The organism is Bradyrhizobium sp. UFLA05-89 (assembly GCF_059803475.1).
Map to the genome: position 1 here is coordinate 1 of NZ_JBANBA010000026.1, position 56,255 is coordinate 56,255.

The following is a 56,255-nucleotide window of genomic DNA, read 5'->3' on the forward strand; positions in this document are numbered from 1 at the left end:
GGCGTGACGTGACCAAGCCCGTCGCGCTGGGTGATGGCGACACGGCCCGACAGCACCACGAACATGCCCGGCCCGCGCTTGCCGGTCTCGAACAGCAGCTCGCCGCTCTCGTAATGCCTGATCTCACCAAATTGGCGCAGGCGCTCGATCTCGGCCGGCATCAGGGTCGGAAAGGTCTGCTCGGGGCGTGAGAAGTGCGAGATCAGTGTGTCCCTGTCGGTTCGTTCCGGTCCATCCTGCGCCATCACCGCTCTCGCTCATTCCAAAAAATCTAGCCGCCGGCCTTACCGGCGATCTCCTCATCCGGGGTTGGTTCGTCCTCCCGCGAGGGACCGGCCCCGGCGCGCTCGCGCGCCTGCGCCTTGCGCCGCTTCAGGTTCTCACGCAGCGCCGATTTCAGCCGATCCTGCCGGGCGCCCCCTGATCGCGTCTTGTCGTCGTTTTCGGTCATCACGGGCCCATCATCATGATCGATGGCATCCTGCCATCGATCGAGGACAGCTCAAGAGGCGGTGGCCGGCCGAAGCAACGAAGCGGCCAGAATTGGTCGAATTCAGGGTTGCGGCCAACTGGCCAGTTGGCTGGGGATTTTGCGGAACCAAATCGCCCCAAAGCGGGTCATTTCGGGTCAAATTAGCCGCTTCGGGTACGCAACCGGGCCGATTTATCGATTTCGCAGGGCAAGCGCGCTTGCGCAGAAGGGGGGCTTGTGGCAGACATCGCCCCGCTTGGCGGGCCCACGTCGCGGCCCGATTCTTTGCCAGCATTTGCTGCCGTAGCTCAGTGGTAGAGCACTCCCTTGGTAAGGGAGAGGTCGACAGTTCAATCCTGTCCGGCAGCACCAGTCTTCCCCATTCGCCGACGATGTCCCGTCCTGCACCTCACGGATGCCATGTTGATCAAACGCTCCCTGCCCTATGAAGGACTGCTCCACGAGATCGTCGAGCATAATGGCGTGCTCTATCTCGGCGGCGTCGTTCCCGAGGATGCCGGGCTCGACATGGCGGGCCAGGCCGACGACGTGCTTCGCCAGTTGAAGACCCTGCTCGAGGGGGCCGGCTCCGATCTCTCCTGCGTTCTGCAGGTGACGATCTACGTGACTGATCTCGCCGACAAGGCGGCACTCAACCAGGTGTGGAAGCGTTATTTCACCGCGGAGCATCTGCCGGCGCGTGCCGCGGTCGGCGTCGCGGATCTCGGCCCGGGCGTCAAGCTGGAACTGACGGCGATCGCCGCCCGCCGCTAGGCCTTTCCGGCCGGCGAGCCCTATCCCACGATGGTCTCCGGCAGCCGCGAGACCGGCGCAAGTGATCTTGGGGACCGGCGTCAGCCGTTCTCATCGATGGCGACGATCGTCTCATCGCGCGGCAAGGCGCACACGACACGCGTGGAGTTCGGCAAAGTAATCGTCAGCCACAAGGTCTCGTCGTCGTGCGCACCGATCGCGACGAGGGCTTCGAGGTAAGCCGCTTCGTGGTCGTCCGCCACGGAAAAGCCGGCACGCTTCAGCGTACCGCGCTCCTGTTCGTCAAACTTCACAATTGTCGTCTTGGCTTTTAAGAAGCCCCGCCGCTCGCCTTCTATCCGGGTTGGGTGCCGAAGCCTCGTTAATTTGTGGCAAGAAAAAGCGACACGCTATCGCGGACATGACCGCGATCCAACAGATGCGATCCTGTGCTCTGCGCTTCATCGGTAATCGAAAACCACTTTGCTTGATCGTGCACATGGCAGGCATTCGCGATCAGAAGATCACTTCTCAGCTTTCGTAGATTTAATTAGCCTTCGACAATCCAGAATCGATAGATCACATCCAAGGATCATCATATCCAAGAAGACTTGGCCGGGCGTGAAGGCGCTGTACGGACAAACAAGAATAACAGGCAAGCACAGCTACTTTTCGTCCCAGGAGAAACATGCGCGGCATCATTCATGTCGTGGATGACGACGTGTCATTCCGAACAGCTATCCGACGACTATTGGAAAAGACCGGCTACCGCGTCGTCACTTATGCATCGGCTCAGCAGTTGCTGGACCAGCCGCCAGACCTGGATGCCGGTGGCTGCATTCTTCTGGATGTCCGGATGCCTGACTTGAGCGGCCCTGAGCTTCAAAGCCGTTTGACCGAGCTCGGCTCGACGCTGCCCATTGTGTTTCTGACCGGCTACCCGGACATCAGCCTCACGGTGAAAGCGATCAAGGCGGGAGCGGACAACTTCCTCACCAAGCCAGTCGGTTCCACGGAGCTACTGAGTGCAATCGAAGCGGCGATGACGCGCCACGCGACAGAACGCGCGCGAAAAGGCGAATTGGATGTGCTTCGGGCCCGACTGTCGACGCTGAGCCCGCGCCAGCGGCAGGTCTTCGAGATCATTGTACAGGGCAAGACAAACAAGCATGCCGCGCGCGAGCTTGGCTGCGCGGAGCGAACGATCAAGGCGCATCGCCAAGCGATCATGGAGAAACTGAACGTTCAATCGGTGGCTCTACTGGTCACGATTGCCCAGCGGCTCGGCATCTCCGGTCCGGCGGAAGAAGGATCAGGGGTGAGCGAGTAGGTCAGCGTGACGGGCGGCGCATGACGCCGCCCGCGCGCGGCGCACGTAGCTGTCAGCTCAGCACGCCATACTTCCTGAACCAGGCCTGCGTCTGGGCCCAGGCATCCTCAGCCGCGTCCTTGCGATAGCTGGGGCGGTAGTCCGCGTGGAAGCCGTGCGGGGCATCCTTGTAGATCTTGAATTCGGCCGTCTTCTTGTTCTGCGCGAGGGCGGCCTTCATCTGCTCCACCTGCGCGACCGAAATGCCGGTGTCGGCTTCGCCATAAAGGCCGAGCACAGGCGCCTTCATCTCGGGTGCGAGCTGAAGCGGGCTCTTTGGCCACACCGGATTGGCGGGATCGACGATCGAGCCGTAGAAGGCGACGGCGGCCTTCAGCGCATCGCTATGGGCGGCATATTCCCAGACGTAGCGCCCGCCGCGGCAGAATCCGACCATGCCGAGCCTGTTGGTGTCCCCGCCTTGCGACGCGGCCCAGGCGACCGTGGCATCGAGATCGGCGAAAAGCTCGGCATCCGGCTTGGCGTTGACGACGGGCAGGAGCTCCTTGGTGTCGGTGATCTTGGTCAGGTCCGGCCCCTTGTTGGGGTAATAATTGGGCGCGATCGCCAATGCGCCGAGCTTGGCGAGGCGCCGCGTCACGTCCTTGATGTATTCGTGCAGGCCGAAGACCTCCATCGCCACGAGGACCACCGGCGGGCGGCTGACGCCGGCCGGACGCGCATAGTAGCCGGGCATTTCGCCCTCGCCGACCTTGATCACGGCATCGCCAGCCTGAAGGCCGGTCGTGTCGGTGGCGATGACGTCGGCGCGGACGGGTCCCGCGGCGAGCGTGTAACCCGCGGCGACCGCGGCGGTCGCGCTCATGAAGGCGCGGCGCGAGACCGGCGCGACCCTGGTCAACCCAACTACGTCGGCAGTCATGGTGGTTTCGGCAGTCATTCGGATTGTCCCTTCGTCTGATCTTCGAGCGCGACGAATTCCATCGGCAATTTGCGATCGAAACGCAAGTCACCAGCCCGAGAGGACTCGCGGGCGCGTAGCTGGCCTCCGCTGATTGCGGGTGCGGCGTCGCCGTCCTACACTCGATTCGTGGGCCGGGTCGCGCAACGATGATCTGCCAAAGTCCACTCGGAGGATGCTGGATGGACGTGATCCGCAGTCGCGCGTTCGAATTCGTCGAGAAGGTCGGGACGCTTCTCGACGCAGCCAGCGTTCTCGACGCGATGGGGCGTGTGCTTGACCAGCACGGCTTCGAGTATTTCTGTTGCGCCTACATTGCCCCGCTGTCGACGGAGCCTGCGCGCGAGGCCATTCTTGCCGAACGGTTGCCGGCCGGCTTCCTGGATATGTATTCGGAGGGGCGGTACGTGTGGAACGATCCGGCGCTGCGCCATTGCAAGGCGACCGTGCGGCCGTTCCGCTGGTTCAGGGAGGCGCCCTATGATCCGGAGCGGGAGCCGCGCGCCGCCGAGCTGGTACGGCGCGCCCGCGACTTCGGAATGGTGGACGGCTTCATGATCCCGGTCGCCTCGCCCACCGGCCGCATGGGGCAGGTCTATTTCGGCGGCGCCGCGATCGAACTGCCGGAACGCGAACTGCCCGCGCTCCACCTCATGGCGCTTTACGCCTTCGACCGGGCGCTGCGGCTGCGCGGCCGGCCTGACGTTCCGCAGCTTGCACTGTCACTGCGCGAGCGCGAGGTGCTGACACACGCTGCGCTTGGCCGATCCACCGACGAGATCGCCGATGCCCTGAGCATCACCGGACGTACGGTGAAGGCCCACATCAAGAGCTGCTGCGAAAAGCTCGGCGCAGTGACCCGCACGCAGGCCGTGATGATCGCGATGCGCGACCGCATCATCTCGCCGTAATCGCCCCAGTCAACGACAGGCTGACGCAGCACGCCGTTTTGTGGCACAACGGCTATCCCCGCCGACCCGACAAACGAGGCCAAGCATGCCCGCACCCAAGCCGCCTGCCTTCGAAACCCTGAGCCTGCATGCGGGCCAGCATCCGGATCCGGCGACCGGCGCTCGCGCGGTGCCGATCTATCAGACCACGTCCTACGTGTTCCAGGATACGGATCATGCGGCGGCGCTGTTCAATCTGGAGCGCGCCGGACACATCTACACGCGCATCTCGAATCCGACCACGAGCGTGCTGGAGGAGCGGCTTGCGGCGCTGGACGGCGGGGTCGGCGCGATCTGCACCGCCAGCGGCCAGGCGGCGATGCATCTGGCCATCGCCACACTTCTCAATGCCGGCGACCACATCGTGGCTTCGAGTTCGCTCTATGGCGGCACAATCAACCTGCTCGCACACACGCTGCCGCGCTTCGGCATCACCACGACATTCGTGAAGCCGCGCGACCACGATGCGTTCCGTGCCGCGATCAGGCCGAACACCAAGCTCGTGATCGGCGAGACCATCGGCAATCCGGGGCTGGAGGTGCTTGATATCCCGAAGGTCGCCGATATCGCGCATGATGCGAAAATTCCGCTCCTGATCGACAACACCTTTGCCACGCCCTATCTCAGCCGTCCCATCGAGCTTGGCGCCGACATCGTGATGCATTCGGCGACCAAGTGGATCGGCGGCCATGGCATCGCGATCGGCGGCGCCGTCATCGATGGCGGCCGCTTCGACTGGCGCGGATCGGGCAAGTTCGCCGTGCTCACCGAGCCCTATGCCGGCTATCACGGCATGGTCTTCGACGAGCAGTTCGGCACGGCCGCCTTCATCATGCGTGCGCGCACGGAAGGCCTGCGCGATTTCGGCGCCTGCATGTCGCCGACCAACGCATTCCAGCTCCTGCAGGGCGTCGAGACACTGCCCGTTCGCATGGACCGCCACATGGAGAACACGCACGCCGTGCTGGACGCACTGAAGTCCAGCAAGGCCGTCGACTGGGTGCTGCATCCCTCACTGGAGACCCACCCGGACTATCACCTCGCCAAGCAACTACTGCCGCGCGGCGCCGGCTCGATCGTTTCCTTCGGCATCAGGGGTGGCCGCGCAGCGGGACGCAAGTTCATCGAGGCGCTGCGCATGATCAGCCACCTCGCCAATGTCGGCGATGCCAAGACGCTGGTGATCCATCCCGCGAGCACCACGCATCAGCAGATGGATGCCGAGCAGCTCAAGGCGGCCGGCATCGGGGAAGAGCTGGTGCGGCTGTCGGTCGGCATCGAGACGGCCTCCGACATCATCGACGATCTCGCCCAAGCGCTACGCATCTCGCAAAAGGTCTGAAAGCCATGAAGCTCTCCGTCAACGGCGCCGAGGTGTTTGTCGCAACCGGCGGCCGCGAATTCGACAAGTCGCTGCCGACCGTGCTGTTCATCCACGGCGCGGGTTTTGATCACTCGACCTGGGCCTTGCATACGCGGTGGTTCGCCCATCACGGCTATTCCGTGCTGGCCCCCGACCTGCCCGGCCACGGCCGCTCCGCAGGCCCTTCGCTCAACAGCATTGCCGAGATGGCCGACTGGACCGCCGCCCTGCTCGGCGCGGCCGGCGTTGCGAAGGCGCATCTGATCGGCCATTCGATGGGATCCCTGATCGCAGTGGAGACCGCGGCGCGCCACGCCGACAAGGTCTCGGCGCTGAGCCTGATCGGCACGGCCGCAACCATGACGGTCGGGCCTGACCTGTTGAAGGCGGCAGAGGGCAACGACCAGGACGCCATCGACATGGTTTCGATCTGGGGCCTCGGCTTCAAGGCCGAGCTCGGCGGCAGCCTCGCACCGGGCCTGTGGATGCATGGCGGCGCGCAGGCCGTGTTGAAACACTGCGAGCCGGGCGTGCTGTTCAAGGATTTGTCCGCCTGCAATTCCTACACGAATGCGCTCGCCGCTGCCGCGACCGTGAAGGTGCCGGCGACGGTCATCCTCGGCGAACGGGACATGATGACGCCAGCGAAAGCCGGCAAGGCGCTGGCCGCCGCAATGGCGCATGCGAAGACCATCGTGGTGCCGGGCGCGGGCCACATGATCATGGCCGAGCGCCCCGACGAGCTGCTGGCGGCGTTGAAGGGCTAAAGAGGATCAATCTGCCATTCTGCGCGTTGCGGTCAGGAAGCCCTCGTCAATGCCGAAGGGAACTTGACCCATGCCAAGACAAGAAATCATTCGCAAAGCCAGGCAGGACAAACGCGAAGGCAAATCGCCAAGCACGCAGGCCGGCGAATTCGTGAAGGACGAGATCGACAAGATCCGCAAGGGCAAGCATGGCGCGCGTTCGACGCGCCAGGCCATCGCCATCGGTCTTTCGGAGGCGCGACGCGCCGGCGTCGACCTGCCGCCGCCCCGCAAGGGACGTACAAAGAAGGCGACGCGCCGCAGCGCCAAATATGCCTATGAGGCCGGCCAGGGCAAACGGCATCCGAAGCGCCGGCCACGCGTTTCACGCGCCGTGGAGAATGTGCTGAAGAAGGAGCCGCGCTCGACCGCTTCACACCGCTCGCTCTCGAAGCAGGCCAAGCGCGCCGCGAGCCGACGCAGTGCAGCGTCACGTTCGGCAGCCGCGCGCAAGGCGAGCCGCACCAAGGGCGCGAAGGCTCGCTCCGCCGCCGCAAAGAAGGCGGCACGCACAAGGGCGCGCCACCGGAGCTGAGGGACGCGGACGTTCGGGTTCAGGAACCCGAATTCCACTTCCAGACGATATCGGTGACGTTGACCGGTTTCGGGATCAGACCGAGCTTTGCGAAGCGGTCGGCGACCGCCTGTTGGCTCCTGATCACCTCCGCATCTAGCGGCACGACACGATAATTCGAGCGGCCGACGAAGCGCCTGACCGCCTCGATGTCCACGCCGGTAGCCTCGGTCTGCGCTTTCGCAACTTCCTCGTGGTGGCTTTCGGCCCAAGCCCCCTCGGCCGCAAACGTCGCATTGAGCTTTCCGACCAGCGACGGATATTTTTCGACGAAGTCGGAGCCAGCGATGTAGAAGGCGTTCGGCTTGCCGATGTCCTTGTCGAGCGCAATCACGCGCGCGTTCTCCTTCAGCTCGGCAAGCGCGAAATACGGGTCCCAGATCGACCAGGCATCGACCGCGCCCTTGACGAACGCCACTGTCGCATCGGCCGGCGCGAGCGGCGCCGGCGTGATGTCGCTCCAGGTGAGGCCGGCTTTCTCGAGTGACGCAACCAGAAGATTATGCGCACTCGATCCCTTGCCGAAGGCGACGCGCTTCCCCTTGAGGTCGGAGAGCGAATGGATCGGCGAATCCTTCGGCACGATGATCGCCTGCGAAGTGCCGTCAGACGTCACCGCGGCGACATAGCGGATCTTGGCGCCGCCGGCCTGCGCGAAGATCGGCGGGGTGTCGCCGACAAAGCCGAAATCGACGCTGCCGACATTGATGGCTTCCAGCAGAGGCGGACCGAACTGGAAGTCGACCCATTTGATCTCGATGCCCAGCGGCTTGAAGGTATCCTCGATCGTGTGACGCTGGCGGATCGCCGGAAAGAAGCCGCCCTTCTGCGTGCCGATGCGGATTTCGGTCGGCTTGTCTTCGGCGCGCGCGGGAGCCGCCAGCGCAGTCGCGAGGACCAACGCAGCAGTCAGGACGTATCGTCGTGTGATCATGGCAGATGATTCCTGGTCGTCGCCGCTTCAGACGAAGAGCGATTGATTGATAAGATGGCGCCGCTCGGTGAATACGGCGCGTGCGGCGCGCTCGGCATCGCGGGCCGAACGGAACTGGCGGCCTTCGAGGCTGTCGAACAGCCGCTCGGAGGAGAAGAAGCGAAAGCCGCGCTCATCGCGCGCGATGATGCCGGCGGTGCGGTCGTGGACTTCAATGATGTAGGCTTGGGTCATGGCTGCTCGTTCGCCGAGGACGTCGGCGTTCCTGTCCTTGAAATTTTGTGAAGAGGGCGTGCTGAAGCGACGGTCAGCAGCAACAACAGGGGCCGGTCGCCGCAGAGAAACAGCGATGCGTCATGCCCTTGCGCATGTCGCCTTGAACTCGCTGGTCAGTCGTTCTCATTATGGGCTTTCGGCTCATGGAGCAGTTTCGATGCTCGGAATATCGGGCGATTGACCCGATCGGTCAATGAAATGGCTATCCATATTTCGCGCGGCGGCGTGCGGCCGCTTCTCTGCGCATCAGCACCAGCAAACGGAATCATCTCGCCGCGGCGTCACCTCGTCCCGCTTGCGGGGAGAGGTCGGAATTCAAGCGCAGCTTGAACTCCGGGTGACGGGAGCTTCCACGAGTAGGAAAGGAATCACCACATCGTCGCGGCCGCGCGCGCGGGCCAGGCGCGGTCGTACTCTTCGCCGCCGACCTTGTTCTCGCTCATTTCGGCGAGGATCTGACCGGGCGTCGGCAAGGACTTGGGATCGACCCGCTTGTCGGGATTCCAGAGATCGGAGCGGACGATGGCGCGGGCGCACTGAAAATAGAGCTCGTCGATGGTCATCACCATGACGCTGCGCGGCGCCTTGCCATCGACCTTGAAGGAGGCCAGCAGATCGGGATCGACCGAGATGTGGGCCCGCCCATTGACGCGGATCGCGTTGCCGGAGCCGGGGATCAGGAACATCAGCGAGACGCGCGAATCGCGGACGATGTTGCGCAGGGAATCGATGCGGTTGTTGCCGCGGCGGTCCGGCAGCATCAGCGTCTTCGGGTCATGAATGCGCACGAAGCCGGGCAGATCGCCGCGCGGCGAGCAATCGATGCCCTCGGGGCCAATGGTGGCCAGCGCGGCAAAGGGCGATGTCTCGATGAAGACGCGATAGAGCGGGGTGACGTGATCGGCGACCTTCACGGTCGAGGCGTCGTTGGTGGCGCCATAAATGGCTTCGAGCTCTTCGACCGTCGTAATCACCGTCATTCCACCTGCTCCTTTGCTATTCGCGCCAGCATTCGTTGCGGATCACGCGGACAAGCTGCCGGCCATGATAATCAGCGCTGCCGGCGTTGACGATCGTGACGTCGGCATGCGCCGCAGCGTCATCGACGTTGCGGCTGAGTCGCTCCGTAATGTTGCCGTCGCTGCGTCGCGCCCGCGCGGCGAGACGCTGGGCAAGGACGTCCGGCGGCGCCGTGATCGCGACCACCACGACGTTGGCATAGGCCTGGCGCAGCGCGTCGATCACCGTGCGCGAGACATTGACGACGACCGTGCGGCCTGCGCGGATATCGTCGTTGATATCGACCGGCAGGGCGTATGAGAGGCCATGTGCCTCCCAATGCGCAGCGAAATCCCCGTGGTCCAGCCCGCGGCGAAATTCGTCCGGAGTCGCGGACACATTGTCCTCGGCAGCAGACGCCTCCCGCGTCACGATCCGGCGCGGAAAGACCACATCGTGAGCTTCAGTGAGGGCGGCTTTGGCAAGACCAAGCAGCGTATCCTTGCCGGCACCGCTCGGACCAACGACCAAAACCAGGCGTCCAGGGCCGATCGCGGTCTCCTGTGGTGCAATCGACAGGCTCTCGCTCATGCGACGCGCCCTCCTTCCCGCCAGACGCTGCGAACGACGGGAACGCTGCCTGCAACGTGGACGCGGATCAAGTCGGCGCGCTTGCCGACCGCGATCTCGCCGCGATCGGTGAGCCCGACGGCCTCCGCCGGTGCCTTCGTCACCGTGCGGATTGCGGCCGGGAGGCTGATCGCCGGCACATGCTGCGGCAGTTGCAGCGCGGCCATCAAGAGGCTCGACGGAATGTAGTCAGATGACAGGATGTCCAGGAGCCCCTCGCGCGCGAGATCGATGGCGGCGATGTTGCCCGAATGCGAGCCGCCGCGCACCACATTTGGCGCGCCCATCAAAATGTCGATGCCGGCTGCGTGCAGGCCGCGCGCAGCTTCCACCGTGGTCGGAAACTCCGCGACAGCGACCCCGTCGCGGATCGCATCGGTGACGTTCTCCTCGGTGGTGTCGTCGTGGCTCGCCAGCGGAATTTTGTGTTCCTGCGCAAGCGCCACGATCTCTCGCATGTTCGTCGCGGCATAGGTCTGCTGGTAGGTGAAGCGTCTGGCAAAGAGCTCGTCGAGCTGGGCGTCGGTCATGCCACCACCCTTGCCGCGGTAGTAGTCGCGCAGCTTGACCTCGTCGCGAAACTGGCGCTGGCCGGGCGTGTGGTCCATCAGCGACATCAACCGCACGTCGGGACGACCGATCAGCTCCTTGGCCTCCTCGACGACGCTCGGCATCGGAATCTCGCAGCGCAGATGCAGGAAGTGATCGGCGCGCAGGAGATTGCTCTGGCGCGCCGCGGAGATCGCAGCGGCGAGCGTGCCGGCACGGCCGTCGACCTCCTCCGCGCCGTCCTCGCGCCAGACCCGCAGCGAATCGAGTACCGTGGTGATGCCTGACGTCGCAAGCTGCCCGTCATAGGAGATGACGGCGGCGACGGGATCCCAGAACACCTTTGGCCTTGGCACGTAGTGCGCTTCGAGATGATCGGTATGCAGCTCGATCAGGCCCGGCGCAATCAGGTCGCCGCCGGCGTCCTCGGCGCCCGCGGGCGCCCCGCTCTCGCCGATCTCGGCAATGCGCCCGTTCGCAAGAGCGATCCAGCCCTGCTCGATCACGCCATCAGCCAGCACGATCCTGGCGTTGGCGATCACGGTTTCATTCGGCTTCGCGTTCATTTCCAAATCCTTCAGGCCGCGGCGGCAAAACTGGTGACGTCGACGATACGGTCGGCGATCAGATGGCGTATCTCGTCGTCATGGACGATCGCGACCATGGCTGTGCCCCTGCGCTTCTTCCCTGCGATCAGCTCGACGACAACGGCGCGGTTGGCGGCATCGAGCGAGGCGGTCGGCTCGTCGAGCAGCAGGATCGGCAGCTCCGGAATGAAGCCACGCGCGATGTTGACGCGCTGCTGCTCGCCGCCGGAGAAGGTGGCGGGCGGAAGCTGCCAGAGTCGCTCGGGGATGTTGAGGCGATGCAAAAGAGCGCCCGCGCGCTGTCGTGCCTCGGGTCGCGCCACGCCGCTCGCGATCAGCGGCTCGGCGACGACATCGATGGTCGCGACTCGCGGCACCGCGCGGAGGAACTGGCTAACGTAGCCGATCGTGTCACGCCTGACGTTGAGGATCTGACGCGGCTCGGCGCTGGCAAGATCGATCAGGTTACCTCGATGGCGGATGCCGATGCGGCCGCCGTCGCAGCGATAATTGCCGAAGATCATTTTCAGGATCGACGACTTGCCCGCGCCCGACGGACCGGAGAGCACGACGCATTCGCCGGGATTGACGTGGAACGTCACGCCTCGCACGACAGGGAGCTCGACGCCACCCTGAAGGTGCATCGTAAATGTCTTTTGCGCGTTGGCGACGTCGATCATGGCGGTCATCGGGCGGCTCATGGCGGCAGAATCGAGGAGACGAGAAGTTGAGTATAGGGCTCGCGCGGGTCGTCGAGCACCAGGTCGGTCAGGCCAGTCTCGATGACCCGTCCGCCCTTCATTACCATCACGCGATGCGACAGCAGCCGTGCCACCGCGAGATCGTGGGTGACGATGATGACGGCGAGATGCAATTCGGCAACCAGGTTGCGCAAGAGGTCGAGCAGGCGGGCCTGCACGGAGACATCGAGGCCGCCGGTCGGCTCGTCCATGAAGACGAGGCGCGGCTCGGTGACGAGGTTACGGGCGATCTGGAGGCGCTGGCGCATGCCGCCGGAATAGGTGCGCGGTGCATCGTCGATCCGTGCGACGTCGATCTCGACGCGCTCCAGCCAGCTCGAGGCGGTGTCGCGGATGCGGCCGTAGTGATTCCATCCTACGGCCATCAGTCGTTCGCCGACATTGGCGCCGGCGGAGACCGCCATGCGCAGGCCCTGCGCGGGATCCTGGTGCACAAAGCCCCAATCGGTGCGGAACAGGAAACGCCGCTCGGCCTCGCCCAGCGTTGCAAGATCGCGTGTCACGCCATCGCGCATCCGGTAGGCGACGCGCCCACCGCTCGCGGACAGCTGGCCCGACAGGAGCTGGAGCAGCGTCGACTTGCCGGAGCCGGATTCGCCGACGATCGCCAGCACCTCGCCGGGATAGAGCGCGAAGGAGACGTCGCGACAGGCCGCGATTTTGCCGTAGGATTTGCTCAAGGCTTCCGCGACCAGCAGCGGCTGATCGTTCTCAGGCACAGGCTCAGCCATTTGATTCCCCCTGCGCCTTCTCCTTGTACGGCGCGGCGCTCAGGCTGCCGTGATGGCCGGCTGCCTGACGTTCCTCGCAGAAATCGGTGTCGGAGCACACGAACATGCGGCCGCCCTTGTCGTCGGTGACGATCTCGTCGAGATACGAATTCTCGGCGCCGCACAGCGCGCAGGGCGCGTTGAAGCGATAGGGCTCGAACGGATGATCCTCGAAATCGAGCGACACCACCTGGGTGTAAGGCGGGATCGCATAGATGCGCTTTTCGCGACCGGCGCCGAAGAGCTGCAGCGCCGGGCAATTGTCCATCTTGGGATTGTCGAATTTCGGCGTCGGTGACGGGTCCATCACGTAGCGCGCGTTCACCTTCACCGGATAGGCGTAGGCGGTCGCGATATGTCCGAACCGCGCGATGTCCTCATAGAGCTTGACGTGCATCAGGCCGTATTCGGCGAGCGCATGCATGCGGCGCGTCTCGGTCTCGCGTGGCTCGAGGAAGCGCAGGGGTTCGGGGATCGGCACCTGATAGACGAGCACCTGGTTCGGCCCGAGCGCCGTCTCCGGGATGCGGTGACGAGTCTGGATCACGGTTGCCACTTCCGTCGCGGTCGTCGTGGCGACGCCGGCGGTCTTGGCGAAGAATTTCCGGATCGAGATCGCGTTGGTGGTGTCGTCGGAGCCCTGATCGATCACCTTCAGCACGTCATCCGGTCCGAGAATCGCGGCCGTGACCTGCACGCCGCCGGTGCCCCAGCCATAGGGCATCGGCATTTCGCGGCTGGCGAACGGGACCTGATAGCCGGGTATCGCAATGGCCTTCAGAATCGCGCGGCGGATCATCCGCTTGGTCTGCTCGTCGAGATAGGCGAAGTTGTAGGCAGGCGCGTTCATTCCGCAGCCTCCTTCATCGCCTCGACGTCATTGGCCTCGGCAAATTCCTGCCGCAGCTTGCGCAGCAAGCCGAGCTCGGACTGGAAGTCGACATAATGAGGCAGCTTTAGATGCTCGACGAAGCCAGTCGCCTGGACGTTGTCGGAATGCGACATCACGAATTCCTCGTCCTGCGCGGGCGCAAGCACCTCCTCGCCGAGATCGCGTGCGCGAAGCGCGCGATCGACCAGCGCCATCGACATGGTCTTGCGCTCGCTCTGGCCGAAGGCGAGGCCATAGCCGCGGGTGAAGCACGGCGCTTCCGTGGCCGAGCCCTTGAATTGGTTGACCATCTGGCATTCGGTGAGCTCGATGGCGCCGAGCGGCACGGCAAAACCGACGTCCTCGGCGAAGAAATCGACCTCGACCTCGCCAAAGCGAATCTCGCCGGCGAAGGGATGGTTACGGCCGTAGCCGCGCTGCGTCGAGTAGCCCATCGCCAGCAGAAAACCTTCGTCGCCACGCGCGAGATTCTGCAGGCGCAGGTCGCGGTCGGCCGGAAAATTCAGCGGCTCGCGCGTGAGATCCCCGACGCTCGCGCCGTCTTCAGCTTGCGGCGAGGCCTCGATCAGCCCGTCGCGGCCCAGGATGTCCGTCACGCGCGGCGTGGCCGCGGTCGACGCCTCTGCCGTCGCCGGCGCCTCGGGCACAAATCCCTCGGCGAGCGTCGGATCGAGCAGGCGGTGCGTGTAGTCGAAGGTCGGCCCGAGAATCTGGCCGCCCGGAATATCGTTGAAGGTCGAAGACACCCGCCGCTGCACCCGCATGGCACCGGTATCGACCGGCTCGCTTGCGCCAAGGCGCGGCAGGGTGGCACGAAAGGCGCGGACCAAAAAGATTGCCTCGATCAGATCGCCGCGCGCCTGCTTGATGGCGAGCGCCGCAAGCTCGCGGTCATAGAGCGAGCCTTCGCTCATGACGCGATCGACGGCAAGACCGAGCTGCTCGGAAATCTGGTCGAGCGAAATTTCGGGTACGCTCTGGTCGCCACGCCGCGCATGCGCGAGCAGGCGATGGGCGTTCTCGATGGCACGTTCGCCACCTTTGACTGCGACATACATGCTACTGGCTCCCCTTGTTCGCGACACACGTGGTACGGGGGATCGCAACCACGGCGTCGTCGGCGACCAACACCACGTCGATGCCACGCGGAAACAGCGCCTCGTTGATGCGTAGGCGCACGAAGAGGTCGGCCGGCCTGATTGCTACGTGAAGCGTCGTCACGCCGTCGATACCCGGGCCACGAAGCTCGAAGGCGCCCCCTGCGTCGAGGCTCTCCACTTGCAGGATCACCGTGGTCGAGCGATCCGGATATTCGTTACTTCCGAGCGCAAATCGCTCGAGTGAAGGAAGCATGGCACCGTCGGCGATCAGCGCAAAGCTCGCGACCGAAGCATCCTGGATCACCGGCGCGCCGGTATGGAATTTCAGCCATTTTGGGACGTCGGAGTTCTCCGACATTCGCGCATCGAGCCAGAGCGGCGTATCGTGGTCGAACAATGTGAGCGCGATCGCCGCGGTCCCGCGCATCATGGGACCGGGCGTGCCTGCGACCGGCACGATGCGCTGGACCGAGCCCGGCCGCGCCATCGCGTCCATGACCGAACGAAAGGTCGATTGCGCCGACAACACCTTGTCGGCGAAACCCGGCGGCAGCTCCGCAATCGTGGTCATGGCCTCACCCCTCACCGCGCACCATGGTGTAGAAATCAACCTTCGTTGCGGCCGTCTGCGCGCCGCGCTGCGCCTGCCGCGCGTGCAGGTCCGCGCGCAGCGGCGCGACGACCTCACGTTCGACGAGGGCACCAAATTCTACCGACTGCACGAGCGCGTCGCAGAGCGCGATCAGCCTGGCCTTCTCACCGTCGCGGCCGAGCGTATAGCCGAAACCGACCTCGCCGCTCGCAAGCCGCACCGCGGCGCGCGACACGGTGGCTTCGCCCAGGTTGAACGGCGCACCGTCGCCACCGACGCGGCCGCGCAGCATCACCAGGCCGTTCTCTGGCGCGCGCAGGTCGTCGTGTTGCGGCAGCGCGATTGTGCTGAGACGCTCGGCGATGTCGCCGGGTTCGGCGTGCGCCAGCACGGCCATCGCCGCCTTGCGCCGCGTCGTGAGGCTGTCTTGCGGGGTCACGTCATTCCACCAGGCTTGCCGAATTCAAGTTGTCTATGATAATAGACAACTTGATAAGGAAGCGCCATGACTGTTTCGTGACAACCGTATGATTTTCGGGATAGGCTGTTCCCCATTATGAGCCTTCAGGACACCGCCTCTTCCGGCGTCGCGCTGTGGCGCCTGGTCGCCGACGGCATCGAGCGCGGCATCGCCGACGGCCGCTTCGCGGCCGGCGAGAAGCTGCCGGGCGAGATGGAGATCGCCGAGACCTATCGTGTGAACCGCCATACGGTGCGGCGCGCGCTGGCGGCCCTTGCCGAGCGCGGCCTGGTGCGCGCCGAGCGTGGCAGCGGCACCTATGTCGAGGCGCAGAAGCTCGCCTATCCACTGCGCTCGCGTACGCGCTTCTCGGAGATCGTCGGCGCCGGCGGCCGCGAGCCGCGCGGACAGTTGATCGAGGCGTCGGAGGACGTGGCGAGCCGGGAGCTCGCGCGGGAGCTCGGCGTGAAGACCGGGGCGCGGCTGGTCCGGATCGAATCCGTGCGCTTGGCGGACCGCACGCCGATCTGCGTCTCGACGTCCTGGCTATCAGCCGAACTCTTTCCTGATGCGGGCGCGGTATTCGCCGCCACACGCTCGATGACAAAGCTGCTCGCGCATTACGGCGTCCGCGACTACCGCCGCGGCTCGACCCGGATCACCGCCGGCATCGTCGACGCGACCGACGCCGCGCGGCTCGATCTCGCGCTCGGACGCCCGATCCTGGTGGTCGATTCCACCGACCTCGATCCGGACGGCAAGCCGCTGGTGACGAAACGCTCGCGATTTGCGGCGGAGCGGGTGGAGTTCTTGGTGGAATCGTAGGGTGGACAAAGGCGCACTTGCGCCGTGCCCACCCTCTCTCCGAGGTCGCGACAGAAGCGGTGGGCACGCTTTGCTTTGCCCACCCTACGAGAGCAGCCGCTCTATGCCACAGCCCGCCTGCCGATGATGGCAAAGCGCAGCTTGCCGGAGATGAAATCGATCGCGGCGACAGCGACCAGGATCATGAGCACGAGGAACGACACCTTCTGCCATTCCAGCACGCGGATCTGCTCGGCGAGCTGAAGCCCGATGCCGCCGGCACCGACGATGCCGATGATGCTGGCCGAGCGCGTGTTCGATTCGATGAAGTAGAGCACCTGGCCGGCGATGACCGGCAGCACCTGCGGCATCAGGCCGAAGCGGATCTCATGCAAGGCGTTGCCCCCTGACGCCCTGATGCCCTCGACCTGCTTCTTGTCGGCCGCCTCGATCGCCTCCGAAAACAACTTACCGAGCGCGCCGAAGTCCGAGACCATGATCGCGAGCACGCCGGCGAACGGCCCGAGCCCGACGACATTGATCCAGACCAGCGCCCAGATCAGCGTATCGACGCCGCGGATCGAGTCGAGGAAGCGGCGCACCGGAAAGCGGATGATGTTCGGCGGCACGATGTTGCGCGCCGCGAGCAGGGAAACGGGCAGCGCCAGCGTTGCGGCCAGCGTTGTGCCGAGCAGCGCGATCGACAGCGTCTCGCCGAGCGCCTTCAGATAGAGCGGCAACGACGTTCCGGGATCGGGCGGGATCATCATCATGGTGATCCAGCCGAGCTGCTTGAGGCCCGCGATGAACTTCGCCGGTTCGAAGCCGAGATCCTGCAGGCCGAAGATAAAGACGGCGAGCGCGGCCACAATCATCGCCGGCATCGCCAGACGCGCGGCCGCCGGCCGCTCGAAGGCCTCGGGATATTTCGTCCGCAGCGCTGCGGTGTCGGGCTTCTCGAACTGCTTCATGACCGTGCATCCCTGCCGAACAGCCGCGCACGCAACCAGCCAGTCGTGATGTCGATGACGAAGATCGTGAGCACGATCATCAGCAGGATCGCGCTGACGTCGGAGTAGTAGAATTTTCGGATCGCGACCACGAGCTCCTGGCCGACGCCACCGGCACCGACGAAACCCATCACCGAGGATTCGCGGACGTTGATCTCGAAGCGCAGCAGCGCGTAGCTGACATAGCCGGCCGAGACCTGCGGCAGCACGGCAAAGCGCATGCACGAGAGCCAGCTCGCGCCGGTCGAGCGCACGCCTTCGACCGGCTTCATGTCGGCATTCTCTACGATCTCGGCGAACAGCTTGCCGAGCGCGCCGGTTGAGTGAATGGCGATCGCCAGCACGCCGGCCATCGGCCCGAGCCCGAAGGCCATGACGAAGATCAGCGCAAACACGATGCCCGGCACGGTGCGGGCGAATTCGAGCAGGCGGCGAACCGTGAAGCGCAGCCAGGGCGCCGGCGACGTGTTCTCCGCGGCGAAAAAATTCAGGCAGAAGGCACAGACCGCGCCGATCAGCGTGCCGACATAGCTGATCAGCAGCGTCTCACCCAACATCTTCAGCCATTTGCGCCAGCCCCACAGCCATTCACCGACGTCGGTCCAGACGCGCTGGCCATTTTCGAGCGTGAGGATGCGATCGAAATAGCTGACGAAATTGCCGAAATAGGTGAAGAGCGTCCGGACGTTCACCTCGGCCCCGATCGCTGCAATCAGCAGCGCGACGGTGAACAGCGCCGTTCCCAGCAGAAGCCGCAGCCGCTTGCGCGCCACCGCCTGGCCATAAGCGGCATTCAGTGCAGCAAGTTGGTGCTCGGGGAGGATCGAGACCGCGATCGTCATGTGGTTGGGATCACCAGCCGGTCATAAAGAAGAGCCGGGTCGATTGACCCGGCTCCAGTGCGTCGTCCCGAATATCAGGACGCCTTCTTCTTGCGTAGCGCGTCGACGAACTTGATCAGCTCGATCGTGCCATCCCAATCCTTGGTGGTCGCGGGATGAAAACCCTTTTTCTGGCCGTCCGAGAGCCGATCGAACGCAGCCTTGTCCTTGGTGGGCGAGTCGAAGAATGCCTTGGCGATCGCAGCCTTCAGGTCATCGGGGAGGTCGGAGCTATAGGCGTACATCGAAGGGCCAATGATCGGCGCCGACTTGTGAATGATGCGGAAATCGTCCTTCTTCATCGGCGAGCCGTCGGCGTTCTTCAGCATGCCCTTGGTCAGCATCTGCGCCAGGGTGGAATCGTCGTCGCTGGTCCATTGGTTGGCGGCAACATCGACCGTGCCCTGCGCCAAGGCAAGGATCGCATTCTCATGGCTGCCGGTGAAGACGACCTTGCTGAAATACGTGTCGACATCCGCGATGCCCATCTTGTCGAGCTCGAAGCGCGGCACGTTGTTGCCTGAGGTCGAATTCGGATCGACCAGGCCGAGGTTCTTGCCCTTCAGCTCGTCAATGCTCTTGTAGGGGCTGTTCGCCTTGACGAAGAACACCGAATAATAGCCCGTGCCGCCATCCGCGTTCAGATCGCTCGCAAAGGCGTCCGTCTTGACGCCGGTCAGCCGGGCGCGCGCAAACGAGGCCGACCCATAACTTGCGATCTGGATGTTGCCGGCACGCTGACCTTCGATCACGGCGGCGTAGTCATTGGCGATCCGCAGCGTGACCTTTACGCCGAGTTCCTTCGAGAGGTAGGTCATGAACGGAGCCCAGCGTTCGGTGACGCCCGAGGCGTTCTCGGCCGGGACAACGGCAAATGTCAGCTCCGGATATTTCGCTTTCCAGTCTTCGGCAGACGCAGATACGGTGAAGGCCAGCGCGGCGGCGCCGGCAAGTACGATGCGACGAGTGATCATGATACCCTCTTGATCGGTTGGACGCGGTAAACGCAAAAACTTGGGTCGGGGCTCAGGCGGCGGCAGCGCTGCCGAGCGCTGGAACGGCTTCGGGCGCCGGCAGTGGCACGCCACCCATGACTTCGCTGGCTTCGAGATCGTAGAGCTCACGCGCGACGTGCTCGGTGAGCGCCGACGGCGCGCCGTCGAACACCACGCGGCCCGCCGCCATGCCGATCAGACGGTCGCAATAGCTGCGCGCCAGATCGAGCGAATGCAGGTTGCAGATCACGGTGATGCCGAAATGCTTGTTGATGCGCAGCAGCGCATCCATCACGATTTTCGTGTTGCGCGGGTCGAGCGAGGCGATCGGCTCGTCGGCGAGGATGAGATCAGGCTGCTGCACCAGTGCGCGAGCGATCGCGACGCGCTGCTGCTGGCCGCCGGAAAGCTGGTCGGTGCGCTGCGCCGCGAGCGAGGCCATGTCGAACTGCTCGAGCGCCGACATCGCCAGCGCCCTGTCCTCCTCTAGCCAGGCCTGCGTCAGCGAGCGCCAGGCCGGCATCGCGGCAAGGCGGCCCATCAGCACGTTGGTGAGCACGTCGAGGCGGCCGACGAGATTGAACTGCTGGAAGATCATCGCGGCGCGGGCGCGCCATTGCCGCAGCTCCTTGCCGCGCAGCGCGGTGACGTCGACGCCGTCGAACAGGATGCGCCCCTCCGTAGGCGTCACCAGGCGGTTGATGGTCCGCAGCAAGGTCGACTTGCCGGCGCCCGAGCGGCCGATCACGCCGACAAAGCCGCCGGGAGCAACCTCAAACGAAGCACTGTCCACCGCGGCTTTTGTGCCGAAGCGGCACGTCAGACCTTCAAGCACCAGCATGCAGGAGCTCCCAACTAGCTGGGCCCAACCGCTAACGCCGCCGCTTTACATTTGTGTGACAGGGGCAGGGCAGTGCGGCGATGCTACGCACGCCATCCCCCGTCATCTCTTCGTCATGACATCGTCATCAAGGCGCTCGAAGACGAACGCCCCTCTCCCGTTGACGGACGCATCATGGTCGCCAAAGCGCTTTCGGTCCAACCGACCATCGATTCCACGGCCAAGCTTCACGAGATCAAGCTCGGCGCCTATTGCGAGGTCGGCGCGCGCACGATCCTGCACGAGGTGACGATGGGCGACTATTCCTACGTCGTGAACGATTCGCAGATCACCTACACGACGATTGGAAAATTCTGCTCGATCGCAGCGATGACGCGTATCAATCCTGGCAATCACCCGATGCAACGCGCCAGCCAGGCGCATTTCACCTATCGTGCGAGTGCCTACTTTCCGGGCGAGAGCGACGAGGCCGAGTTCTTCGACTGGCGGCGCCAGCATCACGTTTACATCGGTCATGATGTCTGGATCGGCCATGGCGCGATCGTGCTGCCAGGCCGCAATATCGGCACCGGCGCCGTGGTAGCCGCAGGCGCCATCGTCACCAAGGACGTCCCCGCCTACACCATCGTCGCCGGCAATCCGGCCCGTCCGGTCCGACGGCGGTTCTCCGACGAGATCGCCGACCGCCTGGCAAGGCTCGCCTGGTGGGACTGGCATCACGAAAGCTTGCGTGAGGCCTTGCCTGATTTCCGCAAGCTTGGGATTGAAGATTTCCTCGCAAAGTACGAAGCACGGATCGTTGCCAACCAGTCCTCTCCCAGCAAGCGAAGCATCCCCGCGTGACTGAAATTTATCTTGAAGGCGGCCGGGCACTGATCGGCTCGGAGATCGTCGAAACCTCACTCGTCCTGTCCGGGCAGGAAATTGCAGCAATCGATCGCGGCCGCGCACGTGCGCCACTTGCGATCGACGCCCGGAGTCTTTTGGTCTTGCCGGGCATCGTCGACCTGCATGGCGATGCCTTCGAGCGGCAGATGATGCCGCGCCCTGGCGTCGACTTCCCGATCGACGTGGCGCTCGCCGACAGCGACCGGCAGGTGATCAGCAACGGCATCACCACCGTCTTCCACGGCACGACCTGGTCGTGGGAGCCGGGCCTGCGCTCTGGCGACAATGCACGGCGCCTGCTGGTGGCGATCGAACGCTTGCGGCCGCAATTTGCCGCCGATACCCGCTTCCATCTGCGGCACGAGACCTACAATCTCGACGCGGAGGACGAGATCGGCCAATGGCTCGCCGAAGGACGGATCGATCTGTTCGCCTTCAACGATCACATGGCTGCGACCATCCGCGATCTTTCAAAGCCGAACAAGCGCGGCCGCTTGGTTGACCGGACCGGACTGTCCGACACGGCTTTCGAAGAGCTGGTCGGTCGCGTCGCCGCTCGCGCGGCGGACGTCCCGGCGACGACCGCGCGGCTTGCTGCGGCGGCCCGCGCGGCCGAGGTACGGATGCTCTCGCATGACGATTCGACACCGGCGGTGCGCAAGGCGTATCGTGACATGGGCGCCACGATCGCCGAATTTCCGGTCAACGAAGAGACGGCGCGCGCGGCCGCGGAGGCCGGCGACGCCATCATCTACGGCGCGCCCAACGTGGTGCGCGGCGGCAGCCATACTGGCTGGACCAAAGCCTCCGACATGATCGCCAAGGGACTCTGTTCGGTGCTGGCCTCGGACTACTACTATCCGGCGCAACTGCTCGCCGCCTTCCGGCTCGCGGCCGATGGCGTGCTGCCGCTGGCGCAGGCCTGGAAGCTGATCTCGGAAGCTCCGGCAGAGGCCGCGGGCCTGTCCGATCGCGGAACGATCAAGGAAGGACGGCGCGCCGACATCCTGCTGGTCGACGACACCGTGCCGCTGCGGCCGCGGGTGGTCGCGGTGATCGCTGCAGGCAAGCTCGTCCACCTCACCGATGGCTCGCGCCTGCTGGGCTCAGCCGCGGCGCCGCGTGAGGCTGTCGCCGCCGTCTAAACCCGCTATAGCTGAGGCGATGACAGGTTTTCCCCGCTACGCGATCTACTATGCCGCCGATGCCGAGAGCGTGCTATCGCGCTTCGGCGCCGGGCTGCTCGGCTATGATGCCCATGGCGGCCGCGAGTCGCCCTTCCCTGCAGAGGCGCTGCACCTTGCAACCGATTGGCATGACGTCACGGCCGATCCCCGCAAATATGGTTTTCACGGCACGCTGAAGGCGCCGATGGCGCTGGCGGGGGGCAAGACCGAGGCCGAACTGGTAGCGGCGTGCGCAGCGTTCGCTGGCAAGCCGCGGCCGATCCCCGTGATTCGTCCGATCGTGGATTCCATCAGCGGCTTCATTGCGGTGATCCCGGCCGAGCCCGTCGGCGAATTGACACAGCTCGCCGCCGATTGCGTGCGCGATTTCGATGCGTTTCGTGCGCCGCTGACGGCGAACGATCGCGCGAGGCGCAACCCGGATAGGCTGCCCGAGCGGCAGCGCGATTATCTCGATCGCTGGGGCTACCCCTACGTGATGGAAGAATTCCGCTTTCACATGACGCTCACGGGCCGGCTCGATGCGGAGCGGCGTGGGCCGATCGTCGAGATGCTGCGGAAGCGGTTTGCCGAGCTGCGCCTTGTGACGCTCGCCATCGACCGCATCGCGCTGTTCCGACAGGAAAACGCAGCGGCACGCTTTCACATCATCGGAGAGTGGCCATTGGCGACGTAGGGCTCATCGCCAGCTCGCGAGATTGAGTGCGAGCGCGGCTGCGCCAACGAAGATGAGGCTCGCGGCCCAGACCGCGTCCAGATTGAACCAGCTTCGCGACACGAACTTAAGACCGAGATAGCGGTAGACCAGCCACGCAAGGCAACCACCCGCGAAGACCATTGCGACGACGTGCGCAAGCGAAACCAACACCGCCATCGCAAGATTTGCCGTGATGAGGGAGCCGGCTGCTTGGTGGCCGACGTCGAGGTCCGCGACCTGGCATAGCCCGAGATAGATCGGCACCAGCATCAACGCGGCGCCATGGGCAAGAGCGATGGCAAACGACCACAGCGCCAGCTGCGTTGGCGGTATCCGCGCCAGTGCCCGCGGATGGCGCCTGTTGATGAAGCGAAAGATGCCGAAACCAATCACGAGGAGGCTCGCGCCGAGTTGGATCGGACGCTGCCATTCGGCCAGGGTCAGCAACAGCGCGAACGGCAGGAGCACCAGGAATGTCGCCAGCAGATGGCCGGCCGATAGAGCGCCCAGCGCTCCAAACAGCGCAGTCGGGCTTCGTTCCATGAGCCCTGCCGAAACCGCGAGCGGCCATCCCATCCCCGGATTGAGCCCGTGATAGATGCCGCTCGCAATAAGAGCGAGCCAGAGCCAGACAAGTGTCCGGCTCGCCTCTCCCCAATCTAGGCCGACGGATAGCAAAAGGAATCCGTCGAACAGTCGCCGCCCTCAAGTCTGATCTGGTGCGCCCGGTAGCCGTCCGGGAAGCTGACGAAATAGTCGCTCGCGAGTTCGAGGCCGCCGTTGCGACCGACATTGGCCATCACTTCGACGCCGGGAACGCCATCGGGATAGAACTGGTCGTCCCAGGTCGAGTAGAGCGAGTTGGTCCAGTACACCCGCTTGCCGTCGCGGCTGATCTCGACCATCTGCGGGCCACCTGCATATGCCTTGCCGCTCGGATGCGGCGCGCGGCGCACGATGCCTCCGGTGTACACCGAGCCCGCGAGCTTGGGTTTCCGGGGATCGCTGACGTCGTACTGGCGCATCTCGCCGGTGCCCCAGCAGGAGACGTAAAGGAACCTGTCGTCCATCGACAGATCGATGTCGGTCACCAGTGGCGGGACGGCACCAAACCCCTGCAAAAGCGGCGGAAGCTTTTCTTTGGCGGCAGGCTCCGGCGGGATGGTCGCGGTCTTCTCGGCATGGAATTTTCCGCCTTCGCGCCACCAGGTCCAGATCGAGCCTTCCAAATTGGTGGTATCGACCACCACGCCGGCAAAGCCGTACTCACGAACCGGATCGTGCGCGGGCCGCACCTCCAGCGCCATCTGATGGTTCGCACCGAGATCGATGGTCTGGACGTTGCGCCGTGCCCGGAGATCCCAGAAATGGAGCCGGTGGCCATATTTGTTCGACAGCAGATCTTCGGGAACGATGCCGTTCTCGAATTGCGGCGGCAATCCCCACTCGCTCGTCACCATGTAGTCGCGCGGCAGATTCCACCAGAAGTCATAGTGCAGCGTCTGCGGACCGCGATCGATCTCCCAGCGACCGAGCACCTCGAACGTCTCGCAATCCATGATGAAGACGCCGGGAGGCCCGCTCGTGCCGTCCTTGCCGCCGCCGCCGAGCGTGCTGACGTAGATGCCGTCCGGCCCGCAATGGATGGTGTGTGGTCGCGAGTAGCCGGTTTTCTTGAAGACTTCCTCCGGCTCGATGATCTTGAGAATCTTAGCTTGGGTCGGATCGGGCCTGGTGTCGATGATGTAGATGCGCGATGAGCGCAGGCCGGGAATGATGAGATAGCGTCGCTCGATGAACGCATGTCCGGCGAGCGGAGACAATGCGGATGAGCAGGCATTCCATCCAAAGTGATGAAACTCGTCGCCCTTGTTCGGCATCGTCACGGTGTGGACGATCTTGCTATAGGTCGGCGATCCCGGCTTGACGTCGATGACCGCGAGTGCGTCGGGCTTGGAGAAATCCGGGCTGAGCAGCAACGTATAAGCGAAATTTTCGGGCGGCGCTTCCATCGCGAGTCTTGGCGATGCGTGGAAGGTCGGATCTGGCCGCATTGTCATGGCACTGCCTCCCTGTTTGCGTCGGCTTGCGCCAACCTGGCCCGGGATAACGGCATAATGAAGTGCTGACGCGCGATGTCTCGAGGTGCTGCGCGGGCCTGGTTGGCCCGGGAACATTACGTCATCGCACAGTCGCGCGAAACCGGCCGAAGCGCGCCAATCCGACGCTTCGCCCAAACGGCAGGGCTATCGCATAGGGATTCCTACTGTTCCTGCAGCCGCCGCTTCAACAAGCTCGGTGTCGTCCCCGCGCAGGCGGGGACGACAGCGGAATATGTGGCTCGCTACTTCCCCCAGCGCAGCGCCAACGCGTCGCGTTCCTTGGCGAGCTCGAGCAGGCCCGCGCGCGTGGCCGGGTGCAGCGGTTGCAGGGGATGGCGCACGGCGTCGGACTTGATCACGCCGCCGGCCTGCATCATCGCCTTGCAGGCGATCAGGCCGCACTGGCGGTTCTCGTAGTTGATCAGCGGCAGCCAGCGCTCATAGGCGGCCTTCGCCTCCTCGCGCTTGCCAGCGAAATAGGGATCGATGATCTGACGGATGCCGTCGGGATAGCCGCCGCCGGTCATCGCGCCGGTGGCACCGGCGTCGAGATCGGCCATCAGCGTGATGGCTTCCTCGCCGTCCCACGGGCCTTCAATATCCTTGCCGCCCGCCTCGATCAGGCCGCGCAGCTTTGCGGCAGCGCCGGGGACCTCGATCTTGAAATAGCGGATGTTGGAAAACTCCCGTGCCAGCCGGGCCAGCAATTCCACCGACAGCGGCGTGCCCGCGACCGGCGCGTCCTGGATCATGATCGGAATTTCGATCGCCGCCGACAGCACCTTGAAGAATTCGACGATGCCCTTCTCAGGTACGCGGAAGGTCGCGCCGTGATAAGGCGGCATCACCATCACCATGGCGGCGCCGGCGGCCTCCGCCTGCTTGCTGCGCGCCGCGCACACGGCCGAGGAGAAATGGGTGGTGGTGACGATGACGGGGACGCGGCCGGCGACATGCTCCAGCACGGCATGCATCACGGTCTCGCGCTCGGCGTCGGTCAACACGAACTGCTCGGAGAAATTGGCGAGGATGCAGATGCCATTCGAGCCGGCATCGATCATGAAATCGATGCAGCGACGCTGGCCCTCGAGGTCGAGCTCCCCACGCTCGTTGAAGATCGTGGGGGCGACGGGAAAGACGCCCCGATACGGACGCTGGGCTTTGCTTTGGGGCGTGGCCGACATCGAAACTTACTCCCTGGATTTCTTGCCGCGACTTTCTGGTGGGCCGCCCGCAATGCCGCGCGAGCATGGTACCGCTACCATTTAGCGCGGTCGCGCAGCTGCGGCAATGCCGATCGCGGCGGGAACTTCAGATCTGACGAGTCTACGCCGCCCGCACGGCGCCCAGGAAGCCCTCGACCGCCACGCGCAGGCGGTCGGCATCGGCCGACATCTTCTTGACCGACTCCGTCAACACGGTGCCGGCATTGCCGGTCTCGCGGTTGAGGCCGGCGACGCTGCCGATGGTATCGGTCACCTCGCGGGTGCCGAGCGCGGCCTGCTGGAAGTTGCGCGAGATTTCGGTGGTCGCCGCGCGCTGCTCCTCGACGGCCGCAGCGATCGCCGTCATCTTCTCGTCGATGCCGCTGATCGCCCCGCCGATCGACCGGATCGCGGAAACCGCCTGCCCCGTCGCGGACTGGATCTCCGCGACCTGGCGCGAGATTTCCTCGGTCGCGGTCGCCGTCTGCGACGCCAGACTCTTGACCTCGCCGGCGACCACGGCGAAGCCCCGGCCCGCCTCGCCGGCACGCGCCGCCTCGATGGTGGCGTTGAGCGCGAGAAGGTTGGTCTGGCCGGCGATGGCGTGGATCATCTTCACGACCTCGCTGATGCGGCTCGCCGTCTGATCGAGGATCTCGACCGTCGCATTGGTCTGCTCGGCCTGCGCGACCGCCTCGCGCGCCTCGCGCGCACTGGCCTGCACCTGCGCAGAGATCTCGCCGACCGATGCCGACAGCTCCTCGGTCGCGGCCGCAATGGTCTCGAGATTATTGGTGGCCTGCTCGGCCGCGGAGGACACCGCAGCCGTCTGGTTGCTCGACTCCGAGACCAGCGAACGCACACCCGTCGCCGTGGCGTCGAGCTCCCTCGTCGATTCGGCAACGTTATGAATCACCGCCTGCACGGTGTCGTCGAAACGCCGGCAAGCCGCGTCGACCGCGCCCGAGCGGGCGAGTTGCTGGGCTTGCTGCGCCTCGCGCTCCTGACCGAGCCGCTCCGCCGTCGCCGCGCTCTCGCGCAGGCTCTCGAGCGCTGACGCCATGGTGCCGAACTCGTCGGGGTATTTCAACTGCGGCACCGGCGTTGCGTAGTCGCGCGCGCTGATCCGCGCGATCGCGCCCATCAGCGATTGCACCGGCCGCACCAGGCGATTGCGCACCACGAACACGCCGGTCAGGGTCACGGTCAGCGCCGCAAGGAAGGCCAGCGACTGCACCACGAGTTTGGTGAGCGCCGTCTCCTGCACGGCTTCCGCGCGCGCGATCGACTGGTCGAGCGCCTTGTTGGCGACGGCGACGATCGGCCCGAACGGCGACTGGCAGAGCGCATTCCACTCCTGCGCGGCAACGGCTGGACGGCCGCTGCCGTCGAAATTCCTGGTGAGCTGCGAAATCTGCTGCACGACCGAGTCGGTTTTCGCATGCGCCTCCTTGGCTGCCGAGACGAGATCTGCGGTCACATCAGGCGCGGCGAGGAGTTCCTCGATTCCGGTCCAGCCTGCGCCGACGACGCCGTTCCATTGCGCCACGTTCAGCTTCTGGGTCTCGTCGAGCGGCTTGCTGGCGTTCACGTTGGGGCGCAACGCCGAGCACTGGATGCCGTAGCGGTCGCGCACCTGCCAGGCGAGGCGGCGAACCTGGATCATCCGGGCGATGAAAGGATCGTTCATCCAGGCGCGGTTCGAGACCGCGGTGGAGGCGAGGTTCGCAGTGTCGATGGTCTTGGTCACCGCATCGTACCAGGAGTTGGTGCGGTCGATCTTGCGCTCGGCGCGCGGACGCGCGGCTTCCTCGAAGAACAAGCGGAATTGCGGCGCGGCCTCGCTCCAGCGTTGCTTCAGCGTGCTTGCAAGCTCGTCGCGGCGGGCGAACTCGACGGTCTCGACGGCCGCGGCAATCGAATCATAGCCGCCCTGCTCGAGCTTCTCGACCTCACTCAAGCGGGCGCGCGGATCGTCCTCGCCGAGCAGCGCGCTCTGCGCATCGCCGCGGTTGGTCCGCAGCGACAGCACGCCCTGAAAAATGGCCTTGTCGGCGGCAGCGAGCCGCCCGGTCTCAAGGCTGTCCCGATAACGGCCGAAGGCGCCGGCCATCTGGATCGCCGTGCTGGTCAGGGCGCCCACGGCCAGCAGGGCCATCAGCACCAGGAGAAGCGTGCTTACCGATTTCCTAATTATCGTCATTGGCAGGGCGTCCAGTTTCGTGCGGCGGCACTGTGCCGCGCGACCTGCCAACGTTCCGTTAAGGTTCTAATTGAATTGGCTGCAATGCAAATCTGCCGCAACGACTGGTTGGTCTAGACAATGAATCTGGACGAACGGCCGAGGAGGCCGGCGCGCTGCGCCGGCCTCACGCGAGGTCACGCAACCTTGGTGAAATCCGGCGGGCGGCGCTCGGCAAAGGCGGTGAAGGCCTCCCGGGCCTCCGCGGTACGCAGGCGCTGTGCGAACTGCTCGCCTTCGGCCGTCATCTGCGCGACCAGCGCCTCACCGTTTCGCATCAGCCGTTTGGTGGCGATCAGCGCGCCGGCCGGCTGCTTTGCGAGGCGCTGCGCGAGCGCGGCAACCTCGACATCGAGCTTGTCGAGCGCCACGATCCGGTTGGCGAGACCCCATTCGAGCGCGGTATTCGCCGGCACGGCCTCGCCAAGCGCGAACATCTCGTAGGCGCGGACGTGACCGATACGCAGCGGCATCAACAGGCTCGAGGCCGCCTCCGGCACCAACGCCAGGCTGACGAACGGCGTCGACAACAGCGCATTGTCGGCGAGCACGACGAGATCGCAATGCAGGAGCATCGTGGTGCCGACGCCGACCGCGCGGCCCTGGACGGCCGCCACCAGCGGGCGCGTGCAGCGCGCCAGCGACTGGATGAACCTGACGACGTTGCGGCTGCCCTCGGATTTGCCGGTGGCAACCGCGGCGAATTCGCCAACGTCGTTGCCAGCCGTGAACATGTCGCCCTCTCCGCGGATCAAGAGCACGCGGACCGACGGATCGGTCTCGGCGCCCTCGATGGTATCGGCGAGCTTGCCGTACATCGCATCCGTCAGCGCATTCTTCTTATCGGGGCGCGCCAGGGTCAGCGTCAACACGCCATTGGTCATCTCGGTTCGGACATGCTCGGTCATGGAACGGCTCCTCTCATTCGTCTGTTGCTCGTGGAAACTTGGTTTGAACGCTCGCCAGCCAGCGTGCGACGATGTCGATCTCGGCGCTGGAAAATCCTTCCGTCAGCGCCGCGTTGATGTCCGCGGCAGCCGCCTTCGCACGCGCCTCGGCCACACGGCCCTTCGGCGTCAACCAGACGCGCCAAGCGCGACCGTCTTCGCGGTCGGCCCGCCGCTCGACCAGCCTTGCCGCGGCCATCCGGTCGACGAGACCGGAGATGCCCGCCGGCCCAAGATCGAGCGCGGCCCCCGCCTCGCCCATCAGCACGCCGTCCTGTCGGCCGAGGATGAACAGAAGGCCCGCCTGAGATGGCGTCACCTCGCTCTCCGGCTGCGCCGCCATGAAGCGCTGCAGCCGGCGCTGCGCGACGTTCAGGAGGTAGATCAGCCGATGGTGCCTTACGGCTGTCACGCGCGGCGCAATTTATTTCGCATGCGAAATATATAGTCCGACGCAACCGGTCTGTAAAGCGGCCGCGGCGTCAAGCCGGCGCGACGCGACAGCCGTCCAAAAACAAGACCGCGGCGGTGCGGACGCGGCGCTCGATCTCCTTGCGCGACGGCAACGGCACACCGCCATAGATCGCGGCGCGCTGAGGGGCCGAGACGGCCATGCCGATCAGCATGCCCGCGGCCTCCTCGACATTGTCGAGCGCAAGGCGCTCTGTCTTCACCTGGACGCGCAGCCAGCGCGCCAGCGCGGCCGCCGTACGCGCAATGCCGTTGCGGTAGAAGGTCACGGCGAGATCCGGGAACGCGGCGGATTCCTGTAGCACGATGCGCTGCAGTGCGACGACCTCCGGATCGAGCGCGAGCTCGGCGCAGGCGAGCAGCACGGTGGATAGGGCCTCCGCAATGTCGGCGTGATCGATGCCTTTGAGTTGCACGTCGGAAAGCTGCCGGTCGAGCCGATCGGCGACCATGGCCTCGAACAACGCCGCCTTGGCCGGAAACAGCCGATAGAGCGTCTTGGTAGAAATGCCGGCGCGGCGCGCCAGCTCCTCGGTGCTGGTCGCCGCGTAGCCGTTCTCGGCAAAGGCGTGCCGTGCGGCGTCGAAGATGATCTGACGCGTCTCGCTGTCATCGCGCAGTGGCGGCCGTCCGCGGGGGCGGTATTCGCTGGAAGATTTTTCCTGAGCCATGTCTTTACATGATGCCTGTCATTCTATTGACAGTTTTCAAGCTAGTCGTATTTTGGAAATCGTCAAGTTTCCTAATTCAGGGAGCCGCCCATGTCCGTCCACACCAGCCCATCCAAGATCGAAGCCACAGGGGTTCCGGCCAGTCTGCCGCAGAGCCTGCTGCCCGCCGAAACGGCGTCCGCCCCACCCAGAAAGTTCAACCTTCGCAAGCTGTTGCTTGCCGGTGTCGCAGCTGCCGCGCTGGCCGGCGCGAGCTGGTACGGTTACGACTACTGGACGGTCGGCCGCTTCCTCGTCTCCACCGATGACGCCTATGTGAAAGCCGACAACACCACCATCGCGCCGAAGGTCAGCGGCTATCTCGTCCAGGTGCAGGTCGCCGATAACGAGCACGTGAAGGCGGGCCAGGTGCTGGCCCGGATCGACGACCGCGACTTCAAGGTCGCGCTCGACCAGGCCCGCGCCGACGTTGCGGCCGCGAGCGCCACCATCACGAGCAAGGAGGCGCAGCTCGAGGTTCAGCAGGCGGTGATCGCGGCAGCCAAGGCGACGATCGACGTCGACACTGCAACCAAGACCTTCGCGGGCCAGGAGAACAAGCGCTACACGGACCTCGCTGCGACGGGCTACGGCAGCGTGCAGAATGCGCAGCAGGCACAGGCGCGCGATGCCGGCGCAAACGCCGCCATCCAGCGCGACACCGCCAATCTCGCCTCCGCCCTCAAGCAGGTCGATCTGTTGAAGGCCGAGATCGTGCAGGCCAGGGCCGCTCTCGCCCGCGCGGAAGCCGTGCAGCACCAGGCCGAGCTCAATCTTGGCTACACGACACTCGTCTCCCCGATCGACGGCGTGATCGGCAACCGCACACTTCGCGTCGGCCAGTACGTGCAGGCCGGCACGCAGTTGATGTCGATCGTGCCGGCCGATGGCGCCTATGTGGTCGCCAACTTCAAGGAGACCCAGCTCACCAACGTGCATGCCGGCCAGACGGTCGACATCGAGGTCGATATGTTCCCGGGCCAGGTCGTGCATGGCCATGTCGATTCGATCGCGCCCGCGAGCGGTCAGGAGTTCGCGCTGCTGCCGCCCGACAACGCCACCGGCAACTTCACCAAGGTGGTTCAACGCATCCCCGTCAGGATCGCGCTCGACGCCGAGAACGCGCCGTCGATCGCGCTGCGGCCGGGCATGTCGGTGATCCCGACGATTGCGACGCGTTCCAGCGCGCCTGCCGCGCTGGCAGCGACTGCACCCAAGGCAAATCAGACCAAGGCAAATCAGACCAAGACAAATCAGACCACGGCAAACCAGACCTCCGGAGGGTCGCGCCATGTCCAGCAGCCCCTCAATCCCAGCGCCCGCACGCTCGATTCCGGCCGCGACGCCTGATCGCGTCGTCACTGACCCGAATCGCGCCAGCGCCACGATCTGGATCGCCGTCTTCGCGGCGATGATCGGCGCCTTCATGGCGATCCTGAACATCCAGATCACCAACGCCTCGCTGCTCAACATCGAGGGCGGCATCGGCACCGGCGTCGACAACGGCTCCTGGATCTCGACGTCCTATCTGATCGGCGAAATCATCGTCATCCCGCTCACCGACTATTTGTCGCGCGTGTTCTCGTTCCGTAACATCATCCTGAGCTTTGCGACGCTGTTTGCGGCATTCTCCGTCGCCTGCGCCTTCACCCACGACCTGCCCTCGATGATCGCGATGCGCGGCTTGCAGGGCTTCTTCGGCGGCGTGCTGATCCCGATGGCCTTCACGCTCGTCTTCACCAAGCTGCCCAAGGGCCAGCAGCCGATTGGCCTTGCGATGTTCTCGCTCGCGGTGACCTTTGCGCCCGCGATCGGCCCGACCATCGGCGGCTATCTCACCGAGAATTACGGTTGGCAGACCATCTTCTTCGTCAACGTCGTCCCGACCGCGGTCATGGTCACCACGCTGTTCTTCACGCTGGAGCGCCAGCCGCTTCAGCTGGGCCTGCTGCGCGAAGGCGACTGGTTCGGCATCGCCACAATGGCCGTCGGCCTGGCCTCGCTCCAGGCCGTGCTCGAGGAAGGCAACAAGGACGACTGGTTCGGCTCGCCCTTCATCGTGCGACTTGCCATTGTCGCGGCCGTCAGCCTCGCGCTGTTCATCTACAATGAGCTGGTCGTGGAAAAGCCGCTGTTGCGCCTGCGGTTGCTCACGCAATGGAATTTCGGCGTCGGCACGATCGCCTCGGTCTTCCTCGGCTTCGCTCTGTTCGGCTCGGTCTATCTGCTGCCCGCCTATCTCGGCCAGGTGCAGGGCTACAACGCCGAGCAGATCGGCAACGTGCTGGCCTGGACCGGCCTGCCGCAGCTTCTCTTGATTCCGCTGGTGCCGAAGCTGATGCAGCGCTTCGATGCCCGCTATATCGCGACCGTCGGCCTGCTGCTGTTCGCCACGAGCTCCTTCATGAACATCATGATGTCGCTCGATTATGCGGGCGATCAGTTCCTCGCGCCCAACGTCGTGCGAGCGGTCGGCCAGGCGCTGACGCTGGCGCCGCTCTCCGCGCTCAGCCTCGGCAGCGTCGCGCCGCAGGACGCGGCCGCCGCCTCCGGCATCTCCAACATGATGCGCAACCTCGGCGGCGCGATCGGCACCGCCGTGCTCGCGACCATCGTTACCAAGCGCGAGCAATTCCATTCCAACATCATCGGGCAATCCGTGACGCTCGGCCGCGAGGAGGTCCGCGGCCGCATCGCGCAGCTCACGAACTACTTTGTCGCCCATGGCGTGCCGGATCCCAACGCCGCGCATGAGCAGGCCGTCATCGCGCTCGGCAAGCTGGTCAAGCGCCAGGCGCTGGTGATGGGCTTTTCCGACACCTTTGCCGTGATCGGCGTCGTGCTGGTGCTGGCCGCGATCGCGGTGCTGCTGATGCGGCGCGGCAAGGTGGCGGGCGGCCCGGCGCACTAGGCGTCGCCCATCCATTTTTTGAGCGGCCGTCACGCTTGACGGCCGCCATTTTTTATGTTCTTTCTTTGTTCCATTCAAGTTTAAGTTGTAGCACGAGTTAATTTCATGATGAGTGATATGTACAGCGATGGCGGCGGGCCGGCCCAGCTCGTGATTCATGATGATGAAGATACGCCGGAGGAATTCGTAATCGAGCTGCTGCGCCGGGTTTTCGGCAAGTCGGAGCGTGACGCGGTCGCGCTGATGACCCGGATTGAGCGGGAGCAACGAGCAGGTTGCGGCCCCTACCCGCGATCCGTCGCCGATGCCCTTCTCAAATCTGCGCTGCAGCACATTCAATTTGCGGGTCACGGCCTGCGGATCACGCTCGAGCCGGTCAAGACGAGTTGCGAACTTTGCGGCAAGCCCGAGGCGCAGACCGACGTGCGGCTCGGGAGCCGTACGATCTGGTTGTGCAGCGACTGCATGCGTGCGGCAGGCAACACGGGCCATGAGCCGGAAGAAGAGGAGTTCGAATATGCCTGCGAGGTTCTGGACCGGCATTTTACCGGCGTCCCGCTCAGCAAGCTCGTCACCACGGTTCGCCAGTTTCCAGGACACATGCGCGCGGACGTCCAGGCGGCCATCGATCGGCTGCTCGCCTCCGCGATCCGGTTGTTCGGCATCAACGACGAACAACGCTACGAGACGCTGTCGATTGCGAGACTTCTGCGTGACGGCCGCCATGCGCAGGCGATTGCACCGCTGCAATATTTCGATGTCGACGTTGGCGAGAACAATCCGGTCAAGTGCCTCGACAACGGGCTGTGGCTGTGCACGCAGGGCGATCTCCGCTACGCGGTACTGCTCTGCGCGCATCGTGAATACAGCCGTGAGGCCGGAATTCGGATCGAAATCGCCGTACCCTCGGGCATCGCAGGCGCGGCCCTCGTCCAGCGATGCTTCGGCGAGCTGGAGCAGGCGATGCAGGCCGCGCGCACCTATCGCGGCAAAATCCTCTCGCTCGACGCCGACCGCGATTATCGCGGCCGCTCTCGCGGCATCACCGTACACCGCCTGCCGCTGGTCGCACGCGACGAGGTCATCCTGCCGGAGCAGACCCTGCGGCTGCTTGATCGCAACGTCCTGAGATTCGTCGGCACCCGCGATCAATTGCGCCAGCTCGGCCAGTCGACGCGCAAGGGCATTTTGCTGTACGGCCCGCCGGGCACCGGCAAGACGCACACAATCCGCTATCTCGCGACGCATTTGCCCGGGCATACGACCCTGATCATCACCGCCGAGCAAATGGGCCTTCTCGGCGCGTATATGAGCCTGGCGCGGCTCCTCCAGCCCTCGATGGTGGTGATCGAGGATGTCGATCTCATCGCCCGCAACCGCAATGACATGGGTCCGTGCGAGGAATCGCTGCTGAACAGGTTGCTCAACGAGATGGACGGGCTGAAGGAGGATGCAGACATCCTGTTCGTCCTGACCACCAACCGGCCGGAGGACCTCGAAGGTGCGCTTGCCGGCCGGCCCGGCCGCATCGACCAGGCCATCGAAGTGCCTCTCCCCGACGAGATCGGCCGCAGCAGGCTGGTACGACTCTACGGCAAGGGGCTGCCGCTCGATGACGCGATCATCATCGAAGCGGCGCGGCGCAGCGAAGGTACGAGTTGCGCCTTCATCAAGGAATTGATGCGGCGGCTGGCACAGGCGAGCCTGGCGCGTGACGGTGGCCATTCCGTCATCTCAGCCGACATCAATGAGGCGCTCGACGACATGCTGTTCTCCGGCGGTCGCCTCAATGCGCAGCTGCTCGGCGGCGCGCAGGCGATGGCGGCGGGATGATGACCGTTCTCGCCGCTGGAGCATGATCCGGAAAAGTGTGAAGCGGTTTTCCCTCGCGACAAACGCGGAACGCGTTTGCGCGGAGATCATGCTCAAACGAAAATCTAAAGCGCGATGACGATTCATTCCAATCTCATCGCGCTTTAGACTGGTCTAGTACTCCGCCGCGAGATGCCGGGCGATGTCGTCGACCGGAAGCCGCGTCAGGTCCTTGGGCAGTTCGCCGACGATGCGCGCCTTGACGTCCGCATGGAACGCGTCGCGCAGGTCCGCCAATGCGCGTGGCGGTGCAATGACGACGAGCGCCTTCACGTCGCGCTCGCGGACGAGCTGCTCCATCGCGGCTGCGACACGCCGGGCGAAGCGATGCTCCTCGATATCGTGCCAGTCGGTCGGCTGGACCGCCGCCCTTTGCCCTGTCGGCTTGCTGACACGGCCGGGACGATCGGTCCCCTGTTCGCGCGTCGGCGGATTATCATCTGCGAACACGTCCTCGGTTTTCAGGTTCGGCTTCGCGGGATTGCCTTCGTTGCGCAGGAACAGCGCCTTGCAGCCGTCGCCGATGAAGACGAAGGCGCCGTGGGGGATCATCAGGCCGCTCATGTCGACGCTCCAGCTTTCGTTTCGACATTCAACCCTTCATCCGCAAGCGGGTTGATTCAAATCAACGCGAGCCCACCACGGCGAGATGCGTATGCTGTGCTGACCAAGGCGTGAGCACGGGAACTTGTGCCGCCTACTGCGCACAGAAGAAGCTCGCCGACTCCGTCACCGGCCCCGCCTCGTAGTGTGGCCAGGCCGGCCAGCGGCACAGCGGCAGCGCGCGCACAACCGAGAACGCCGGCGCCTCGACCTTCTGCTCGGTGACCTCGAGGTCGCCGGGCGCCTTGCCCTTCTCGACCCAGTCGATCAGCACGCTCAGCATATCGACATTTGCCGGCGCGCCGGAGCCGACATGGTCGACGCCGGGCGCCGTGTAGAGCCTTGCGAACAAATCCGTCGTCGCCGAGCCCATCAAGCGCTCGACGTTCTCGAAATAGCGGATGCCGGCATAGGGGCTCTGCGCATAGTCGGCCATATGCTCGAGCATGATCAGGCGGCCGCCATGCATGCGAAAGCGGCGGAGGTCGGGATTGGTCGAATCCATCAGTTGGGAGACTTCGAGCAAACGCGCGCTGTGGTCTTCGGGCTTGTAGGTGGTGACGTCGAGCTTGGGGTCGCGTGCAAAGACATATTGAATTGTACCTGCGCCATAGATCCAGGCGATGCCGTTGTTCGGCGCCGGCGGCTGCGCGGGCGCCGCGGTCCCAAGCCACCACGCCGTCCATCCACCGGTCGGGCCGCCGGATGACGTATCCTCGCCCGACACGCCCCAGCCCGGATAATCATCGAGGCCGTTGGCGAGTGGAAACGGGAATTTGTAAGCGTCGTGCAGGGTGTCGATCGCCTTGATCTGCGCGTCGGTGAGGCATCGGTCGTCACTCTGGCCGCTCGCACAGCGCAGCTTCTGAGGCTTGAAGATCGATTTGCAGCCGACAGGATCCTGCACCAGCGCATCGTCGGTGCCGTCGGCCTTGTCGCAGGCGGCGCGCACCGCGTCACCCACGAGCTTCACCTGGGCCGGCCTGATCCAGCCGTCGCCCATGGTCGCCAGCCCGGACCGGGTGCCGGCGTGCTGCAAGCCGACCCAGTTGATCACCGGCACGCGCGAAAAAATGCCGTCGAAATCCTCGGGGTAGCGCTGCGCCATGGTCAGTCCTTCGCGGCCGCCCTCGGACGAGCCCATGAAGTACATCTTCTCAGGTCTCTTGCCGTAGGCGCGCTCCATCAGGGTGACGGCTGCGTCGCGCACCTTCTTGTAGGCACGATGGGAAAAGTTCTCGAACGCCTCGTCATTGAGCGCGAAGGCCTGAGGCGGCTCGCCCGGCCTGGTCTCATGGCCGGAATCGGTGCCATAGGTAACGAAGCCGCGCGCGAGAGGCGATGGCTTGTCGAAGGGATAGGACGGCGGCAGCGCAAGGCCGGTGATCAGAACGCCGTTGAATCCGCCGCCGCCATATTGCAGCGAGCGCCCGCTCCATTCGACCGGCAGGTTGACCTGGAACTTGATCGGCGGCGCTTTTGGGTCTGTTGGCTCGATGTGAGCGAGCACCTTGCAGAAAGCTGGACTAGCCGGGGTGACACGTCCCGACGGTGTCGGTCCGCGTTCGGCGACGGCGAGCGGCGACGGCGCCTGGATCGCCGCGGAGTCGATCTTGATGGCACCGGCGTCCGAAGCGAGGCCCCTGCAGACGTTGTCGGCATCCTCGGCCAGCGTCAGCGCGGATGCGCCGTCGACATGAGCCATGGCCATCAGCAGGCTCGCGGCGCAGACATGCATATTGATCTGAGAACGCGTCATCGTTTCCACCCGGATCTCTTGTTATCACGGCAAGCGTCGCATTGAACGCAGCGCGCGGGCGTCCGTCAATCGCGAGCGCGGGATTGCCCACGGTCAGAACGACCCCACGACGCTGCCGAGCGCGATGACGATGACCAACGCCAGCAGCGACGAGACGATGCCGACCATCACGATATCCCGGTAGCTCTCGCGGTGGGTCAGTCCGCAGATCGCGAGCAGGCTGACCACCGCGCCGTTGTGCGGCAGGATGTCCAGCGTTCCCGAGCCGATCACCGCCACGCGATGCATCAGCGCGAGGTCAACGCCGGCCTTTGCGGCGATCTCCACATAGGTCTGGCCGAGCGCGTCGAGCGCAATCGTGAGGCCGCCGGATGCCGAGCCGGTCAGCGCGGCCAGAATGTTGGTGGCGACCGCGAGCGACACCAGCGGTCCGCCCTCGATCGCGAGCACCCAGTCGCGCACTGTCCCGAAAGCCGGCAGCGCGGCGATCACCGCGCCGAATCCGACCAGGCTTGCAACGCTCAGCGCCGGCAGGACGGACGCATTCGCGCCGGCATCCATCGTCTGCCGCAACGACGCGAGCCTCGTCCAGTTCATGGCAATGGCCACGACGATCGCGACCGCAAGCGCAACCGAGACAGACCATACGCCGGCGACGGCGGACAAGGACGTGCCGCCCCAACGCGGCTCACCCAGATAGGAGAAATCCAGCCGCGGCAACACCACTAGCGACATCACGAGATTGACGGCAACGACGACGATGAGCGGCACGACCGCGCTCAGCACCGGCGAGGGGGCCTCGCTGCGACGTCCATGGCGGATCTCCGCCGGATCGAATTCGCGGGCGAGCGTGGCGCGCTCGCGCAGCAATTCATCGTCAACGACGTCCTCGGCCGCCTCTTGCGTGTCTGCGCCAAAACCTTCGCCGGCGCGGCGGGCCGCGGCCTCCGCCCGCTGCAGCCACCACAAGCCCGTGCCGAGCATGATGAGGGAAGCGATGATGCCGAGCCCGGGTGCGGCGAACGGCGTCGTGCCGAAGAACGGCATCGGGATCGCGTTCTGGATCGACGGCGTGCCCGGCAGCGCCGACATGGTGAAGCTCGACGTTCCCAGCACGATCGCCGCTGGGATCAAACGGCGTGGAATCCCGGCGGCTCGAAACAGCGACTGCGCCATCGGCGCAATGACGAAGAAGGCGACGAACAGGCTGACGCCGCCATAGGTGACCAGCGCTCCTGCCAGCACGACAGCGAGGATCACGCGGCGTTCGCCGAGTCGCTGCGCCATGAAGGCGGCGACCGCCGTCACCGCGCCGCTATCGTCCATCAGCTTGCCGAAGACGGCGCCGAGCAAAAAGATCGGAAAGAACTGCGCAAGGAAGCCCGCGGCGCTCGCCATGAACACCTGCGTCAGGTTGGCGAGCAGCGGCTCGCCGCCGAATGCTGCGGCGACGAGCGCCGCGAACGGGGCAAGCAGCAGGACACTCCAACCGCGGAAAGCCAGCACCACGAGCAGGCCGAGCCCGACGAGAATGCCGAGAAGCCCCACGTCTCAGCACTCCGCCAGGAGAACATCGAGATCGGCGGTCGAGCGCCGGCCGACGTCCTCGCGGTGACGTTCGAGGAATTCGCTTGCAGCCAGCCGGCCCTCGGCGCGGAGCATCGAGACGAACTCCCATTCCGCATTCAGCTTGGAGGAGGCGCCGAACTTCGTCAGGATGTCGCTCTTGATCCGGTGCGTCCGCATCCGCGCCCAGCGCGCACCCTCGCCGCTTCCGGGATCGGCGGCCTGACGGAGCAGCGCGATCATGCGCAATTCCTTCATCAGCGGCGAGTTGAACGAAATCTCGTTGAGACGGTTGAGGATCTCCGCTGCGCTGCGCGGGTCTTCCGGCCGTTCCGTCGGATTGATCTGCACCAGGATGGTATCGCAGGCCTCGCTTTCACGGACCAGTGGCGTGATCGTCGGATTCCCGGCGAAGCCGCCATCCCAATAGGGCTCGCCGTCGATCTCGATGGCGCGAAACATGGTCGGAAGGCACGCCGAGGCCAGGAGAACGTCGGCCGTGATCTCCGCGTTGCGAAAGATCCGGCCCCGGCCGGTGCGCACCCGCGTCGCCGTGATGAACAGCTTGATCTCGGAACGCGCGAGGCGTTCGAAATCGATGCTCTCGGCGAGGACCTTGCGCAGAGGATTGTAATCGACCGGGAGGTCGTAGGGCGAGAACAACCGCGACATCAGGTCGGTGAAGACATAGGCCGGCGAGGTGTCTAGCGTCCAGCGTCCCATCAGGCGATCGAGCGGCGAGCGCTGCAGCGGGCTGAATGCCGCGGCGCGCGAAACGCGGCGCCAGTATTGATCCAGCGCCTCGCGCGCGCCCTCGGCGCCGCCTGCCGTCCATCCGTCGGCCAGCACCGCGGCGTTCATCGCTCCGGCGGAGGTCCCGGAGATCGCGACGACATCAAGCCATGTCTCTTCGAGAAGCCGATCGAGCACGCCCCAGGTGAACGCGCCGTGCGAGCCTCCGCCTTGAAGTGCAAGGTCGATCGGTATGAGGTCTCGGGCCATCGTGTCCGCACTCACGCAACTTAAGCTCAAGTTCGATGAGACTTTAGACGGGACTTGTTAGATGAGACTTGCCTTCAGCGCCCAGGTAACCACAGGTAGTGTAGAAAGTGAAAGGCGGGCCACGCAACAGCGCAGCCCGCCCGGACGCGTCACAGCGTCGTGATGCGAAAAGCCGCCAGTTCGGGCGCGCGTCAGTGTTCGAACACCAGCCGCGCGCCGATCGTGCCGTCGAGCCCACGGATCTGCTGGAGCAGCTCGTTCGAATCCTGGCCGCCAAGATCGGCATCGAGCACGACGTAGCCGAGCTCGCCATGCGTCTCCAGATACTGCGCGGCGATGTTGACGTCCCGCTGCAAGAACACCTCGTTCAACCGGCGCAGCATGCCCGGCACGTTGCGGTGAACGTGACTGAAGCGGACACCTGTGGGGCGAAGGTGGAGCTGCACCTCCGGGAAGTTGACCGCGCCCATGGTCGAGCCGGTGACGTAATAGTCGACGAGCTTGCGGGCTACCTCGCCGCCGATCCGCTCCTGCGCCTCTTCCGTGGAGCCACCGATATGCGGCGTGAGGATCACGTTGGTGAGACCCTGCAGCGGGCTTTTGAAGCGATCGGCGTTCGAGGAGGGCTCGACCGGGAAAACGTCGACGGCGGCGCCGGCGAGGTGCTCATCGCGCAACGCGCGCGCCAGTGCATCGAGATCGACGACGGTGCCGCGGCTGTTGTTGATCAGGAACGAGCCCGGCTTCATCAGCCGCAGCTCGCGCTCGCCGATCATGCCGGCGGTCTCCGGCGTTTCCGGCACATGCAGGCTGACCACGTCGCTCTGGGCCAGGAGGTCCTCGAGCTTCTCGACCGGCTCGGTGTTGCCGTGACGCAGCTTGTCTGTGCGGTCGAAGAAGATCACCCGCATGCCCATGGCTTCGGCAAGCGTGGAGAGCTGCGAGCCGATATTGCCATAGCCGATGATGCCGAGCGTGCGGCCCCGCACCTCGCGGCTGCCAGCCGCGGATTTATCCCAGCCGCCGTCATGCGCCGCGACCGAGCGCGAAAAGATCTGCCGCAGCAGCATCACGATCTCGCCGATGACGAGCTCGGCGACGCTGCGCGTGTTGGAGAACGGCGCATTGAAGACGGGAATGCCGCGCTTGCGGGCAGCGAGCAGATCGACCTGATTGGTGCCGACGCTGAAGCAGCCGACCGCGAGAAGCTGGTCGGCGGAGGCGAGCACATCCTCGGTAAGCTGGGTGCGCGAGCGGATGCCGAGCAGCGATACACCCTTCACGGCTTGCCGCAGTGCCTCGCCGTCGAGCGCCTTGGTCAGCCGCTCGACATTGGTGAAGCGGGCGCCCTTGAACAGGTCCACTGCGCTGTCATTGACGCCTTCAAGCAACAGGGCTTTCGCTGTCCTCTCAGGGGTCGGGGCTGTAGCTGGCATGGAATCTCCGTGGGTATCACCTTCGCGCGCGGCTTAGTCGCCGGCGAGGCTGAAGACAATATGATTCTCGCGTGGACACGGGAAGGCGGGGCATCTTGGCCTCTCGCCAGGCCCGCCTCACCCGCTCAGATCACGTAAAATCCGTGCGTCGCGTCGCGGCGGAGCTGCTCGACGAGGCCGTATTCCCAGTCGAGATAGGCCTGCATCGCACTTTCCGCGACATCGGTGCCCTCGTAGGGACGCCGGTACCGGTGCGCAGGATCGGGCTTGGGCAATACCTGCGGCGGTCCCACTTCGAGCGCGCCGTCATAGCCGCCCTCGAGCACGTAGACCTCCCAGCCCATCTGCGCAAGCCAGGACGCCGTCATGTCGGCGCGCACGCCTTTGTCGTCGGTCAGAAGGATGCGCGCGCCGCGCACGGGCGCCGCCATGTCGATCTCCTGAACGAGCTGGCCGCCGGCATAATGGCGGAAGCCTGCGAGATGACCACTCGCATAGTCCTCGGCGTCACGCACATCGAAGCGATACAGCGTCCGATGCGGTTGCGCAGCGAGCGATGCCGCCTCGCCCGCGCCGATGTGGCGAACGCCGGCACGATAGGCGACGTCGCGGGCATTGGCCGCGGCGCCCTCAAACGCTCCGACCGCACCACGCCGCCCGGCGCCGTGCTCGAGCGAGTGCTTGGCAAGAGTCCAGCCGATCGTGCCGTTGCGCAGCGCACGCACTTGATTCGGGATGCCCGCATTGATCAGCGACTGTGTGCCGATGATCGAGCGCGTGCGGCCGGCGCAATTGACGATGATGGTGGTGTCTGGATCGGGGGCCGCGCGGCCCGCGCGCAGCACGAGCTCGGCGCCGGGCACGCTGACCGAGCCCGGGATGTTCATGGTTGCATATTCGTCGAAGCGGCGAACATCCAGGATCGCGACATTGGCCTTGTCGGTAATCAGGCTTGCGACCTCGTCGGCGCTAAGCGAGGGCGTGTGACGGCGCGCCTCGACAAGCTCGCCAAAGGCCTTGGCATAGGAATTCACATCCTCGAACACTTCGTAACCGGCCGCGCGCCACGCATTGAGGCCGCCGTCGAGCGCGCGAAGATTTGTGTAGTCGAGCGCCCGCAGCCGTTCGGCGCCCGTCCCGACCAGACCCTCGCCGTCATCATAGAGAACGATACCTGCATCCTTGCGCGGCAGCCTCGCCTCGGCTTCGATCGCGATGCGCCCCGCCGCCATGTTGGCGGCAAACAGGGGATGACCCGTGGCAAACGCCGCCTCATGCCTGAGATCGAGCAGCGCAACCTCCTCGCGCAGCAGCAGCGCGCGACGGATATCGGCAGGGGTGACGGTGGGAAGCTTCATGGAGCGGCGGATCCTCGCGAGAATAAGTCTGCCGCTTTTGGACCATTGCCGCGGCCTTGGCTAGCCGCTCCGCGAACGCGAGAAAGGTTCGCGGACGTCACGCGATCGCGGGACTCACCAGCGCGTCGATCTTCGCCTTCAGCGGCTTGCCGTCGGAGAGGCCGCGGAGCGGCGGGCGCACGCGCAGCCAGCCGGGATCGGCGGTCTGTGCTGCGAGAATGGCTTTCAGCGTCGCCGCGAACGAAGGCGTGTTGACGACGATATCGATAGCCGCCTGCATGCGTGCTTCGACGTCCTTGCCATCGACCATGTCCTTGACGAGGTCGGGCACGATGTTGGCCATGCCGCAGATGGTGCCGGCGCCGCCCGCCGCGATGGCGCGGGTGATGTCGGCTTCATTGCCGACGGTGATGGCGAGTTCGGGCGCAGCAGCACGAAACGCCTGGAATTGCTTGAAGTCGCCGCTGGAGTCTTTCAGTCCCGCAACGAGCTTGCCGTAGCGCTTGCGCAAGTTCGCCGCGACTTGCGTCGGCACGGCGACGCCGGAGACCTGCGGGATGTGGTAGAGGTAGGCGCGCAGGCGATCGTCGGCGACGCCATCGAAGATCGCGGCGAAGGCATCCTCGAGGCCCTCGGACGTGACGTTGCGATCGAAATAGGGCGGCAGGTACAGCACATGGTTCACGCCGAGGCTCAGCATCGAACGCGTCAAGGTGATGCTGTCGCTGATCGCGGGAAAGCCGCCGCCGACACCGATGCGATCTGCGGCGATGCCGGCCTTGAGCAAGGCCTCCACGGTCGCGACCCGCTCTGCAACGTTGAATGAGGTGCCTTCGCCGGTGGTGCCGAACACCACGACGCCGTCGACGCCCGTCTTGAAGAGCCGAAGCGCATGATCCGCCAACCGGCCGGGGTCAGCGGCTCCCTCGGCCGTCAGCGGCGTCGGCGTGGCGACCCAGAACCCGCGAATTGCGTCCGTCATGACCTGTCCTCTGCAAGAGCAATCGTTCTAAAGCTTTGATCAGGCTTGCACTTCCTGAAAAGTGCGGAACCTGCTTGGCGTTCCCATTTACTTCTTGTACCTTACATACAACACCACTGCAATTCCGCGGTGAAGCGGGTCGCGCCGCCAAAAATGCATGGGCAGGCGCCGACCCGCGACGTACCCCGGCAACACACGTACCCCGGCAACAAGAGGCTCCGCATCGACATGACGACGCTACTCGAAGGCTCCGAGGGCATGTTGCGCGATCTGCGCGACCGGCTCGGCCCGCAAGCCGTGCTGATCGGCAACGAGGTGCCCGCGCGTAATTGCAACGACTGGAGCGCGAGCCTGCCGCAGACGCCGCTTGCGGTGATCCGGCCGATGGATGCGGCCGGCGTCGCCGCGGCGATTGCGACCTGCCGCAAGGCAAGTCTGCCGTTCGTGCCGCAGGGCGGATTGACCGGCCTGTGCCGCGGCGCGGCGCCCGAGCCCGGCTGGGTCGCGATCTCGCTGGAACGCATGACCGGCATCGAGGAGATCGATCGCGCTTCCGCGACCATGACAGTGAAGGCCGGCACGCCGCTGGAGACGATCCAGAAGGCGGCCGATGAGGCCGGCGTCTTCTTTCCACTCGATCTGGGCTCGCGCGGCTCCTGCGCGATCGGCGGCAATCTCTCCACCAACGCCGGCGGCAATCGCGTGATCCGCTACGGCATGACGCGCGAGTTGGTGCTCGGACTCGAGGTCGTGCTGCCGGATGGCACCATCATCACGAGTCTCAACAAGCTGATGAAGAACAATGCCGGCTACGACCTGAAGCATCTCTTCATCGGCTCGGAGGGCACGCTCGGCATCATCACGCGCGTGGTGCTGCGGCTGTTTCCAAAACCGCGCTCGACCATGGCCGCGCTGTGCGCCCTGGAGAATTATGCCGCTGTGGTCGACCTGCTCGCTGCCGCGCGCTCCGGCCTCGGCCCGCTGCTGTCGGCCTTCGAGGTGATGTGGCCGGATTATTGGGAGGTGATCACCGCGCGCGCCGGCGTCAAACCGCCGGTCGCTGCCGGACGCGGGCTCTACGTACTGGTGGAAGCGCAGGGCACCGACGAGAGCATCGATGCGCCGCGTTTCCAGGCCTGGCTAGAAGAGCTGATGGAGCGCGGCCTGCTCGCGGACGCCGCCGTCGCGCAATCGCTGGCGCAGACGCAGAAATTCTGGGCGGTGCGCGACATCTGCGCCGAGTTCGGCCAGGTGCTGGGGCCGCACATCTCCTACGACATTGGCCTTGCGGTGGCCCGGATGGACGAGTTCGTCACGCGCTGCAAGGCCGCGCTCGCCGAAGGCATCAAGGGCTGCGAGAGCGTCTATTACGGTCATATCGGCGACGGCAATCTGCACCTGGTATCCTGGGTGACGGGTCTGCCGACCGAGCGTCAGCCGAAGGACGCGATGGATGCGATCATCTATGGCCTGGTGCGCGAGATGGGCGGCAGCGTCTCCGCCGAGCACGGCATCGGCACGCTGAAGAAGCAGTGGCTCGGGCATGCCCGCAGCGAAGCCGAGATCGCGCTGATGCGCACGCTGAAGGCCGCGCTCGATCCCGCTCATCTGCTCAATCCCGGCAAGGTCATCTGAATCCCGATGAAGTCGCTGAAGCTCGATACGCCGAAATCGCTGGCGCAGCGTGTGATGCTGCGGCTGCGCCAGGGCATCATCGACGGCGAGTTCGCACTCGGCGCGGCGATTTCCGAGGAGAGGGTCGCGCAATCCTTCGGTGTCAGCCGCACGCCGGTGCGCGAGGCGATGGGCCAGTTGCAGGCGCAGGGCCTCGTGGTGATCCGGCCGCAAGTCGGCAGCTTCGTCTTTACCCCGAGCGCGGAGGACATCACGGCGCTCTGCACGTTCCGGATCGCGATCGAGCCCAAGGCCGCCGAACTTGCCTTCGCCCACGACCGTGCCGGTGCGGTCGCGGCGATGGAGCAGGCCATTGCCGCGATGGAGGAGGCGCTCACGGCCAAGGACAACGTTGCCTATGGACGCGCTGACAGCGCGATCCATGATGCGTTGTTCGCCCATTGCGGCAATCGCTATCTCCAGGAGTCCTATCAGCTCGTTTCCGGGCGCGTCGCAACGCTGCGCACCAATCTGAGCGCGCCGATTGACGTGCAGACGCCGGCCTCGTTCGAAGAGCATTACAAATTGTTGGGCCTGTTCGAACGCGGCGACTTCGACGGTTTCGCGCAATTGATGACGACCCACATCACCAATTCGGGCCTGACCTATGCCCGTGCCTTGCAAGTCGCCTGATCCTCATCGTGCGCGTGCCGGATTCAATCGACGGATTTGGCGTGGCGTCCTCCGGATCTGGCGCCGTGCGAGCTCCTGGCCACTCGTGTGATACAGGTCAGGAACTGGCCGGCGATTGAAGCCTCATCTCAAGCGCGGGCGTTGCAGGCGGGCTCACTCCGCTCGCTCGCCTGCGCCAGGCGCCGGTGCCTGCGCCGCGACAGATAGAGCAGCACTCCCGTGACCGCGAATAGCGGCATCAGGCCAGCGGCCAGCATGAAGGCGAGCCTGCCGGGCCAGCCCAGAATAGCGCCGCGGTGAATGTCGAGAATGCCGGCGATGGTCCGCTCGCCGAGCGTCTTGTTTGCGTAGATATCCGCAGATACGAGCTGGCCGGTGGCGGCATCGATACGGAATTCGTCGCGCACGCCTTCGAGCGTGGTTTCCGTGGGCCACGACCGGATGCGCATGACGGTGCCGCCACCAGCCGGCAACGTCAATTGCGCCCTCGCGAACGAGCCGCCCTGCTCGCGCAGGAACGTCGACCACGCGCGGTCGAATCCGGGCGGCTCCGCCGCCTCGCGCGCCGGCTTCGGCTGCATCCGCGCGGCGGCAGTCGATGGGCGCGACAACAGCCAGAGGACGCCATCCTTGTACCAATCGAACGAGTACCAGAGCCCGGTCAACGTCATCACCAGATAGATCGGCAGCACCCAGGTGCCGATGACCGCGTGCAGCGACCGGTGCAGGCCGCGACCACGCAAGGCCAGATTGGGCTTGAGCCACATCTTCACACTGCCGGCACGCTGCGGCCAGCGCAGCACGAAGCCGGAGACCAGCAGCGCGATCAGGCCGAACGCCGCGATTCCGGTGATCTGCCGGCCATAGCCCTTGCTATCGCCGGGCAGCAGCAGCCAGCGATGCAGCCTCCGGACGGTTGCGAAGAACTCCTCGCCGCGCGGCATCCCGAGCACGCGCGCGTCATAGGGATCGACATAGAGCGAGGACGGCCGCGCGCCCTGCTCTTCGCGGGCGAAACGGACGTGCACGGCCGTGGACGCATCGCGGGTCATCATGAGGGCCGAGACCTTGCCGAGCTCCTGCGTGGCCTTCAGTCTCGCGACGAGCTGATCCGGCGCAAGCACCGGCGAAGGGCGGGGCGCGACATGCATGATCCCGGCATTGAGGCTGTCGAGGATCTCGTCCTCGAAGCTCATGATCGCGCCGGTAATTCCGATCACCGCCAGCACAAGCGCGATCGTGAGGCCCAGGATGGAGTGGACGTCGAGCAGGACAGATTTGATCCGCCGCGCACCCATCATTCAGAACTTCACGGTTGCCGAAAGGGACACGCGCCGCGCGTCGCCGATCGCGACTTTGAGAGTATCGACAGCCGATGGATAGTAGACGGTGTCGAACAGGTTCTTGACGTTGAGCTGGTAGATCACAGGCAGCTTTTCGTAGCGCGTCTCGTAGGTCGCAAACACGTCCGCGACGACGTAGGACGGCAGCACGAAGGTGTTGGCGGAATCACCGGGACGATCGCCGACATAGCGCGCACCGCCGCCGAGGCGGAGCCGGCCCGGCAGCGCAGTGCCGAAATCGTAGACCAGATAGAGCGAGGCGGTATTGAGCGCGACGTTCTGCAATTGCTTGCCGTAGTAGGTCGGGTCGTCGGCCACGCGCGCGTCGGTGTAGCCATAGCTTCCGATCATGCTCCAGTGGTCGGTCAGCCGCCCGGTGACGTCGACCTCGACGCCGCGCGAGCGGACTTTTCCGGCAGCGCGATACTCGGTGACGCCGGTTGCGGCATTGAGCTGCGAGACCAGCACGTTCCGCTTGTCGATGTCGTACATCGCCGCGGTGCCCGAGAGGCGCTGGTTGAGATCGAACTTGATGCCGGTCTCATACTGGGTGCCTTGCTCGGGTGCGAGGTTCGAGCCGACGACCACGCCGCCGGTGAGCGGTGCAATCGTCGAGGTCGGCTTCAGGGATTCCGTGTAGCTTGCATAAAGCGAGACCTGTTCGGTGAGCTTGAGGATCGCGCCGCCGAGCGGCAGGGCCTTGTCGCCACTGAGATTCGTGTTGGTCACGAACGGACGCGCCTTGCCTGCGAGCTGCTCGTATTCCATCCAGCGAACGCCGCCGACCAAGGCGAGGCGGTCGGTGAGATGCAACGTGTCCTGGAAAAACAGCGCGCGCTCGCCGAGCTTGTCGGTCTGGTCGCTGTCGGCGGCGGACACCGTTGTGCCCGGCCCGATCAGCCCGTAGACGGGATCATAGATGTTGAACACGCTGGGCAGCGTCTTCCGCAGCAGATCCTGGCGGTAGATCGTACGATACTGCGCGTCGCCGCCGAACAGCACCTCGTTGCGCATCTCCCCTAACCAGAACACACCCTGCAAATAGGAGGTGCCGTAGCTGATGTTGCTGAGCGCGCCCAACGTGCCGTCATTGCTGCGCGACTCGATGCCCGTAACCGGATTCACCGCGGTAATGCGGAGCTGATAGGCGCCGTAGGATTCGGTGTTGTAGCCGTAGCCCGCGTAGAGCTTCCAATCCTGGTTGAAGCGGTGCTCCACAGAAGCCTGCACCAGATCGGACGTGCCCCACATGTTGTTGTAGGGCTCGTCCAGCCGGCGCGTCGCCGGGATCGCGAGTGGCTTCTTGGTGCGGGAATCGATCGCCGTGCCGCGATCGAAGGGATAGAGGAAGTCGCGGTGCTCGTAGTTGAGCTGGACCGTGGTGTCCTTGCCGTACCAGGCGAGCGACGGCGCGATCAGCGTTTCCTTGTGCGTACCGAAATTGCGCCAATAATCCTCGCCGACGCCGTAGGCGATGAATCGGTAGGCGAGCCCATCCTTGCCGATCGGACCCGTGATGTCGAACAGCGCATCGCCGCCGCTGCGTCCGCCATAGGTCGAGCCGAGCAGGGTGACGGAGCCGTGCTGATAGAGCTCGGGACGCTTGCTGATGGTGTTGACGATGCCGCCGGGATCCATGATGCCGTAGATCAGCGACGCCGGGCCCTTCAGCACTTCGACGCTTTCCACCGCGGCGTTGAGGCCGCGGCCTTGCACCAGCGGCATGCCGTTGCGCATGACCGAGCCGTCGCGGTTATCGCCAAAACCGCGGCGGATGATGGCGTCCTGGGTGCCGGCGAGCGTGTTGGTTTGCGTGATGCCGGAGACGTTGGCGAGCGCATCGTCGAGATTGCGCGGCAACTGGTCCTTCAAGACCTGCTCGGGCACCACGTTGACGGACTGCGACGTATCAAGCGGCGAGGCGCCCGTGCGCAGCGTGCTCGAGTTCGGCATCGCGCGATAACCGAGCTTGGCTTCATTCAGGACTGCCGCGGCAGCGGCCGCGCGCTCCGACGGCGAAGCTTCCATCGGCTTCGGATTGCGATCGCGTTGCCACGCGGTAGCCTGCGTGCGACGCGCCGATGTCGTAGCCGCATTCACCTTCGGCCGCTTTGTCGGCGCCTCCACCGTCACCGGCGGCAGCGCCGACTGCGCCTCTGCGATCCCTGTGGAGGAGGAATAATCGGCGAGCAGGACGACTGCTCCGAGGAGAACACGCGCACGACTCCTGCCGGCACGGTTTCGATGGCCGCGGACGCGCTGGCCATCAGCATTGGCACGCACTTTCGAGTCACTTCCAAGTCAGAGAATTGCATTCACGCAAGCGCGTCTAGCAGAGCCCGCGCAGCCCGCGCGACTTGAATAGCTCTAAGATCGAGTGGTTCTAAATCGGAGCGCGCGTTGCGCGGCGCAGTGCGCGATCAAGCCTGCTCTTCCCTCACCATGTCGATGAAAGCGCGAAGCGGCCGAGGCATGCGGCGGCGACTGGGGTAATAGAGCGAGGGGCCGGCGAACATGGGCTGCCAGTCGCACAGCACGGCCTTGAGGCGGCCAGCAGCAATATCGGGCGCGGCGTAAGGCTCGAACACGCAGGCCAGGCCAAAGCCTTCGAGGCAGGCGTCGAGGATGAGCTCCTGGTCGTCGAGAACCAGCGGACCTTCTGGGATGAATTCCAGCTCGTCGCCATCCTTTTCCAATGGCCAGGCAAAGAGGCCGCCGCCGGGAAAGCGCTGGCAGATACCCATGTGCCCCTTCAGGTCGGCAGGGACGCGCGGAATGGCGCGGGTGGCGAAATAGTCCGGGCTGCCGACCAGCGAGAAACGCATGGGACCAGACAAGGCAATCGCGATCATGTCGCGCGGCAGCTTCTCGTCGAAGCGAACCCCGGCATCGAACCCGGCGGCCACGATGTCGGTGAGCGCGTCATCGGACGCAAGCTCCACGCTCACGCGGGGATAGCGGCGCAGGAAGCGCTTGAGCGGAGGCAGCAGAATGAGCCGCGAGACGGAACGTGGTGCATTGATCCGGAGGCTGCCGGACGGGCCATGAGCAAAGGAGGCCGCCTCGTTCACCGCGGTTTCGATCGCTGCGAGCGCCGGATCGAGCTTGGCAAGCAGCTTCTGGCCGGCTTCCGTCAACGCCAAGGCGCGGGTCGTGCGGTTGAGAAGCCGGACGCCCATTCGCTCCTCGAGGGCGCGCATGCCGTGGCTCAGAGCGGACGGGGACACGTTCAGTTCGCTGGCTGCGCGCCGGAAGCTCTTCAGGCCCGCGATCGCCGCGAAAGCGGCAAGGTCGGGAAGGTCGGCGCGCTTCATTAGTGAATATGACTCATTGATTCATGCAATGAATACCCGATTATCGTTCTACATGCACCTTTCTAAAGAGATCCGCAGTCTCTCAAACACGGACCGCGATCAATGGAATTTTCGAACAAGACCTATGTCGTCACCGGCGCTTCCTCGGGAATCGGCGCGGCAACAGCCCGCGCCCTGGGACTAAGGGGCGCGAATGTCGTGCTGGCTGCGCGCCGCCTGGACTTGTGCGGCACGATCGCGGCAGACATCGAGCAAGCTGGCGGACGGGCCCTCGCCTTGCGATGCGACGTGACGCGGGAGGAGGATATCCGCGCGACGATCGCGCAGACGGTGGAGCACTTCGGCCGTCTCGACGGCGCGGTGAACAATGCCGGCCAACTAGGCCACGCCGCGCCCCTCCACGAGACCGCAACGGCCGACTTCGAGACGATCATGGCCGCCAACGTGACGAGCGTCTTCTGGTCCATGAGGTATCAGATCGCAGCCATGCTACCGAGCGGCGGCGGAGCTATCGTCAATGTTGCCTCCATTGCCGCGCATGTGGGCTTTGCCCAGGTCGCCCCCTATGTCGCCAGCAAACATGCGGTTCTGGGCCTCACCCGTACGGCGGCACTGGAGTATTTCGGCAAGGGCATCCGCATCAATGCGGTAAGCCCCGGCCCCATCGCCACGCCGATGGCGGAAATCGGCTTCGGCAGCCTCGACAATCTCAATGCCACCATGACGACGTCGCCCGCCGGTCGCGCCGGCATTCCCGCGGAAATCGCCGCATCCATCCTTTATCTTCTCTCCAATGCAGCAAGCTATGTGAGCGGTCAGGCGCTCGTTGCAGATGGCGGCTGGACGGTGGCCTGATATGCGGCGGCGCCGTCGTCTTGGCACCGTGTCAGTTTCTGCCCTCGGACTCGGCTGCATGGGCATGAGCGAGTTCTACGGCCCAAGCGAGGATGCGCAATCCTTCGCTACGATCGAACGGGCGCTCGATCTCGGCGTCGATCTTCTCGACACCGCCGACACCTATGGCTTTGGCTCCAATGAGGAGTTGCTCGGGCAATTCCTGAAAGGCAAACGCAATCGCGCTGTGCTGGCCACCAAGTTTGGCATCGTGCGATGCAAAAGACGCCCATGAGCGGCATGTCGACAACTCACCTGCCTACATCAGGACTGCCTGCGAGGGTTCTTTGCGGCGGCTCGGCATCGAAACCATCGATCTCTACTACTGCCACCGCCGCAATCCGGATGTCCCCATCGAGGAGGTGGTCGGCGCCATGGCGCGGCTCGTTGAGCAAGGCAAGGTTCGCTTGCTTGGCCTGTCCGAAGTTTCGCCCACCACGTTGCGCTTGGCATCTGCCGTTCACCCCATCTCGGCGGTGCAGAGCGAATATTCGCTGTGGAGTCGCGAGCCGGAAGGTGGAATGCTTGCAGCCTGCCGCGAGCTGGGAGCAACCTTCGTTGCCTATTCGCCGCTGGGCCGCGGCTTCCTTACCGGCAGGCTGGATGTGGCGGGACTTGCGGACGGCGACTTTCGCAAGACCAATCCGCGCTTCCAGGACGGCGCGCGGGAGACGAACCAGGCACTCGTCAATCAGCTTGACCGGATCGCCCGGACGCGAAACCTCACGCCCGCGCAGATGGCGCTTGCGTGGCTCTTGTCGAAACATCCGCACGTCACTCCGCTTTTCGGCACGCGCCGACCTGAGCGCGTCCAGGAGAATGCGACGGCAGCGGAGATCACGCTGTCTCCTGACGAGATCGGCACGCTCGATACGTTGTTTGCACCCGATACCATCGCCGGCTCGCGCTATCCGAGCACCGGAATGGTCGGAATCGAGCCATCAACCTAACGAGCGCGAGCGCAGCGATTGTGATGGCAAGCGGCGGAAATTGATGGGCCGGTCGATGGCAAGGACAAGAATCCGTGTGGTCCGCACTCGGTGTCGTCGAGATTGCGAAAACACTCACGGCTGTCGCTTGCAGAGTCCGTATCGTCGCGCGAGCGCGAGCGCGGTCATCGGCTTGCTGTAGAAATATCCCTGACCGATCTCGCAGCCGAATTTGCGCAAGAGACGCACCTGTTCCGCCGTCTCCACACCTTCCGCCACCACGTCCAGATCCAGAGCGTCCGCGAGCGAAACGAAGGCCCGGACCACGGCGGCCTTGCGGGGATCGCGGTCGATGCTCATGGTGAACGAGCGGTCGATCTTCACAACATTGATCGGAAAACGATCGATGTAGGCCAACGCCGAATGGCCGGTGCCGAAGTCGTCGACGGCGATGGAGACACCCATGCGCGAGATCGCCGAAAGCGTCTCCTGAACGCTCTCGCTGTCCTGGAGCATCATTCCTTCGGTGATCTCGATCTCGAGCCAGGCGGGCGGGCAACCGCTCGCCTCGAGCGCCGGCGCGATGTGCTCGGTCAATGCGCCGGTCGTGATCTGCCTCGGCGAAATGTTGACCGCCATGGTGATGGGCTGGGCGCGGTACTTGTTCTGCCGCACGATGGCCGCGCAGGCCCTCTCGAGCACCCAGCGACCGATCTCTACGATTTGTCCGGACTCCTCGGCGACGCTGATGAACCGGTCCGGCGATAGTGGACCGAGCGTCGGATGCTTCCAACGCAGCAGCGCTTCAACGCCCACGAGATGGCCGTCGCCGAGCCGGCATTTTGGCTGAAACACCAGGCTGAATTCCCGGCGATCGAGCGCCTGGCGAAGCGCCTGACCGAGGGCGACCTTCTCCATGGTTTGTTGCGAGAGCTCGGGCCGGTAGAACTGGGCCTTGTTGCGTCCGTTCCGCTTCGCCTCGTAGAGCGCCTCGTCCGCCGATCCCATCAGCTCGTCGATATCCCATTCGCCACTCACGACGGTAGTGATGCCGATGCTGCAGGACACGAACAATTCCGACCCACTCAGCCGGAATACGGGAGCCATCGCGCGCTGGATGCGTTCGGCGATCTCTTGCAGTTCGGCATCGTCCCGGATGTTTGCGACCAGAATGACGAATTCGTCGCCGCCGAGACGTGCCAGGGTGTCCGTCTCGCGGATGCAGGCGCTCAGGCGGCTTGCAACCTCCTTGAGCAGCTCGTCGCCACGGCTGTGGCCGAGCGTGTCATTCACGTCCTTGAAGTGGTCGATGTCCAGCAGCATCAGGCCGACACCGCCACGCGTGTTCGGCCCAACACTCAACTCGTCCCGGACGCGATCGTAGAGCAAGGCGCGATTGGCAAGCCCGGTCAGGGAATCGGAATAGGCGAGCCGCTGGATGCGTTCACGTTGGTTGACGGAGGCCGTGATGTCCCTGGAGACCGCGAGCACGGTTTGCACCTGTCCCGACTCGCCGACCTCCGGAACGAAACGCGCGTTCACCGTGCCGATCCCATCGACCTTTCTGACCTTGAACTCGGCCTCGCGCTGCTCGCCGCGGTCGAACACCTCTTGCAGCAGCGCCTTGAATCTCACGACGTCGATAACCGGCGAACCGTGGTCCGGCGTGCACCCTACGCCATAATTGTAGGCGGGACCGGTGATCGCCTGTGCCGCAGGATTGATATAGAGCCGTCGCAATCCGGAGTCGAACCGGACGATCGCATCCGGCGAGTTCTTGGCAAGCGCCCGAAACTCCTGCTCCCGCTGCGCGAGCTGTTCCTCCATGCTGCGCCGTTCCGTAATATCGCGCCCGATCGCCAGAACGCCCTGGACTGCCCCGTTGCGGTCCCACTCCGCGACGATCGAGATATGGTGCATCCGCAGTACTGCACTCTCGACCGGAACCTGCATTTCAAGCACCTGCGATTCACCGGTGGTGGACACCGTGTCGATAGCTTCGATGAAGCGAGCGAGGCCCTCTCCGGCAGAGGGCCAGATCTCGTTCAAGGTTTTTCCGTAGACGGCTTCGGGGCGAAGCTCGATCATTCGTGCATAGTGGGAATTGATGTAGGTCAGCGTCCGTTGCGGTCGAAGCGGATCACATTATCCGGGGAGTTCTCCGCAAGCGTCCGAAGCTCGGTCTCCCGTTCGTGCAATTCCTCGATCGTTTTCCGAAGATCGGTAATGTTGTGGCCGGCGCCGGCAACCCCGATCACCTCGGCTTCCGAGAGGATGGGAGACAGCGAGACGGACACGATGTGCTCGCTTCCCTGCAGGATGAGCCGCCTTTCATATTGGTGCGGCAGCCCGGTTTCCATCACACGACGATTGGATTCCCAGAGATCCTCGGCCACGTGAGCGGGCCAGACATCGTGAAATCGCTTTCCGATCAATTCGTCCGGATTTGTGCGGCCGATATTCGCTAGATAGGCCGAGTTGACGGCCATGAAGCGGCCATCCACGCCTACCAGCCAGGCCGGCATCGGAATGCTGGCCAGCAGCGCGCGATAGTATCTTTCCTGTATCGTAAGGCGTTCCTGAAGGGATAACCGCTCGGTCACATCGGTCCAGAACGCCAGCGTGCACTCTCGATCATGCCAGTTGAGCGGCTTGCAGACGACTTCGGTCGGCAGGATCGCGCCGCTCTTGTGGCGATGAAGCGCAATGGTTGCGCTCGGGCTGCGTGCGAGGCGCTCCGTCGTATCGCCAGCATGGGCCGCCGGCCCGTCACTGCAGATCAGATCGGCAAGACACAACCGCGCGAACTCTTCGCGCGAATAGCCGAGATCGGCGCTCGCCCGATCGCTGAAGTCCAGGAAGCGCTGGCTTGCGCAATCGATGATCACGATGCCACATGGAACGTGCTTGAGCAGCATCTGGTCGAGCGTCAACTCGCCCGCCAGCGGCGGGGAAGGTGCCGTCGGCAGGTGCCACATCCCCGCATCCTCCGGCATGGTCGATGCCGATCCAGGGCGCGCGGTTTGCCCCGCAGCCAGCTCGACCAATTCCGCCGTCTTCATGATCCCCACTGCCGCCATTCTGCCCACATCGGCCTAACGCTATCGAAGCCCCGTGAATGCAACGTTACCTCGGTTCCGTCGTATTTGAGTCCCGGATGGAGGGTTCGGAAAATGGACCGCTACGCCGGCAAATATGCCTCCTTGACGCGTCCGTCGGTTGAATTCGGCAGCCCGGGGT

54 protein-coding genes, 1 tRNA gene and 1 pseudogene are annotated in these 56,255 nt (G+C 64.8%); 18 read left to right on the top strand and 38 right to left on the bottom strand.

Going from position 1 to position 56,255, the window contains the following annotated elements; all coding sequences use genetic code 11:
• Together SO139_RS15920 and SO139_RS15925 are read right to left on the bottom strand one after the other, a co-directional pair.
• The coding region (locus tag SO139_RS15920) for a cyclic nucleotide-binding domain-containing protein (protein ID WP_498540219.1) at positions 1-245 on the bottom strand (245 nt) is incomplete at its 3' end.
• 26 nt (positions 246-271) lie between these two features.
• Positions 272-451: a hypothetical protein gene (locus SO139_RS15925; protein ID WP_449378261.1), complete on the bottom strand. Its 180-nt coding sequence runs from the start codon at positions 449-451 to the stop codon at positions 272-274.
• A gap of 318 nt (positions 452-769) precedes the next feature.
• On the opposite strand from SO139_RS15925, the gene SO139_RS15930 reads away from it, so the two are divergent.
• A tRNA-Thr gene (locus SO139_RS15930) sits at positions 770-844 on the top strand.
• A gap of 51 nt (positions 845-895) precedes the next feature.
• Entirely contained in the window at positions 896-1,246 is a 351-nt protein-coding gene (locus tag SO139_RS15935) for a RidA family protein (RefSeq protein ID WP_449378148.1), read from the top strand.
• An 80-nt stretch (positions 1,247-1,326) separates the two neighbouring features.
• On the opposite strand, the gene SO139_RS15940 is transcribed toward SO139_RS15935, so the two are convergent.
• Positions 1,327-1,539, bottom strand: coding sequence for a hypothetical protein (locus SO139_RS15940; protein ID WP_449378149.1), 213 nt, complete (start codon positions 1,537-1,539; stop codon positions 1,327-1,329).
• A gap of 374 nt (positions 1,540-1,913) precedes the next feature.
• Here SO139_RS15940 and SO139_RS15945 point away from each other — a divergent pair, with 374 nt between their 5' ends.
• The gene (locus SO139_RS15945) at positions 1,914-2,555 is read left to right on the top strand and encodes a response regulator transcription factor (protein WP_449378150.1); all 642 of its coding nucleotides are present in this window, start codon (positions 1,914-1,916) and stop codon (positions 2,553-2,555) included.
• Positions 2,556-2,607: 52 nt separating this feature from the next.
• On the opposite strand, the gene SO139_RS15950 is transcribed toward SO139_RS15945, so the two are convergent.
• Positions 2,608-3,495 carry a dienelactone hydrolase family protein gene (locus SO139_RS15950; protein ID WP_449378151.1) on the bottom strand — a complete coding sequence of 296 codons (888 nt, stop codon included), beginning with the start codon at positions 3,493-3,495 and terminating at the stop codon, positions 2,608-2,610.
• Positions 3,496-3,698: 203 nt separating this feature from the next.
• On the opposite strand from SO139_RS15950, the gene SO139_RS15955 reads away from it, so the two are divergent.
• The 4 genes from SO139_RS15955 (at position 3,699) to SO139_RS15970 (ending at position 7,170) form a co-directional block, all read left to right on the top strand.
• A complete protein-coding gene (locus SO139_RS15955; protein ID WP_474800383.1) occupies positions 3,699-4,427 on the top strand; it encodes a helix-turn-helix transcriptional regulator in 729 nt (242 codons plus the stop codon).
• An 85-nt stretch (positions 4,428-4,512) separates the two neighbouring features.
• Positions 4,513-5,808, top strand: a complete 1,296-nt coding sequence (locus SO139_RS15960; protein WP_449378153.1) for an O-acetylhomoserine aminocarboxypropyltransferase — start codon at positions 4,513-4,515, stop codon at positions 5,806-5,808.
• Positions 5,809-5,813: 5 nt separating this feature from the next.
• A complete protein-coding gene (locus tag SO139_RS15965) occupies positions 5,814-6,596 on the top strand; it encodes an alpha/beta fold hydrolase (RefSeq protein ID WP_498540220.1) in 783 nt (260 codons plus the stop codon).
• A gap of 70 nt (positions 6,597-6,666) precedes the next feature.
• On the top strand, positions 6,667-7,170 hold the full coding sequence (locus tag SO139_RS15970; protein ID WP_449378155.1) for a DUF6496 domain-containing protein: 504 nt from the start codon (positions 6,667-6,669) through the stop codon (positions 7,168-7,170).
• 19 nt (positions 7,171-7,189) lie between these two features.
• Here the strand turns inward: SO139_RS15970 and SO139_RS15975 are convergent, their stop codons facing one another.
• The 11 genes from SO139_RS15975 to phnG all read right to left on the bottom strand — a co-directional run bounded on the left by SO139_RS15975 (position 7,190) and on the right by phnG (position 15,696).
• Positions 7,190-8,143 carry an aliphatic sulfonate ABC transporter substrate-binding protein gene (locus SO139_RS15975; protein ID WP_449378156.1) on the bottom strand — a complete coding sequence of 318 codons (954 nt, stop codon included), beginning with the start codon at positions 8,141-8,143 and terminating at the stop codon, positions 7,190-7,192.
• Between the two features lie 27 nt (positions 8,144-8,170).
• Entirely contained in the window at positions 8,171-8,377 is a 207-nt protein-coding gene (locus tag SO139_RS15980) for a hypothetical protein (protein ID WP_449378157.1), read from the bottom strand.
• 410 nt (positions 8,378-8,787) lie between these two features.
• Positions 8,788-9,399, bottom strand: a complete 612-nt coding sequence (locus SO139_RS15985) for a pyridoxamine 5'-phosphate oxidase family protein (RefSeq protein WP_449378158.1) — start codon at positions 9,397-9,399, stop codon at positions 8,788-8,790.
• Positions 9,400-9,415: 16 nt separating this feature from the next.
• Positions 9,416-10,009 (bottom strand): phosphonate metabolism protein/1,5-bisphosphokinase (PRPP-forming) PhnN, encoded by a 594-nt coding sequence (phnN, locus tag SO139_RS15990; RefSeq protein ID WP_449378159.1) that lies wholly within the window; start codon positions 10,007-10,009, stop codon positions 9,416-9,418.
• Entirely contained in the window at positions 10,006-11,163 is a 1,158-nt protein-coding gene (locus SO139_RS15995; RefSeq protein WP_449378160.1) for an alpha-D-ribose 1-methylphosphonate 5-triphosphate diphosphatase, read from the bottom strand. The genes phnN and SO139_RS15995 overlap by 4 nt, the downstream gene beginning before the upstream one ends.
• Positions 11,164-11,174: 11 nt before the next feature.
• Complete coding sequence (gene phnL, locus SO139_RS16000; RefSeq protein WP_449378161.1) at positions 11,175-11,873, bottom strand: phosphonate C-P lyase system protein PhnL; 699 nt, start codon at positions 11,871-11,873, stop codon at positions 11,175-11,177.
• A gap of 8 nt (positions 11,874-11,881) precedes the next feature.
• Positions 11,882-12,676: a phosphonate C-P lyase system protein PhnK gene (gene phnK, locus SO139_RS16005; protein ID WP_449378162.1), complete on the bottom strand. Its 795-nt coding sequence runs from the start codon at positions 12,674-12,676 to the stop codon at positions 11,882-11,884.
• Positions 12,669-13,565 (bottom strand): alpha-D-ribose 1-methylphosphonate 5-phosphate C-P-lyase PhnJ, encoded by an 897-nt coding sequence (locus SO139_RS16010; protein ID WP_449378163.1) that lies wholly within the window; start codon positions 13,563-13,565, stop codon positions 12,669-12,671. Before SO139_RS16010 ends, phnK begins: the two co-directional genes overlap by 8 nt.
• A complete protein-coding gene (locus SO139_RS16015; RefSeq protein WP_498540221.1) occupies positions 13,562-14,665 on the bottom strand; it encodes a carbon-phosphorus lyase complex subunit in 1,104 nt (367 codons plus the stop codon). Before SO139_RS16015 ends, SO139_RS16010 begins: the two co-directional genes overlap by 4 nt.
• Position 14,666: 1 nt before the next feature.
• Entirely contained in the window at positions 14,667-15,278 is a 612-nt protein-coding gene (phnH, locus tag SO139_RS16020; RefSeq protein ID WP_498540222.1) for a phosphonate C-P lyase system protein PhnH, read from the bottom strand.
• 4 nt (positions 15,279-15,282) lie between these two features.
• Positions 15,283-15,696: a phosphonate C-P lyase system protein PhnG gene (gene phnG / locus SO139_RS16025; RefSeq protein ID WP_449378262.1), complete on the bottom strand. Its 414-nt coding sequence runs from the start codon at positions 15,694-15,696 to the stop codon at positions 15,283-15,285.
• Positions 15,697-15,855: 159 nt separating this feature from the next.
• Between phnG and phnF the strand changes: the two genes are divergently transcribed.
• Positions 15,856-16,584, top strand: a complete 729-nt coding sequence (phnF, locus tag SO139_RS16030; protein WP_449378166.1) for a phosphonate metabolism transcriptional regulator PhnF — start codon at positions 15,856-15,858, stop codon at positions 16,582-16,584.
• Between the two features lie 101 nt (positions 16,585-16,685).
• Here phnF and phnE (SO139_RS16035) read toward each other — a convergent pair whose 3' ends face one another.
• The 4 genes from phnE (SO139_RS16035) to phnC form a co-directional block, all read right to left on the bottom strand.
• The gene (gene phnE, locus SO139_RS16035; protein ID WP_449378167.1) at positions 16,686-17,534 is read right to left on the bottom strand and encodes a phosphonate ABC transporter, permease protein PhnE; all 849 of its coding nucleotides are present in this window, start codon (positions 17,532-17,534) and stop codon (positions 16,686-16,688) included.
• Positions 17,531-18,415, bottom strand: coding sequence for a phosphonate ABC transporter, permease protein PhnE (gene phnE / locus SO139_RS16040; RefSeq protein WP_449378168.1), 885 nt, complete (start codon positions 18,413-18,415; stop codon positions 17,531-17,533). The genes phnE (SO139_RS16035) and phnE (SO139_RS16040) overlap by 4 nt, the downstream gene beginning before the upstream one ends.
• Before the next feature lie 74 nt (positions 18,416-18,489).
• Positions 18,490-19,428, bottom strand: coding sequence for a phosphonate ABC transporter substrate-binding protein (gene phnD, locus SO139_RS16045; RefSeq protein WP_449378169.1), 939 nt, complete (start codon positions 19,426-19,428; stop codon positions 18,490-18,492).
• A gap of 52 nt (positions 19,429-19,480) precedes the next feature.
• The gene (gene phnC / locus SO139_RS16050; RefSeq protein ID WP_449378170.1) at positions 19,481-20,290 is read right to left on the bottom strand and encodes a phosphonate ABC transporter ATP-binding protein; all 810 of its coding nucleotides are present in this window, start codon (positions 20,288-20,290) and stop codon (positions 19,481-19,483) included.
• Between the two features lie 174 nt (positions 20,291-20,464).
• Here phnC and SO139_RS16055 point away from each other — a divergent pair, with 174 nt between their 5' ends.
• From SO139_RS16055 to SO139_RS16065, 3 genes are read left to right on the top strand one after another with little or no spacing between them, the layout of a single operon-like run.
• Positions 20,465-21,133 carry an LbetaH domain-containing protein gene (locus tag SO139_RS16055; RefSeq protein ID WP_449378171.1) on the top strand — a complete coding sequence of 223 codons (669 nt, stop codon included), beginning with the start codon at positions 20,465-20,467 and terminating at the stop codon, positions 21,131-21,133.
• Complete coding sequence (locus SO139_RS16060) at positions 21,130-22,323, top strand: alpha-D-ribose 1-methylphosphonate 5-triphosphate diphosphatase (protein WP_449378172.1); 1,194 nt, start codon at positions 21,130-21,132, stop codon at positions 22,321-22,323. Before SO139_RS16055 ends, SO139_RS16060 begins: the two co-directional genes overlap by 4 nt.
• A gap of 19 nt (positions 22,324-22,342) precedes the next feature.
• Positions 22,343-23,041 (top strand): DUF1045 domain-containing protein, encoded by a 699-nt coding sequence (locus SO139_RS16065; RefSeq protein WP_449378173.1) that lies wholly within the window; start codon positions 22,343-22,345, stop codon positions 23,039-23,041.
• Between the two features lie 3 nt (positions 23,042-23,044).
• Here the strand turns inward: SO139_RS16065 and SO139_RS16070 are convergent, their stop codons facing one another.
• The 7 genes from SO139_RS16070 to SO139_RS16100 form a co-directional block, all read right to left on the bottom strand.
• The gene (locus tag SO139_RS16070; protein ID WP_449378174.1) at positions 23,045-23,638 is read right to left on the bottom strand and encodes a hypothetical protein; all 594 of its coding nucleotides are present in this window, start codon (positions 23,636-23,638) and stop codon (positions 23,045-23,047) included.
• 83 nt (positions 23,639-23,721) lie between these two features.
• Positions 23,722-25,122 carry a selenium-binding protein SBP56-related protein gene (locus SO139_RS16075; protein WP_449378175.1) on the bottom strand — a complete coding sequence of 467 codons (1,401 nt, stop codon included), beginning with the start codon at positions 25,120-25,122 and terminating at the stop codon, positions 23,722-23,724.
• A 284-nt stretch (positions 25,123-25,406) separates the two neighbouring features.
• Complete coding sequence (locus SO139_RS16080; protein WP_449378176.1) at positions 25,407-26,348, bottom strand: dihydrodipicolinate synthase family protein; 942 nt, start codon at positions 26,346-26,348, stop codon at positions 25,407-25,409.
• 142 nt (positions 26,349-26,490) lie between these two features.
• Positions 26,491-28,572 carry a methyl-accepting chemotaxis protein gene (locus tag SO139_RS16085; protein WP_449378177.1) on the bottom strand — a complete coding sequence of 694 codons (2,082 nt, stop codon included), beginning with the start codon at positions 28,570-28,572 and terminating at the stop codon, positions 26,491-26,493.
• A 176-nt stretch (positions 28,573-28,748) separates the two neighbouring features.
• Positions 28,749-29,519 carry an enoyl-CoA hydratase gene (locus SO139_RS16090; RefSeq protein ID WP_449378178.1) on the bottom strand — a complete coding sequence of 257 codons (771 nt, stop codon included), beginning with the start codon at positions 29,517-29,519 and terminating at the stop codon, positions 28,749-28,751.
• A 13-nt stretch (positions 29,520-29,532) separates the two neighbouring features.
• Positions 29,533-29,901: a MarR family winged helix-turn-helix transcriptional regulator gene (locus SO139_RS16095; RefSeq protein WP_449378263.1), complete on the bottom strand. Its 369-nt coding sequence runs from the start codon at positions 29,899-29,901 to the stop codon at positions 29,533-29,535.
• A 139-nt stretch (positions 29,902-30,040) separates the two neighbouring features.
• Complete coding sequence (locus tag SO139_RS16100; RefSeq protein ID WP_449378179.1) at positions 30,041-30,700, bottom strand: TetR/AcrR family transcriptional regulator; 660 nt, start codon at positions 30,698-30,700, stop codon at positions 30,041-30,043.
• Between the two features lie 90 nt (positions 30,701-30,790).
• On the opposite strand from SO139_RS16100, the gene SO139_RS16105 reads away from it, so the two are divergent.
• The 3 genes from SO139_RS16105 to SO139_RS16115 all read left to right on the top strand — a co-directional run bounded on the left by SO139_RS16105 (position 30,791) and on the right by SO139_RS16115 (position 35,483).
• Positions 30,791-32,089, top strand: a complete 1,299-nt coding sequence (locus tag SO139_RS16105; RefSeq protein WP_449378180.1) for an HlyD family secretion protein — start codon at positions 30,791-30,793, stop codon at positions 32,087-32,089.
• On the top strand, positions 32,031-33,650 hold the full coding sequence (locus SO139_RS16110) for an MDR family MFS transporter (protein ID WP_449378181.1): 1,620 nt from the start codon (positions 32,031-32,033) through the stop codon (positions 33,648-33,650). Before SO139_RS16105 ends, SO139_RS16110 begins: the two co-directional genes overlap by 59 nt.
• A gap of 105 nt (positions 33,651-33,755) precedes the next feature.
• The gene (locus SO139_RS16115) at positions 33,756-35,483 is read left to right on the top strand and encodes an ATP-dependent Clp protease adaptor ClpS (protein WP_449378182.1); all 1,728 of its coding nucleotides are present in this window, start codon (positions 33,756-33,758) and stop codon (positions 35,481-35,483) included.
• Between the two features lie 153 nt (positions 35,484-35,636).
• Here the strand turns inward: SO139_RS16115 and SO139_RS16120 are convergent, their stop codons facing one another.
• The 7 genes from SO139_RS16120 to SO139_RS16150 form a co-directional block, all read right to left on the bottom strand.
• Positions 35,637-36,086, bottom strand: coding sequence for a host attachment protein (locus SO139_RS16120; protein WP_449378183.1), 450 nt, complete (start codon positions 36,084-36,086; stop codon positions 35,637-35,639).
• Positions 36,087-36,219: 133 nt separating this feature from the next.
• Entirely contained in the window at positions 36,220-37,836 is a 1,617-nt protein-coding gene (locus tag SO139_RS16125) for a tannase/feruloyl esterase family alpha/beta hydrolase (protein WP_449378264.1), read from the bottom strand.
• 141 nt (positions 37,837-37,977) lie between these two features.
• Positions 37,978-39,432: a GntP family permease gene (locus tag SO139_RS16130; RefSeq protein ID WP_449378184.1), complete on the bottom strand. Its 1,455-nt coding sequence runs from the start codon at positions 39,430-39,432 to the stop codon at positions 37,978-37,980.
• Between the two features lie 3 nt (positions 39,433-39,435).
• On the bottom strand, positions 39,436-40,452 hold the full coding sequence (locus tag SO139_RS16135) for a patatin-like phospholipase family protein (RefSeq protein WP_449378185.1): 1,017 nt from the start codon (positions 40,450-40,452) through the stop codon (positions 39,436-39,438).
• 191 nt (positions 40,453-40,643) lie between these two features.
• Positions 40,644-41,888: a phosphoglycerate dehydrogenase gene (serA, locus tag SO139_RS16140; RefSeq protein WP_449378186.1), complete on the bottom strand. Its 1,245-nt coding sequence runs from the start codon at positions 41,886-41,888 to the stop codon at positions 40,644-40,646.
• A gap of 125 nt (positions 41,889-42,013) precedes the next feature.
• Entirely contained in the window at positions 42,014-43,246 is a 1,233-nt protein-coding gene (locus tag SO139_RS16145; protein WP_449378187.1) for a rhodanese-like domain-containing protein, read from the bottom strand.
• Positions 43,247-43,343: 97 nt separating this feature from the next.
• Positions 43,344-44,228 carry a dihydrodipicolinate synthase family protein gene (locus SO139_RS16150; RefSeq protein ID WP_449378188.1) on the bottom strand — a complete coding sequence of 295 codons (885 nt, stop codon included), beginning with the start codon at positions 44,226-44,228 and terminating at the stop codon, positions 43,344-43,346.
• A gap of 228 nt (positions 44,229-44,456) precedes the next feature.
• Here SO139_RS16150 and SO139_RS16155 point away from each other — a divergent pair, with 228 nt between their 5' ends.
• Positions 44,457-45,863, top strand: a complete 1,407-nt coding sequence (locus tag SO139_RS16155; protein WP_449378189.1) for an FAD-binding oxidoreductase — start codon at positions 44,457-44,459, stop codon at positions 45,861-45,863.
• 6 nt (positions 45,864-45,869) lie between these two features.
• Positions 45,870-46,535 (top strand): GntR family transcriptional regulator, encoded by a 666-nt coding sequence (locus SO139_RS16160; RefSeq protein ID WP_449378190.1) that lies wholly within the window; start codon positions 45,870-45,872, stop codon positions 46,533-46,535.
• 128 nt (positions 46,536-46,663) lie between these two features.
• Here SO139_RS16160 and SO139_RS16165 read toward each other — a convergent pair whose 3' ends face one another.
• From SO139_RS16165 to SO139_RS16175, 3 genes are all read right to left on the bottom strand, one after another.
• A complete protein-coding gene (locus tag SO139_RS16165) occupies positions 46,664-47,833 on the bottom strand; it encodes a PepSY-associated TM helix domain-containing protein (RefSeq protein WP_449378265.1) in 1,170 nt (389 codons plus the stop codon).
• 3 nt (positions 47,834-47,836) lie between these two features.
• Positions 47,837-50,161 (bottom strand): TonB-dependent siderophore receptor, encoded by a 2,325-nt coding sequence (locus SO139_RS16170; RefSeq protein WP_474800396.1) that lies wholly within the window; start codon positions 50,159-50,161, stop codon positions 47,837-47,839.
• A gap of 137 nt (positions 50,162-50,298) precedes the next feature.
• Positions 50,299-51,192 (bottom strand): LysR family transcriptional regulator, encoded by an 894-nt coding sequence (locus SO139_RS16175; RefSeq protein WP_498540223.1) that lies wholly within the window; start codon positions 51,190-51,192, stop codon positions 50,299-50,301.
• Between the two features lie 102 nt (positions 51,193-51,294).
• On the opposite strand from SO139_RS16175, the gene SO139_RS16180 reads away from it, so the two are divergent.
• Entirely contained in the window at positions 51,295-52,047 is a 753-nt protein-coding gene (locus tag SO139_RS16180; protein WP_449378192.1) for an SDR family NAD(P)-dependent oxidoreductase, read from the top strand.
• A 1-nt stretch (position 52,048) separates the two neighbouring features.
• A pseudogene (locus SO139_RS16185) lies at positions 52,049-53,036 on the top strand (aldo/keto reductase).
• Between the two features lie 114 nt (positions 53,037-53,150).
• On the opposite strand, the gene SO139_RS16190 reads toward SO139_RS16185, so the two are convergent.
• Both SO139_RS16190 and SO139_RS16195 read right to left on the bottom strand, forming a co-directional pair.
• A complete protein-coding gene (locus SO139_RS16190) occupies positions 53,151-55,103 on the bottom strand; it encodes a putative bifunctional diguanylate cyclase/phosphodiesterase (protein WP_449378193.1) in 1,953 nt (650 codons plus the stop codon).
• A 26-nt stretch (positions 55,104-55,129) separates the two neighbouring features.
• Entirely contained in the window at positions 55,130-56,077 is a 948-nt protein-coding gene (locus tag SO139_RS16195) for a PAS domain-containing protein (protein WP_449378194.1), read from the bottom strand.
• Between the last annotated feature and the right edge of the window lie 178 nt (positions 56,078-56,255).

Bases quoted from the DNA above. Each gene is read 5' to 3' on its own strand.
- SO139_RS15945 (WP_449378150.1), top strand. From the start codon at position 1,914: ATGCGCGGCATCATTCATGTCGTGGATGACGACGTGTCATTCCGAACA.
- SO139_RS16105 (WP_449378180.1), top strand. From the start codon at position 30,791: ATGTCCGTCCACACCAGCCCATCCAAGATCGAAGCCACAGGGGTTCCG.
- SO139_RS16010 (WP_449378163.1), bottom strand. From the start codon at position 13,565: ATGAACGCGCCTGCCTACAACTTCGCCTATCTCGACGAGCAGACCAAG.
- SO139_RS16135 (WP_449378185.1), bottom strand. From the start codon at position 40,452: ATGGCCCGAGACCTCATACCGATCGACCTTGCACTTCAAGGCGGAGGC.
- SO139_RS16090 (WP_449378178.1), bottom strand. From the start codon at position 29,519: ATGACCGAGCATGTCCGAACCGAGATGACCAATGGCGTGTTGACGCTG.
- SO139_RS15960 (WP_449378153.1), top strand. From the start codon at position 4,513: ATGCCCGCACCCAAGCCGCCTGCCTTCGAAACCCTGAGCCTGCATGCG.
- SO139_RS16175 (WP_498540223.1), bottom strand. From the start codon at position 51,192: ATGAAGCGCGCCGACCTTCCCGACCTTGCCGCTTTCGCGGCGATCGCG.
- SO139_RS16075 (WP_449378175.1), bottom strand. From the start codon at position 25,122: ATGACAATGCGGCCAGATCCGACCTTCCACGCATCGCCAAGACTCGCG.
- SO139_RS15975 (WP_449378156.1), bottom strand. From the start codon at position 8,143: ATGATCACACGACGATACGTCCTGACTGCTGCGTTGGTCCTCGCGACT.
- SO139_RS15950 (WP_449378151.1), bottom strand. From the start codon at position 3,495: ATGACTGCCGAAACCACCATGACTGCCGACGTAGTTGGGTTGACCAGG.
- SO139_RS16080 (WP_449378176.1), bottom strand. From the start codon at position 26,348: ATGTCGGCCACGCCCCAAAGCAAAGCCCAGCGTCCGTATCGGGGCGTC.
- phnG (WP_449378262.1), bottom strand. From the start codon at position 15,696: ATGGCCGTGCTGGCGCACGCCGAACCCGGCGACATCGCCGAGCGTCTC.
- SO139_RS16095 (WP_449378263.1), bottom strand. From the start codon at position 29,901: ATGGCGGCGCAGCCGGAGAGCGAGGTGACGCCATCTCAGGCGGGCCTT.
- phnF (WP_449378166.1), top strand. From the start codon at position 15,856: ATGAGCCTTCAGGACACCGCCTCTTCCGGCGTCGCGCTGTGGCGCCTG.
- SO139_RS15925 (WP_449378261.1), bottom strand. From the start codon at position 451: ATGACCGAAAACGACGACAAGACGCGATCAGGGGGCGCCCGGCAGGAT.
- phnN (WP_449378159.1), bottom strand. From the start codon at position 10,009: ATGAGCGAGAGCCTGTCGATTGCACCACAGGAGACCGCGATCGGCCCT.
- SO139_RS15965 (WP_498540220.1), top strand. From the start codon at position 5,814: ATGAAGCTCTCCGTCAACGGCGCCGAGGTGTTTGTCGCAACCGGCGGC.
- SO139_RS15955 (WP_474800383.1), top strand. From the start codon at position 3,699: ATGGACGTGATCCGCAGTCGCGCGTTCGAATTCGTCGAGAAGGTCGGG.
- SO139_RS15970 (WP_449378155.1), top strand. From the start codon at position 6,667: ATGCCAAGACAAGAAATCATTCGCAAAGCCAGGCAGGACAAACGCGAA.
- phnL (WP_449378161.1), bottom strand. From the start codon at position 11,873: ATGACCGCCATGATCGACGTCGCCAACGCGCAAAAGACATTTACGATG.
- phnH (WP_498540222.1), bottom strand. From the start codon at position 15,278: ATGACCACGATTGCGGAGCTGCCGCCGGGTTTCGCCGACAAGGTGTTG.
- SO139_RS16125 (WP_449378264.1), bottom strand. From the start codon at position 37,836: ATGGCCATGGCTCATGTCGACGGCGCATCCGCGCTGACGCTGGCCGAG.
- SO139_RS16145 (WP_449378187.1), bottom strand. From the start codon at position 43,246: ATGAAGCTTCCCACCGTCACCCCTGCCGATATCCGTCGCGCGCTGCTG.
- SO139_RS15985 (WP_449378158.1), bottom strand. From the start codon at position 9,399: ATGACGGTGATTACGACGGTCGAAGAGCTCGAAGCCATTTATGGCGCC.
- serA (WP_449378186.1), bottom strand. From the start codon at position 41,888: ATGCCAGCTACAGCCCCGACCCCTGAGAGGACAGCGAAAGCCCTGTTG.
- SO139_RS16015 (WP_498540221.1), bottom strand. From the start codon at position 14,665: ATGTATGTCGCAGTCAAAGGTGGCGAACGTGCCATCGAGAACGCCCAT.
- phnD (WP_449378169.1), bottom strand. From the start codon at position 19,428: ATGATCACTCGTCGCATCGTACTTGCCGGCGCCGCCGCGCTGGCCTTC.
- phnC (WP_449378170.1), bottom strand. From the start codon at position 20,290: ATGCTGGTGCTTGAAGGTCTGACGTGCCGCTTCGGCACAAAAGCCGCG.
- SO139_RS16120 (WP_449378183.1), bottom strand. From the start codon at position 36,086: ATGAGCGGCCTGATGATCCCCCACGGCGCCTTCGTCTTCATCGGCGAC.
- SO139_RS16160 (WP_449378190.1), top strand. From the start codon at position 45,870: ATGAAGTCGCTGAAGCTCGATACGCCGAAATCGCTGGCGCAGCGTGTG.
- SO139_RS16165 (WP_449378265.1), bottom strand. From the start codon at position 47,833: ATGGGTGCGCGGCGGATCAAATCTGTCCTGCTCGACGTCCACTCCATC.
- SO139_RS15980 (WP_449378157.1), bottom strand. From the start codon at position 8,377: ATGACCCAAGCCTACATCATTGAAGTCCACGACCGCACCGCCGGCATC.
- SO139_RS16195 (WP_449378194.1), bottom strand. From the start codon at position 56,077: ATGAAGACGGCGGAATTGGTCGAGCTGGCTGCGGGGCAAACCGCGCGC.
- SO139_RS16055 (WP_449378171.1), top strand. From the start codon at position 20,465: ATGGTCGCCAAAGCGCTTTCGGTCCAACCGACCATCGATTCCACGGCC.
- SO139_RS16150 (WP_449378188.1), bottom strand. From the start codon at position 44,228: ATGACGGACGCAATTCGCGGGTTCTGGGTCGCCACGCCGACGCCGCTG.
- SO139_RS16155 (WP_449378189.1), top strand. From the start codon at position 44,457: ATGACGACGCTACTCGAAGGCTCCGAGGGCATGTTGCGCGATCTGCGC.
- SO139_RS16115 (WP_449378182.1), top strand. From the start codon at position 33,756: ATGATGAGTGATATGTACAGCGATGGCGGCGGGCCGGCCCAGCTCGTG.
- SO139_RS16070 (WP_449378174.1), bottom strand. From the start codon at position 23,638: ATGGGATGGCCGCTCGCGGTTTCGGCAGGGCTCATGGAACGAAGCCCG.
- SO139_RS16065 (WP_449378173.1), top strand. From the start codon at position 22,343: ATGACAGGTTTTCCCCGCTACGCGATCTACTATGCCGCCGATGCCGAG.
- phnE (WP_449378167.1), bottom strand. From the start codon at position 17,534: ATGAAGCAGTTCGAGAAGCCCGACACCGCAGCGCTGCGGACGAAATAT.
- phnE (WP_449378168.1), bottom strand. From the start codon at position 18,415: ATGACGATCGCGGTCTCGATCCTCCCCGAGCACCAACTTGCTGCACTG.
- SO139_RS16085 (WP_449378177.1), bottom strand. From the start codon at position 28,572: ATGACGATAATTAGGAAATCGGTAAGCACGCTTCTCCTGGTGCTGATG.
- SO139_RS16100 (WP_449378179.1), bottom strand. From the start codon at position 30,700: ATGGCTCAGGAAAAATCTTCCAGCGAATACCGCCCCCGCGGACGGCCG.
- SO139_RS16180 (WP_449378192.1), top strand. From the start codon at position 51,295: ATGGAATTTTCGAACAAGACCTATGTCGTCACCGGCGCTTCCTCGGGA.
- SO139_RS16190 (WP_449378193.1), bottom strand. From the start codon at position 55,103: ATGATCGAGCTTCGCCCCGAAGCCGTCTACGGAAAAACCTTGAACGAG.
- SO139_RS15995 (WP_449378160.1), bottom strand. From the start codon at position 11,163: ATGAACGCGAAGCCGAATGAAACCGTGATCGCCAACGCCAGGATCGTG.
- phnK (WP_449378162.1), bottom strand. From the start codon at position 12,676: ATGGCTGAGCCTGTGCCTGAGAACGATCAGCCGCTGCTGGTCGCGGAA.
- SO139_RS16110 (WP_449378181.1), top strand. From the start codon at position 32,031: ATGTCCAGCAGCCCCTCAATCCCAGCGCCCGCACGCTCGATTCCGGCC.